This window comes from Pseudomonas sp. MWU12-3103b (assembly GCF_023100615.1).
Classification (GTDB): domain Bacteria; phylum Pseudomonadota; class Gammaproteobacteria; order Pseudomonadales; family Pseudomonadaceae; genus Aquipseudomonas; species Aquipseudomonas putida_A.
Genome location: NZ_JALMEY010000001.1, coordinates 738,877 through 796,547 on the forward strand (window position 1 = coordinate 738,877; position 57,671 = coordinate 796,547).

Here is a 57,671-nt window from a genome sequence, read left to right on the forward strand (position 1 = left end):
GCACTGCAAGTCTGCGTAGGCAGAACTCAGCGGCTGGCGAAGTACATGGTGACTTCGAAGCCGATACGCAGGTCGGTGTAAGCCGGTTTTGTCCAGGACATAGGGTGACTCCTCATTGGGTGGGTGGGATAGCGCTGTCCATAGTTATAGTCCATGACCGCGCCGGGATGTTCCAAATAGTTAGGCTGCTATGTTACTCAAAATTTCAACGGTATTGCCCGTGAATCTTTGAGAAAGCTCCTTGCAGCCTTGGTAATGATCATTTTGTCGCTTGCCACGGCGCGCCGGGTGACGATTCGCTGGCCAGGCAGCGCCAGCCGCCCTTGGCGTTGAGCAAGCGCTGCGCTGCCTCCAGCAATGTTGAGCGTTTCAGTTGACCAATGGCTGTGTGCAGTTGCGCCAGATAATCCGACGAGTGGCCGGCGAGCTTGGCCTGCCACAGCAACTCGGCGGCGTCTTTGCCGGACAGATGACTCTCATCGAACTGATCCGCGAGTGACTGGCGTTGCTGGTTGAAGTCCTCTTCATCGAGGTTTTCGATCAGCGCAGGAATGCCCTCGAGGAACTGTTGGATATGGCCGAGCAGCTCAACGGGCGCAGTATCTGGCGACTGCACGCCGAACAGCAATCCACTCTGGCCATGCATCTGTCGCAAGGCGCTGAATACCGCGTAGCCCAATTGCAATTCGACCCGCAGGCGCTGATAAAACGGGGTTTGACACAGCTGCGCGAGCAAGCGCCAGGCGGCTTCGTCGGCGATCTCGCGGCTGGCGCTCGGGCAGAACAGCAGCAACGCATGCTCGCTGGACGCGGTGTCGATGTGGCTCCACAGATGTTGCGGGTTGATCGCCGTCGCTGCCGGCAATTGATTGTCCGGTGTGCCGGGGATGCGGCTCAGTGCCAGGCCCATGGCCGATTGCGTCTGTGCGTTGAGGCCAAGGGCCAGTCCGTCCCAGCGCGAAGTTGTCCACAGCTGTTTGACGTCGTTCGACTCGACGGCCGATGACAGACAATATTCAGGCAACGCCTTGAGCAACTGGCGGATCGGTATCAACGGTGTTTCTGCCTCTGCGCTCGCTGAATCGGCGTCAATTTGCGTCAGACATTTCAGCGCGTGTTCGAGGACACTGGGCATCGGCTCCTGCAGGCCCGTCAGTTTCAGCAGCCACTGCGTGCCGGTGGCACTGAACGCCAACTCGACGCCGGCCTGCCGCGCATCTTCCTGCGTTTCCCGCAGACTGCGTCGCAGCTTGCCTTGCAGATCTGTGCCGGCCGCCGCCTGCGTTTGCCAACGCAAATAAATCGCGCCGTGGTCGCTATGATCCGGCAACGCCTGGCTGAATTGCATCGGCGAACGCTCACGCCGACCGCGCGAGCGATCCTGAGCGAAAGTACGCAACCCACGATGGGCGCTGGTCTGGCCGCGAATCAGGCCGGCGTTGGCCAGCGGCTCGTTGGAGCCTAGAAAAGGATTGGCGGCAGGCAGGTGCCAATGGTCGCTGAAGTTATCCACAACACCGATGTCGTGCAGGATCTGTTTGAGCGCGACCACGCCGTTTTCCGACAGACCGTTTTCGCGTTGTTCACTGTCGAGCCGCGCCAGTTGCAGGGCGCCGCTGATTTGCTGCTGACGCTCAAACAGCCTGGTGTATTCCTCGCGCAACGCTGCCCAGTCCTGTTGCGCGGCAAAGAAGCTCAACCAGTCCAGAAACTGCTCACGAATGGCGCTGAAGGATTCGGCTGGGGTGGTGAATTGCAGATGCAGCAGCGCTTGCCCGGCGAACTGATACAGCGGCACGGCTTTCAAACCGTCCGCGAGGCGTTGTTGCTGCAAATGGGCGAGCAGCCCGCCGGGCTTGGCGCTGTTCAGCCAATGGCAGAGAAACGCCAGCGCTTCGGCGGACGAGTCGGGCAGCGCTTCGAAAGCGAACAAAAGATTGCTGCTTCGCTCGCCGACCTGTTGATAACTTTTTACTGCCAATGGCAGCGGCGCTGCCTGTTCGACCTTATCCCCAGTCGGTAGCGCCGCGGCAAACTGCTGCGCCATTGCGCGCAATTCCTCGATGCTCTGCGGCCCGACCAGGCTCAGCGTCATTTGTCCGGTGCGATAAAACTGCCGGTGGAAATCTTTCAGCGCCTGTTGAAACGCTGGTAACTCAACTTTCAGGCTGTCGCGATTTCCCGCATGAAACCCGCGCAGCGGATGTGTGGCCGGCAATCCCTCGTACAGCGCCAGTTCCTGCTGAGCCGTGGGATCTTGCGACCACGCGACAAATTCTGCGTCCAGCACTTCGCGTTCGCGCAACTGATCGTGCGGATTCATACGCGGCTGGGCGAGCATGTCTGACAGGCGCTCGAGCCCGGCGCTGTAGGCCGAGGTCGGCAGTTCGAAGAAGAAGTCGGTGGTGCGTTCACGGGTGCTTGCATTCACTTGACCACCGTGACTTTGCACGTAGGCCATCAGCGCCTGACTCGCAGGAAAACGCTCAGTGCCGAGAAACAGCAGATGCTCAAGGAAATGCGCCAGCCCCGGCCACTCCAGTGGCACATCATGGCTACCGGCCGCCACCCGCAACGCAGCGGCACTGCGCTTCAAGCCGGGCACCTGACGCAGGGTCACGCGCAAGCCGTTTGGCAGGGTTTCAGTGTGGGGGCGGGGGTGAGTCGGCGCAGGCATGGGCACTTCCAGAACAGTGAAGTGCCAATGCTAGCGGATTGGGCGGGGTCAGCGCTTGTTCAACGCTTGGTAAAGCTCGGGACGACGGTCGTTGAGGTAGCGATTGGCGGCGCGGGAATCGGCCATCAACTGGCGATCCAGCTCACCAACGATCAATGCTTCATCGAGTCCGGCCTGGGCGATACGGCTGCCGTCCGGCGCGGCGATGCTGCTTTGTCCGCAATAGTGGATCTCGCCTTCCTGCCCGCAATAATTGGCGTACGCCACGTAACACTGGTTTTCGAAGGCACGGGAACGCACGGTGACGTCAGCGACGAAATCGAACGGGATCATGTTTGCCGTCGGCACCAGAATCAGCTCGGCGCCGGCCAGCGCCAGACGCCGCGCGTTCTCGGGAAACTCCAGGTCGTAGCAGATCAGGAAACCGAGCTTCCAGCCGTTGAGTTCAACCACCGGAAAATCATCTTCGCCGGGGCTGAACATTGACCGATCAAGATCGCCGAACAGATGGGTCTTGCGGTAATTGCACAGGCGCTCGCCGTGCGCGTCGATCAATTGAACGGCGTTGTAGATCTGCCCGTCGGCCGTGCGCTCGGGGTATCCGTAAGCGATCGCCAGCCCGGCGGCTTTGGCGATTCGACCGATCTGCTGCGCCCATTCGCCGTTGTAGACCTCGGCCAAGGTGCTAACCGCTTCCTGGCCGATGTTGTAGCCGGTCAGAAACATTTCCGGCAGCACCAGCAGGTCGGCACCCTTGGCTTCCATCGCCAGTTGCTGCAAGCGATGCAGGTTGGCGGCGGGTTCCAAGGGCAGCGGTGGACATTGGTAAAGGGCTACACGCATCGGGGATTCCTCTTACTCGGGCAGGGCGATAGGGCCGATGTCTTTGAACACATCACCCGGGCCCGGGTTCTCTTTATGTGTCGAACCGCCGAAGTGTTTCATGATGCCCCACACTGCGTTGAGCGAAGTCTGCACCGCGCCTTCGACCCACGCCGGTGTCCACGACACGTCGTCACCGGCGATGAAAATCCCGCGTTGCTCGGCGGGCATGTCGTCCTGCATGAAGTGCGCGTACATGCGCTGGTTGTAGCGATAGTGGCCGGGCAGGGCGCCTTTGAATGCGCCGAGGAAGTACGGGTCGGCTTCCCACGACACGGTGATCGGATCACCGATGATCCGCGCGGCGATATCGACTTTCGGGTAGATCTTCTTCAGCGCGTTCAACGCCAGCTCTACGCGTTTTTCCACCGGGTGCGGCAGCATCTTCAGCGCGTCGCTCATCCACGAGTAGGACAGGCAGATCACCCCCGGCTTGTCGTCACCGTTGTCGAACAGATAGGTGCCGCGGGTCAGGCGATCGGTGAGGGTCATGCTCATCAGGTCGCGGCCGGTTTCTGGATCCTTGTCCTTCCAGAATGGCCGGTCGACCATCACGAAGGTCTTCGACGATTGCATGTAGCGCGTGCGGTCCAGCGCCATCCACATCTTCTGCGAGAACAGGGTTTCGTCGCATTCGATCTGGATGGTCAGCAGCCAGCTCTGACAGGTGGTCAGCACGGCAGCGTATTCGCGGGTGTCGCCGTTGTTGTCGGTGACGGCAAAGCGGCCATCCGGGGCGTGAGCGATTTTCTTCACGCCGGAACGTGGCGCGCCACGGTGCAGGGATTTCAGGCTGGTGCCTTCCGGCCAGTGCACGCAGCGCTCCGGCACATGCCGCCAGATGCCTTGCGGCACTTGTTCCACACCGCCAACCACCAGATGCTGGTGATCGTCGCAGTTGGTCATCACCACGCGGAAGATTTCCAGCATCGAATTGGGGAAGTCCGAGTCCCAGCCGCCGGTACCGAAGCCGACCTGACCGAACACTTCGCGGTGATGGAATGACAGTTTGGCGAAGGCTTTGGAGGTAGCCACGAAGTCGTAGAACGTGCGGTCGTCCCACAGCGGAACGAGTTTGTTCCAGAGTTCTTTGAGGCGCGGCACATCGCGGTCGCGAATGGCTTGCTGGATGTCGGCGAACTGCGAGCCGGCCTCCAGCGCATCCGCCCAGGCGTCAGCCACTTCCTGGAACAGTGCAGGAAGATCCTTCAGGCTTTGTGCGTAATGGGTTTTGCCTTCCAGATCGATCACTGTGCTGCCGGAGGCCGGTGTCAGCGGGTTCGGGAACGGTTTGGTCTCAAGACCGAGCTTGTCGACGTAGTGATAAAACGCAGTAGAGGACACCGGGAAACGCATGCCACCCAGTTCCGCGACGATGCCGTCGGTGCCGTTGAACGCTTGCGAACGCAGGCGGCCACCCAGTTTCGAGGCCTCGTACACCACTGGTTTCAAGCCGAGCTTCATCAGTTCGTAGGCGGCCACCAGACCCGCGATACCCGCGCCGACAATCGCCACTTCAGCGCCGTGATGGTGTTCAGGAATGCTGCCGAGACCGGCCGGGTGTTCGATCCAGTCGTCGAAGGCGAACGGAAAGTCCGGGCCGAAAATGGTGACGGGCTTCTTACCGTCTGCAGGATGGCGATTGTTCTTGTTCATGGCTGACCTTGCTGGCGACCCGACGCAGGATGCGCGTCTGAGTATAGGAAAAGATGCCAGCCATTCTAGGGAGCGTAGAACACGTTAATAAGACGCAAAGTGTCGTCGTTTTGCCATTCTATTGATCAAAGTGACAATCTTTGACTTCACTTCGATCATTTTGGGAGCGAGTTTGCTCGCGAAGGCGATATTCCCTCCACTAAGGACGGCGTTTGACAAACCGCTTTCGCGAGCCAGCCCGCTCCCACAGTGGATTTGTGTCTGGCGCAGATTCTGCGCTCAACCCGGTCAAATGTGGGAGCGGGCTTGCTCGCGAAGAGGCCCTATTTGCCAACCGAAAGGTTATTGCCACTACTCAAACCGGCTGCCCTCGATCAATCTTGCTACTCAAAATGATCGACGTCGTGGTCTTCTCCACCCCGTCCACACTGCCGATCTGATCCAGCAATTGATCCAGTTGCTCCGGCGAGTCGGTGCGCAGCCACGCCACATAATCAAATTCGCCACTCACCGCACACAACTGCTGCACCTGCGCCATCGCACTCAAGCGACGCAGCACTTCCTTGCCAGAACGCGGCTGCACCTTGATCCCGACGTAGGCTTGCAGCCCACCATCGACGACACGCTGACCCAAGCGCACGCCATAACCGGTGATCACCTTGGCCTTTTCCAGACGCGCCAGTCGCGACGTCACTGTGGTGCGCGCAATGCCCAATTGGCGGGCAAGCATGGCAACGCTCTCGCGAGCGTTGATTTGCAGGGCGGCGATTAGCTGCCGGTCGATTTCATCGAGCACGGGCGGGCGGATGTCGGGCAAGGAGGGCTCCATAGGGCGCGGATCTTGGAGCGAGCATGTTACAGGCTCAACCGACGAGACGCTTGTGGGCGGTAATCGAATGATTGGCCAACGGGGCGCGAAGAGTGGACAGAAAAATCCGCGTAATTGCGCGGATTTTTATGCGTTGGATTGACCGTTATCTGGCCATTCTGCGTAAGGCTTGATCGATAAGTTCGATCTGGAAGCGGTATCGGAGATTTACGCGTTTGAGCAATACCGCTCCTATTGAAAGACCGAGTACCAAGGCAATGATCATCAATAAGGCGCTATCACCCCAGTTTCCGCTCACAGGTCCGGCCAACAAGGTCTTACTGATCCAGGGGAAACCGCCGAATTTTTCCGCGCAGACGTAGGCCGTTCCCAGCAGAGCAAGGGCTGCAGCTTTTTCTCCAAAAAACAGGGCGACACGCGCTTCTGCTCGATTGATTCTGAGTTCGAGCCAATACTTTGCATCTAGAAGTGCCACTTCCGAATGAGGTTCAAGTGAATCTACCAACGCATTCTCGTGTCTGACATCGGCAATCATGCTTTTCAAGGTGATGGTCTCCCATCGGAAAAGCGCGTAGACCAGTGCCGCCATGGGTGTAAGCAGTGACAGCAAAGTAGATATTGTCGAGAAGAACACAAGATAGAGAGCCAGATATTTGGCCTCTTCCGGCAACGGAGTCTGCGACGTATGCCAGTAGGCCATGCAGGCCGCGACGGCCATCCCGGCACCGCCGAGAATGAGACACCAATTGGCAAATTTCTCCGCATTCACTTCGAGTCTGCTACGCCGTGCAGATGCCTTCAGGGGTCTGCATGTACTCAAGTGTTTAAGAACTTTGAGGGTATCGTCGATGTGTATTTCTGGAAGTTCCTTTTCCATTACGCTCATTGCGTGCTCCGTTGCGATTTGATTTTACGTATGACCCGCAGGCACCACTCACATCCAGGTGGATGGGGTCGACTGAGTGGCTGACGAGACACAAAAACAAAAAAGGCCTATGCCATCAAGCATAAGCCTTTGTATGTTTGGTGGGCCCACACGGACTTGAACCGTGGACCAAAGGATTATGAGTCCATCAAAAATGTGCGCTTTCACAAACCGGTTCTATAACGCTGCTGTGGCACTGGTCATTTTTTTAACCTATTTCCTTCATGTCCCCACCGCAGGTGGACACTTTTTGGACACCTTGAATTGATGGAGAGGGCTATTCTTCGTCCAAGTCTTCAGGGCGAACTCTGATGACCGTTGCGCATTCTCCATCCAGTCGAACAGAAACACCCTCGTTGCTGATCGTACCCACCACCGTTCCATATGGCTCTTCCCAAGGCCTAGGCTGGTTCACCTTTTCCCTTGGCACACTCACCCGCTTTCCTGCTCGAATTTTCGCTATGTCCACTGGAACTCCTTTAGCGATCACAAAATTTATCGGTAGAACGAGCCGCCTTACTCTTTCTCAGACTCGATCGACTCGAGCATTTTTTTCTGTGCGTTTTTATGCTTTTCATAAAAATCGACAATCCTTGCCAAATGTCCAAGGAGATTTTACCTTGGGTCGGGAATTAGTGACTCCTCGGCGAAAAATTCGGCGCGGCCACCATTCCCAATTCAACATGCCTTTCTGCTCGTCTTCTTCGGGCCACTGCAAAACACTGCATTTTATGAAGTCGCTGGCTCAGCCTTCTTCCGACGGCGCGCTTGGGGTGGCTTAAGTGTTTCAACATCTGCATCTTTTCCAAACAAACGATGTATGACGCCTGCCTGCGGGAGGGGGAGAAGTGCTTTTCTTGGCATCTTTGGATTATGCTTGAGCAGCGGTCTGCTCTGGCGCCCTAGGCACCATAACCACAAAAGATGAACGCTCAGCACGTATTTTTCTATGGATGTGGTGCGTTTAGCGCACCTTGATGGTTGCCAGAAATACATATAAACGTTATTATTTCCACGCCAGCACAGACCGGAACCTTGGAAGCGAGGGGTGTTGATTTCGGTGGCGTAAGCCACTCCTAGCCAGTGAGCGGGATAAGCGGGAAACCGCGAAAGGACAGGCCGATATTGAGATTCACAAAGAACCCCGATGCGAAAGCGTCGGGGTTTTTTGTTTTCAGACAGATTTGCCAGCGTTACGCATCTCTAGGATGTATCGAACGTTATGCGGCTTACCCTTGGGTAGCTTCGCGCGCCCCCACTCAGCTACCTCATACGCCGAAATTATCCGTACCTTTAGTAGGTTCGTCGTTCCTTGCGGTTTGCTGATCGAGAAGAAAATAGCGTAATCGTGCAGGTCTAGGCAGAAATAGCGCTGGCTGTTTTCTACGTAGAATGGAACAACGAGTCCTTTGAAAAATCGTTTGTGAAGGTACTCCGCGATTTGACTACTGCAGTGATGACGTTCAGGGCAGAAATAACGACTTTCGCCCCTGTGCCGAATCAATTGGCCATGCCCCTTGTCATCGGTAAAACAGTGAAGCCCAAACTCGAATTTGACGACGAGCTGATTACCTGCGACCTCAAATACCAATTCGAAGGGCTGTAAATGCTCCATGCTGTACTGGCGGCCGCCAATATTTAGGTCTTTCCATTCCATTTTTGTCGTCGCCGGACGCGGTGGAGGGCGCGCATTGTAGCAGCACAGCCGATTTGACATTAAAGGCCCCAAAGAACGGGACACGTGAAGGGTTGGTAAAGGTGGCAACTGTGCGCGGGTTCAAGGTAGACGCCTCTGAGTAGCCGAGGCGTCCCCGAGAAAAAATCTCGGCGCTGGTGCCCGCCCTTAGGAGGACGCTTTCTGCTTACGAATCGCTGCTACAACATCATCAACAACCGCTCTCCCCATTGCCGTCAAATGATGCGCAGCCCAAGCAGGCCTGTCAGTGTTTCGCTGATACGCCGCGTCTTCCGCAAACGTCGTAGCCAAGCCCAAAAGGTCAGATGCTTGGGATAACGCTTGTTCGACCGGAATCCCGCTATTCACACGAAACAGCGAATTTTTATAGCAGTCATTAAGGGCTACGAGACCAAGTGTTTTCAACTCGACGGGTTTGGTCATTTTTCACCCCCATTGACTGGGTGACGGAGAGGTTGATCGCTATGCGATCCATGCTGGAGGAGGGGTAAAACTCTGGACGGATTTGGAGTGCACATCTTTTTCATTCCTTGATTTGATGGACTGTCACCGAACCTTCTGACGGGAAGGGTGGCAGCTGTGCGCGGGGTCAGAAACCGGGAATCAAGGAAACCGGCAGACCCGAAGGTCTCCCACGCACAGCCGCCATGAAGCCTTATCGCAGGCGAAAAAAAACGCCGCGATAGAGGTATGGGCGCTTTGCGCCTTGATCTTTCGGGCTCTGACCCCCGGCCGCTGAACTGTCAGCGGCATCCGAAGATTATCCTGCGAGTAGATCCCCTGCAACCGCTGGCTGGCCCATTACCTTACAAGAAGCCTATTCCTACTCCTGGCTCGGAGGTGTCCTGCATTGCCGATCAGTCATCGAATATCAACCGCCATCGTTCGATCGCAAAAAGCCATTAGGGAGCAATATGACTGAGCAACAAAAAGGGATCTTGAATGCATTGCTGATTATCGCAGTGCTGGTTATCGCGAATATCGTAGGCCCCATTTTGGGTGATTACCTAACGCCGGACGAGCAATCGTTCCTGTTCCTCGCATCTGTGTATTTTGGGGGCGCGATTTACGCCTTCATGACGCGTGACCAACTAAACGTATTCATAAAAAATTGGCCCACCTCCTTGGTCTATACGGCCGTTATCTTCTACATCTGCAAAATTGCTGCGGAGAAAGTCATCAACGCCAGGACAGGGATTGAAGTCGAGAACATTCGATATGCATCGACGATTGGTGGCTTTCTCTATTCAGTACCCCTTTCAATGGTTGTGATCAGCCTAGGGATGTGCGTGAAGATGGCACCGCGTTGTTTCAATAACGACACGGTGGACGAGGGAGGGAATGCCATTCTGCTTTCTATTCTGAAAATCTGTTTTGTCACGTCGGTTCTCGGGCTTGGGATGTACACGTTTCCTAAAGCCCACGCCTTTATGGACTACACGATTCTGGCTGACGCCACGGCCGTCACTACATGTGGTCCAGTAGAGAGGGATGTTGTCTACGTCCGAAAAAACTCAGACACCTGCAAACGTATCTACGTCATCCCGTTCAAAGGCATCTACGAATCAACAGATGTCTCCAGCAAATCCGGCTGACTTGCGGTCAAGAGTGATTGCAATCGCGCTCCTAACTGCCGTCATTTCCACCGCTCGATCCTTGGCAAGTGCCCAAGCGTGATGTCACCCGTCGAAATGTCCTACGCGCCACATTGACCGCGTGTAGGACTCCGCGTTTACTGTATGTGCATACAGGTTAACTTTCGTCAGGTTCGTATCATGAGCGTCACCATTCTTGGCCCCCTGTCAGACACAGGCGAAAAGCTCCCGCTTTACTCGTTTCAAATCCCTGCGGGGTTTCCTTCGCCGGCGGCCGACCACATCGAAAAGCACATCTCACTGGATGAGCTTTTCGACATCCGTGCCTCACATGTTTACTGACCCATCTGGCCACGCTTGAGGACGATACGCTGCTGATTTCTGAGGTGTGCTTGGCGACTGGTGCACGGTGGGGGGAGTCAGAAGCGCTGCAGCCGCGTCAGGTGCGCAATCGGTTGATTCACTACAGTAAGACGAAGTCGAGTAAGAATCGGACGATTCCGATCTCTGAGACGCTTGAGAAGCGGTTGAAGAAGGCGTTGCCGTTCAAGCCATCGTACGATGCTTTTCGGCGGGCGGTGGTTGCGATTGATCTGGATCTGCCTGCGGGGCAGCTGACGCATGTTTTAAGGCATACGTTTGCTAGTCATTACATGATGAATGGCGGGGATATTGTTACGCTGCAGAATGTTTTGGGGCATGCCACGTTGGCGATGACGCAGAAGTATGCGCATTTTAGTCCGGGGCATATGGCGGGGGTTGTGGAGTTGAATCCGTTGGCAAAATTTCGTACTAAGAAGGTAGGTGCCTATGAGTGAGGATCAAAAAGACTTTTCGTCACTTGGGGCGACCCAGAAAAGTTATGCGATTGGGACAGCTGTAAAAGAACTTGCTGTTTCGAAAGAGATTTATCAACTCGGCGCTGCTGTAAAGTCCATTCTTGGTGCAACTCAATCAGTATTGGGTAGTAAAGAGTTTCTTAAGTTTACAGAAGTAGTCGACCGGGTGCGTTTTAACGTAGTCCGACAACTTGCTACTCCAAATTCTGAAATTGGGAAAACGCTCAGAGCAATCAGTGAATTCAATTTGGCACTGAATCATGCCGCTGTGCAACCAGACTCCGATTTAAACAAAGCGCTAAGATCAATCGGTAAAATTGGAGAAGCTTGGAAAGCCACTGCTCCGAAGGTAATGAGCAGTCTGATAAAAGAACATTATGAACTATACGGTTTAATTCGTAATGGGCAAATTTCTTTAGATCAGGTTTCTTCGGGGATCGATGAGGCAATTTCTAGGGGAGAGACATTAGACGTAAGTGGTGGTCTGGTAGGTGAAGAACAGCGCTCTAATGCGACGAGGGAAATCATTACTGCGTTTATGAGTGCGGGAAGTCTTAAAGGCATCTCTTCGCCGTCGCTGCAGTTCTTTATTGCTTTTGTGATTGTTTTGACTTGGGTTTTTGCGGCAATCAATCAAGGATTCGATCTTCAGAAGAACTTCAGTGAAAATTTTACTTCTGCAAAGACACCGGCTGAAGCTCGAACTCTTGCTCGACATCCACCAGCCGGTGTCGATAAAGAGAAACTTGTTGGATTCCGAGTTCTGGTTGGGGATCGCGTTTCCTTGAGGGAGGGACCGGGTCAAAAGTATTTGTCTACGAAGCAGCTTCCGATTGGGGCTTTGCTGCAGGTCCTAGACGCTTCTGAAAAGTCGTGGCTCATGGTTTCTGTGGTGGAGGATGGGGAAATCTACGAGGGTTGGGTGCTTCGCGGGTACACAAAACCGATCCGCTGAGAAAAACAGGGTGGACATTTTGTGGACACTTTTGATTTATTAGGAGGGAGAGGCGAAGAGGGGCGGAGGGTATAGATAGGCAAAAGCCGCGCAATGCGCGGCTTTCAATTTGGTGGGCCCACACGGACTTGAACCGTGGACCAAAGGATTATGAGTCCTCTGCTCTAACCAACTGAGCTATAGGCCCTCAGTAGGCCGCGGATTATAGCGACGGTTTGGCGGCTGTGCTATCCGAATAATCCGATACGGTTACACGAAGAAACGTTGCGGCGAATTCTTCCGGGGGCAGCGGCAGGCTGACGATGTAGCCCTGGATCTGTTCGCAACCTTCGGCGGCGAGGAATTGTTGCTGGGCCTGGGTCTCGACGCCTTCGGCGATCACGGTGAATTGCATGCTCCGGCCCAGAGCGATAATCGCGCGGACAATCGCCGCGTCGTGCGGGTCATCGGGCAGTCCGCGAACAAAGGACTGGTCGATCTTGAGGATGTCCAGCGGCAGGCGTTTGAGGTAACTGAGCGAAGAATAACCGGTGCCGAAGTCGTCGATCGCCAGTTGAACCCCCAGATGTTTGAGCTGGTGCAGCACCGCCAGTGCTTCTTCGGCCTGGCTCATGATGAAGTTTTCGGTAATTTCCAGTTGCAGTAAATCCGGCTGCAGGCGGTTGTCCCTGAGCAGTTGTTCGATGCGTCCGAGCAGATTCGGTTGCCGCAGTTGCGCGCCGGCCAGGTTGACCGACAGCGGGCCAAGGCTGTCGTAGATCTGATTCCACTCGAACATCTGCCGGCAGGCGGTCTCGAGCACCCAATCGCCGATCTGCAGGATCATGCCGTTCTCTTCGGCCAACGGGATGAAGTGCTCCGGCGGCACTTCGCCGAAGGTCGGGTGGCGCCAGCGGATCAGCGCTTCGGCACCGACCAGGCGATGGTCGTCGAGGCTGATTTTCGGTTGGTAGTAGAGGAACAACTCTTCGCGCTCGATGGCCCGGCGCAGTTCGTGCTCCAGTGCCACGCGCTCGCTGGCCTGGGCAGTGAGGTCGCGAGTGTAGCTTTCGACGCGGTTGCGGCCCTTGGCCTTGGAGCGGTACATCGCCGCGTCGGCGTTTTTCACCAAGGTGGCGACATCGCAGCCGTCCCGTGGATAGAGGCTGGTGCCGATGCTGGCGCTGATGAAAAACTCGTGCTCACCGGCCTGAAACGGTGCGCCAAAGCAGTTGAGCAGTTTGAATGCGATGTTGTCGGCATCGCTGGCTTGTTGCAGGCCCGGCAGCAGAATGATGAATTCATCACCGCCCAGTCGTGCGACGGTGTCGATATCACGCAGTTGTTCTTTCAAACGCACGGCAATGCCTTTGAGCAGCAGATCGCCAACCGGGTGGCCGAGGCTGTCGTTGATGTGTTTGAAGCGGTCGAGATCGAGGAACAGCACCGCGCCCTGACCACCGTTTTCCTGCTGACTGTTCAGCGCGGTGAGCAGGCGACTTTCAAACAGGGTGCGATTCGGCAGGCCGGTGAGCGGGTCGTGGTGCGCCTGATAATCGAGCTTGGCTTGTGCGTGTTTGAGGCTGGAGATATCGGCGAACACCGCGACGAAGTGGGTGATGAACTTGTCGCGGTTGCGTACGGCGCTGATGGTCAGCCAGCTCGGATACAACTCGCCGTTCTTGCGCCGGTTGGAAATCTCGCCCTGCCAGTGTCCCTCAGCAGTCAACTGGTGCCACATTGCCGCATAAAACGCGCTGTCATGCAGTCCCGAGGCGAGCAGACGCGGGGTGTGACCGAGGGCTTCGCTTTCGCTGTAGCCGGTGATTTCGGTGAACGCACGGTTCACCGCGCTGATGTGCTGCTGGGTGTCGGTGATCAACACGCCTTCGGCGGTGCTCTCGAATACGGTGGCGGCCTGCTGCAGTTTTTCCTGCATCAAATGGCGCTCGGTGATGTCCCGGGCAATGGTCAACATGCAGTCTTCTTCGCCGATCGGCAGAGGACGGCTGGACACTTCGCACAGTCGGATTTGCCCGTCGCTGCGGCGGATATGGCAGGTGAAATCGCGTACGAAGCCGTCGCGGTGCAGCAGGTCGAGCATCTGCTTGCGTTCGTTGAGATTGACCCAGATCCCCAGATCCAGCGCCGAGCGATCCACCGACATCGCGCTGTTGAATCCGGTGATGCGACTGAAACCCTCGTTGACCTCCAGCAGCAAGCCATCGCTCTGACGCGACAGCAGCAAGCCGTCCGGCGAGGCGTGAAAGGCCTTGGCGAACTTCTCTTCGGAGGTTTGCAGTTGCTGCTGGGTTTCCTTGAGTTGAGTGATGTCGCGCACGACCACCACCAGCGCCGGAGTGGTGTCGAGGTCGAAGGGCTCGGCGGAGATCAGACCGGTGAACACCTGGCCATTGTTGCGGCGAAAGGGCATCTCCAGGTTGCGGATACTGCCGGCCTGCAAGCGCTGTAACAGCCCGGGCCCGACCCCGGGGATGCCCCAGATGTTGAGTTCGGTGGCGGTCTGGCCGACGACGTCCTTGGCCTTGAGGCCGATCTGTTCTTCAAAGGCTTCGTTGACCTCCAGCAGACAGCCGTCGGACAACCGCGCGATCACGAGGATATCCGGGCATTGCTGGAACACCGACGCGAACTTCTGCTCTGAAAGCCGCAGCGCCTCCTCAGTGCGCTTGGTTTCGCTGATGTCGATCATCAGCCCGCGCATCACAGGCTCATGGCCATGTTCAATCAGACTGACAATGTCACGCACCCACAGGCAGCGCCCGTCAGCGGTGATCACCCGATAGTCGAGGGTGTGATCGCGTCCGTCGCGTACCGCCTCATCGCAAATGGCCTGGGCGCGGGTCAGGTCGGCGGGGTGAATGATGTTGCGCCAGAAGCCCGGAATCAGCCAGTGCGCCTGTGGATAACCGAGCAGATCTTCGGCATGCGGCGACACATAGCTGTAGGTGAAGTCGCTCATGCGCGCTTCCCAGGCGATGGCCGAAAGGCTCTCGACCAATCCGCGGTAATGATATTCGCTGCTGCGCAATTCCTGTTCTAGGTCGACGCGGCGGGCTATTTCCGAACTCAAGCGGCGATTGATGCGAATGACCACCGCCAGAATGCTGACCAGCAGCAACAGGCCCGGAAGGCCATAGATCAGAAGGTCCGACCAGAATGTCCGATGGTCCAGAACATTACCGACCCAATGTTCCTGAATGCTGCTGATTTCCTCGGGGCTCATGTCCGCGAGGACTTTGTCCAGAATACCCACCAGCATTTTGTTGTCGCGGGGTACGCCCATTGCCAGCTGATAGCGATACGGGGTTTCGCCGCTGACGTATAAACCGTCGAGCTTGAGCTGGCGCAGACTCCAGACGCTGGAGGCAAGGTCGCCGACCACGGCGTCTACTTCATCGGTGGCCAGTGCCTGCAAGGCCGAACTGACATTGGGCATGGCCACCAGATTCAGGTCGGGATGGTGGGTGCGCAGGAGTTCGTGGGGGGCGTAGTTTTCCACCACGGCGATCTTCAGACCGTACAGGTCCTCGATTTTGCGCGGCTGAGCGCCGCCAATGTGGGCGAGGATCACGATCGGAAAGTCGAGGTAGGGGCGGGTAAACGACAGATAGCTCTGGCGCTCCGGCGTGGACATGATCCCTGGCAGCAGGTCGATCTTGCCGGTTTTCACCTGCGCCAGCACTTCGGTCCAGCTCGATGGCTCGACCGGATTGAGTTTGATCGACAGGCGCTGGCGGATCACGTCGATATAGTCGGCGGCCAGGCCTTGATAGCGATTCTGTTCATCGCGGAACTCGAACGGCGGCCACGATGCATCGACACCCAGGCGCAAGTCCGGGTGAGCCGCCAGCCAGCTACGTTCTTCATCGGTCAGAGTCAGCGCGTCAGCCGTTGCGGTCCAGATCATCAGTGACAGCAAGAAAAGCACGGGCGCCAGTCTGGGCATAACCGTCTCGTTATGGCACGGGATTCATTGTTTCGAGTGTAGACGGGGTATGCCGGGGAGGGGCGGTGCGAGGGATTTAATCTGCCGCATAAACAAAACCCCCGGCCTGGGCCGGGGGTTCTGGTATCACTCGTCGAGGAAGGAGCGCAGATGCTCGCTTCGCGTCGGGTGGCGCAGCTTGCGCAGCGCCTTGGCTTCGATTTGACGGATCCGCTCACGCGTTACGTCAAACTGTTTGCCCACTTCTTCGAGTGTGTGGTCGGTGTTCATGTCGATACCGAAGCGCATGCGCAGGACCTTGGCTTCACGGGCAGTGAGGCCGGACAGCACTTCGCGAGTCGCTTCTTTCAGGCTTTCAACGGTTGCAACATCGATTGGCGACTGCATGGTCGAGTCTTCGATGAAGTCGCCCAGATGAGAGTCTTCGTCATCACCGATCGGGGTTTCCATGGAGATCGGCTCTTTAGCGATCTTCAATACCTTGCGGATCTTGTCCTCAGGCATTTCCATGCGTTCGCCCAGCTCTTCCGGGGTCGGTTCGCGACCCATTTCCTGCAGCATCTGGCGGGAAATGCGGTTGAGCTTGTTGATTGTCTCGATCATGTGCACCGGAATACGGATGGTGCGGGCCTGGTCGGCGATCGAGCGAGTGATCGCCTGACGGATCCACCAGGTGGCATAAGTCGAGAACTTGTAACCACGACGGTATTCGAACTTGTCCACCGCTTTCATCAGACCGATGTTGCCTTCCTGGATCAGATCGAGGAATTGCAGGCCGCGGTTGGTGTACTTCTTGGCGATCGAGATCACCAGACGCAAGTTGGCTTCAACCATCTCTTTCTTCGCGCGGCGGGCCTTGGCCTCACCGATCGACATGCGACGGTTGATGTCCTTGATTTCGGCGATGGTCAGACCGGTCTCGGTTTCCAGCGCGATCAGTTTCTGCTGGCAACGGATGATGTCCGGCTGTACGCGACCAATGGCTTCGGCGTATTTGCTCTTGCCTTTGGCCAGGGCGTCGGACCAGCTTTCGTCGACTTCATTGCCCGGGAACTGACGCAGGAAATCTGCGCGTGGCATACGTGCATCACGTACACACAGTTGCATGATCGCGCGCTCTTGCTGACGCAGACGATCCAGGGCGCTGCGAACACGCTCGACCAGGGCTTCGAATTGCTTCGGCACCAGTTTGATCGGCATGAACAGCTCAGCCAGGGCCAGCAACTCGGCAATCGCTGCCTTGTTGTGACGACCGTGCTTTTTCAGGGCCTTGCGGGTGATTTCCATCTGATCGGACACAGCGCCAAAACGCTGGGCCGCGATGACCGGATCCGGACCGCTTTCGGCTTCTTCTTCGTCATCCGAAGATTCGGCGTCATCGTCGTCGGTATCGTCGTCAGCCTTGGCGGCTTTCGCGTCGATCGGCGGCGGCACTTCGGCGGCCGGCGGCGCAATGCCGTCGTCCGGGTCGATGTAACCGCTCAGAACGTCGGACAGGCGACCACCCTCGGTGGTGACGCGAGTGTACTCGGAGAGAATGTGGTCAACCGTGCCAGGGAAGTGCGCGATCGCGCTCATCACTTCACGGATGCCTTCTTCGATACGTTTGGCGATTTCGATTTCGCCTTCACGAGTCAGAAGCTCGACCGTACCCATTTCACGCATGTACATGCGCACCGGGTCAGTGGTGCGACCGATATCGGTCTCCACCGCTGCCAACGCAGCGGCTGCTTCTTCCGCAGCGGCCTCGTCGGTATCGGCGTCGGCCAACATAAGGGCGTCCGCATCCGGAGCACTCTCGTGTACGGGGATCCCCATGTCGTTAATCATGCGGATGATGTCTTCCACCTGCTCCGGATCTGAAATATCCTCGGGCAGGTGGTCGTTGACCTCGGCGTAAGTCAGATACTTCTGCTCACGACCCAGTTTGATCAACTCAATAATACGAGACTGCTGTTGCGCTTTTCCGGACATAACACCCTATCCACTGAAGGTCTTGGCGGGCAAAAAACAAGCCGAGGATTATACCTGAGCTATGACCTCACGCGCCAGTTGAGGTCGGGTTTGATGCGGAAACATTGCGACTTAAAAGGTCGCGCAGTTGATTTTTCTCTTCGGCGCTCAGTTCGCTTTGACGCGCTTTCCTGAGCAACTGTTCCAGATTTCGCTCGCGTTGGCGGGCTGACAAGCTAGTAATGGTGTCGAAAAACTGTTGTTCAAGGTTTTCTCCGTCAATCAGCCACTCCTTTTCCGCCAGCGCTTTCAACAAGCGACCCTGTTCAGTGCCGTGCCATCGCGCGATCAACTGAAATGAGTTTAGCTTGGGATTCTTCTGTACGGCTTCGAGCAGCGCCACAAGCAACTGTGCGTTGGTCTGATTTTCGTCCGCAATGTGCCCGGCATCCTCGACGCGCTCGGCCAGTTGCGGGTGATGCAGCAATGTTCGCAGCGCGGTCAGGGTCGGTGATTCGACGCCAATCGGCGTGCGCGGGCGTTGTTGATCGCGATCGCCGCCACGCTTGCCGTTCTTGTCCCAGGGTTTCTTGTCCCATTTCTTGCCGCCGGCGCCGGGTTTCTTCGGCGTCCACTCCTGCTGCGGCACATACATGTCTTGTGCCTGCGGCTGATGGTAGTCGCTGTAATCCGGCATTGCGTCGTAATCGATGCCCGGATCGTAGGCGGGCGGCGCTTCCTGCGGCGCGCTTTGCGCCAGCTGGCTGACGGTTTCGCTGCTCAGACCGGTAATTTCGGTCAAGCGCTGGCGCATCAGGATGCGCAGGTTGGCGCCCGGCACTTTGTCGATCAGCGGCGCGGCGAGGGTGGCCATATGGGCCTTGCCTTCGAGCGAGCGCGGATCGGCTTCCTCGGTCAGTTGCTGGAAGAAATAATCGGCCAGCGGCTGCGCATGTTGGTTGATGCGGGCCTTGAAGGCATCAGTGCCTTCGGCGCGAACCAGGGTGTCCGGGTCTTCGCCTTCGGGCAAAAACAGAAAGCGCGCGCGGCGCCCGTCCTGCAGGCACGGCAATGTTGCTTCCAGTGCGCGCCATGCGGCGTTGCGGCCGGCCTGGTCACCGTCGAAGCAGAACAAAACGTTCGGCACTACCCGAAACAGACGCTTGAGGTGTTCTTCGCTGGTTGCAGTGCCCAGGGTCGCGACGGCATTGCGCAAACCTTGCTGGGCGAGGGCGATGACGTCCATGTAACCCTCGACGACGATGATTTCGTCGAGGTTGCGGTTGTTCTTGCGTGCTTCATAGAGGCCGTAGAGCTCCTGGCCTTTATGAAAGACCGGGGTTTCCGGCGAGTTCAGGTATTTCGGCTTGTCGTCGCCGAGTACCCGGCCACCGAAAGCGATGATCCGGCCACGGGTATCGCGAATCGGGAACATCACGCGATCGCGGAAGCGGTCATAGCGTTTACCGGTTTCGGCGTTCTCGATCAGCAGGCCGGCGTCGATCATGGCCTTCTGCTGCAAAGTGTCGCTGCTCAAATGTTTGAACAGGTTGTCCCAGCCCGGCGGCGCGAAGCCGAGACCGAAGTCCCGGGCGATCTCGCCGGTCAGTCCGCGGCCCTTGAGATAATCCACCGCAGCCTTGCGCGCGGGATGACTCTTGAGCGCCTGGCGGTAGAAATCGGCGGCGGCGGTGAGCAGCGGGTACAGCGGCGAATCGGTTGGCTGCCGCGGTTTGTGCGGGCGGCCACTTTCTTCGCGGGGTATTTCCATCCCGGCGGCTTTGGCCAGGTCCTCAACCGCCTGGGGGAAATCCAGGTTGTCGTGGTCCATGAGAAAGCCGAGGGCGTTGCCACCGGCGCCGCAACCGAAGCAGTAATAGAACTGCTTGTCCGGGCTGACGCTGAACGATGGGGTTTTCTCTTTATGGAACGGGCAGCAGGCGGTGTAGTTCTTGCCGGCCTTTTTCAGTTGCACACGCGAGCTGACCACGTCGACGATGTCGGTGCGGTTCAGGAGGTCGTCAATAAAGCTCTGGGGAATCAGCCCGGCCATGGCGTTCTCGTCTGCGCTGTAATGAGTCCGATGCGAAGGGCGGCCGGACGCAGGTCTTGAGTGAGGCGCACAAAATGGGCGGCTCGACCGGGTTCGGTTGCGTGATCGCTGTCGGGAAGTGTATCTGCCGAAAAACCACTGACGTTAGTACTCATCAGTTTTCGACTATTTGAAAGTGTTGCGCTGAATCCGCTGACGGCCGATAAATGGCCCCGGATAGCTCAATAAAGCGGGCACGCATGCAGGTGCCTTGGGCTGATCGTCGTAAGAGGAATCAGTGGGTGTGCTCGTCAGTAGCCTTGAAAGGCTCGTCAGAAAAGACGTGCACCGCTGGCAAAAGAGCCAGGTCTGACGCGTGAAGCAGATTTGTCTCGGTCGCGTGTGCGGCTTCGACGGTGAAGCATCAAGCGTTTTACGCAAATGCCATTAGCCCGGCTGAGGGCCGGGCTTAGGCAAGAAGCTTGCTACGATCGTCTGTGTATTAGTACAGACGAACGGCGCGGCGCTGTTCGCGCTGAACTTTCTTGGCGTGACGCTTAACAGCGGCTGCTGCTTTGCGCTTACGCTCAGAAGTTGGCTTCTCGTAAAATTCGCGGCTACGAACTTCAGCCAGTACACCGGCTTTTTCGCAGGAGCGCTTGAAACGACGCAGAGCTACGTCGAAGGGTTCGTTCTCTTTAACTTTGACGGCTGGCATCCAGAGCTACCTTCATTCATTACCGGGGTCAACATCCTCGCGGCAAAAGAGCACTTGAAGACGTCGGTTTTTAAGGGTTGCGGATGTTAACCCCTCATCGCTCGGAATGCAAAGCCTCTGATCGAAAACCGCTAGTCGGGGCATCGCATGGCGACTATTATGCGCGCCTTCGAATTCAGCCTAAACAAGGCGCAAACCCATGCTAGTACTGGGATTAGAAACCTCCTGCGACGAAACCGGCGTCGCATTATACGACAGTGAACGCGGCCTGCTGGCCGACGCGCTGTTCAGCCAGATCGACCTGCACCGCGTCTATGGCGGCGTGGTGCCGGAGCTGGCCTCGCGTGACCACGTCAAGCGCATGCTGCCCTTGATTCGTCAGGTGTTGGCCGAGGCTGACTGCGTGCCGACCGAGATCGATGCGATCGCCTACACCGCGGGCCCGGGCCTGGTCGGGGCGCTGCTGGTCGGTGCCTCGTGCGCTCAGGCGCTGGCATTTGCCTGGGGCATTCCGGCACTCGGTGTGCACCATATGGAAGGCCACTTGCTGGCGCCGATGCTGGAGCCAAAACCGCCGGAATTTCCGTTCGTCGCTTTGTTGGTTTCCGGGGGGCATACGCAGCTGGTTCAGGTCGATGGCATTGGCCAATACAGCCTGCTCGGCGAGACCCTCGACGATGCCGCCGGCGAAGCGTTCGACAAAACCGCGAAAATGATGGGCCTCAATTATCCGGGCGGGCCGGAAATCGCCAAGCTGGCCGAGAAGGGCGTCGCAGGACGTTTCACCTTCCCGCGTCCGATGTGTGATCGCCCGGGCCTGGATTTCAGCTTCAGCGGCTTGAAGACCTTTGCCCTCAACACCTGGCAGCAATGCGTCAACGCCGGGGACGACAGCGAGCAAGCCCGTTGCGACATCGCGCTGGCGTTCCAGCAGGCCGTGGTGGAGACTTTGACCATCAAGTGCAAGCGCGCCCTGAAACGCGCGGGCATGAAGCGTCTGGTGATCGCTGGCGGCGTCAGCGCCAACAAGGCCTTGCGCGCTTCGCTGGAAAAGATGCTCGGCGACATGCAGGGCGATGTGTTCTACGCCCGCCCGGAGTTCTGCACCGACAATGGCGCGATGATCGCGTTTGCCGGTTGTCAGCGTTTGCAGGCCGGTCAGCAGGAAAGTCTGGCGATCAGCGTGCAGGCGCGCTGGCCGATGGAGCAGTTGTCGGCGTTGTGATTGGCGGTGCGATTGGCGGTGTGGCTGAGCGGTATTTAAAAATGCCGTTCGCGCCCGGCAAACAGGTCGCGTAGATTGCCGCGGTGGCGCCAGACGATCAGTAGCGTCAATGCGCTCATCGGCAGCAGCGCCTCCGGTTCCTGCCAGGCCAGCAACGGCAAGGTCAGGGGCGTGGCGATCAATGCCGCCAGCGAGCTGGTACGGGTCAGGTAGAACGTCAGCAGCCAGGCGCACACCGCCAGCAGTGCAGCGGGTGGATACAGGCCCAGCAGCATGCCGGCAGCCGTGGCGACGCCTTTGCCGCCGCGAAAACGGAAATACAGCGGGAACAGGTGACCGATAACGGCGCACACGCCGATCCAGGCCTGATCCTGCAACGAAAGGCCAGCGGCCGCTGCGATCAGCACCGGTACCAGGCCTTTGCACAGATCACCGAGCAGGGTCAGGATCGCCAGTTTGCGACCGACCAGGCGCAGCATGTTGGTGGCGCCGGCATTACCCGAGCCACTCATTCGCGGATCCGGGTTTCCGGTCAGGCGGCTGAGCAAAATGGCGAAGGACAGAGAGCCGAGCAGGTAGGCGAGAGTCGCCAGTAACCAAAACATGCTAACTATTCCGGGCGAGGACGCCCTGATTCTAACGGCGCATTGCGCCCTTGTCGTGCAGCGGAGAAAAGTGCTTGGACAGAGTGTTTATCGAGGGCCTGGAAGTCGACACCGTGATCGGTGCTTACGACTGGGAGCGGGGCATTCGACAGTGCCTGCGTCTTGATCTGAGCTTCGCCTGGGACAATCGCCCGGCCGCCGCGGGTGACGACCTGACCCTGGCGCTCGATTACGCCAGCGTTTCCACGCGTATCCAGGCCTTTGCCGAGCAATCCCAGTATCAACTGGTCGAGACCTTTGCCGAGCGTCTGGTGGAAGTATTGATGGCCGAGTTCAAGATCACCTGGGTTCGCCTCAAGCTGACCAAGCCTGGCGCAGTGCCGGCGGCCAGGGGTGGCGTGGGTGTGGAGATCGAGCGCGGATGTCGCTGACTCAGGTGTACCTCGGGCTCGGTAGCAATATCGAGCGCGAAACCCATTTGCGCGCCGGGCTCGACGCTTTGGCGACGTTTCTGGTGGATATCCGCTGTTCGGCGGTGTTCGAGAGTCAGCCGGTGGGGATCAAGAGCGGGCCTTTCTTCAACTTCGTGGTCTCGGCGTTTACCGATCTGCCCTTGATGGAGCTGGATCGGCGCCTGAAATTCATCGAAGCCGATAACGGTCGCTATGCGCCGGATCGCAAGGGGCTGCCGCTGGATATCGACGTGCTGTTATACGGCGATCTGACCGGTAACTTCGACGGCTTGATTCTGCCGCGTGCCGAGATTCTGAAAAACGCCTTTGTGCTGTGGCCGCTGTCGCTGATTGCGCCGGATCGGGTGCATCCAGGTGTGGGGAAAAGCTTCGCGACGTTGTGGGCCGAGGCGCAGATTGATCAGGTGTTGGCGCCGGTGGGGTTTGAATGGCGAGGCGAGCAGCTCACGCCTTCGGATTTGCGTTGATCTGACGGACGCCTTCGCGAGCAAGCCCGCTCCCACAGGGGAATGCATTCCAAATGTGGGAGCGGGCTTGCTCGCGAAGCTTTTCAGGCTGACGCCCTGTCTTTGTAGGCTTTTAGCGCCTTCAGTCGTTCTCGCTTCAGCGCTTCGCCCAGTTCCGGGCCTTTGAATCCCTTCTCCAGCAACGGCTGCACCGCGACTTCCCGCGCAGCCTGGGCAGCGCCGCGTAAATAATCGGCCTGTGGATAACTTCTCTGCTCCAGCCCTTTACGGCCTCGGGCGTCCATTTCGCATGCGCCGATAAACTCTTCAAACCGCTGCGGTCGTCGATACACATCAAAGCTCTGCAACAGCTCCAGCAATGTTGAGGCCTTCAATTCCAGCGCCCGGTGACAGTGGGTGTGGTACTTGCCGACAAGCAAGGCCAACTCCTGACAATCCTTCGGTGCCTTGAAGCGTTCGTTCACCGCTTTGATCAGCTTCAACCCAGTGTGTTCATGGGCGATATGTCGTGGCCACTCTTCTTCCGGCGTCAGGCCTTTGCCGAGGTCATGCAGCAGGCAAGCCCAGCGTACCGTCAGCGCTTGTTTGTGCAGCGCTGATTGCTCCAGAACGCTGAGAGTGTGCAGGCCGGTGTCGATTTCCGGGTGATGCGCTTCCGGTTGCGGTACGCCGAACAGCGCGTCGACTTCCGGCATCAATACTTTCAAGGCGCCACAGTCGCGCAGCACCTGGATGAATACCTGCGGCTGATCTTCCATCAGTGCGCGGGAGATTTCTTTCCAGCTGCGTTCGGCGGTCAGCGCCTGCAGTTCACCGGACTCACTGAGCTGGCGCATCAGTTCCAGTGTTTCTGGTGCGACAGTGAAGCCAAGACTGGCATATCGGGCAGCAAAGCGCGCAACGCGCAGCACACGGAGCGGATCTTCGGCGAATGCGGGGGAAACGTGGCGCAGGATGCGCGCTTCGAGATCGCGCTGGCCATGATACGGATCGGTCAGGTTTTGCTGGTCGTCTTCGGCGATCGCGTTGATCGTCAGATCACGGCGGATCAGGTCTTCTTCGAGGGTGACTTCGGGGCTGGCGTGAAAGGTGAAGCCGCCATAACCGCGACCGCTTTTGCGTTCGGTGCGGGCGAGGGCGTATTCCTCGCCGGTCTTGGGGTGAAGGAATACCGGAAAATCCGCTCCAACCGGGCGATAGCCCTTGGCGAGCATCTCGTCTGCCGTGGCGCCGACCACCACCCAATCAATATCGGTTACCGGTAAGCCGAGCAAGCGATCGCGCACCGCGCCGCCAACCTTGAAAATCTGCATAAAAAACCTCCGTTAGCCCGACAGGATAACCCTTGCGCCGGACTTTCGGAGGTCAGAGCCGCATCTAAAGATGAATCACGGCCAAGTCGAGCCGACCGTAATCGCCTTCGCTGTGTTCACTTCGCGGCGGTACATGGTGGGTTTTCATGATCTGGTCGCCCTGAAGGGTTTCCAGGTGAATGTCGAAGCCCCACAACCGGTGCAGATGTTTCAGTACCTCGTCGGTGGAATCGCCCAAGGGTTTGCGGTCATGTTGCTGGTGACGCAGGGTCAGCGAGCGGTCGCCGCGCCGGTCGATACTGTAGATCTGCACGTTGGGTTCGCGGTTGCCGAGGTTGTATTGCGCAGCCAGGGTTTCGCGGATGATCCGGTAGCCGGTTTCGTCATGGATCGCCGGCACTAGCAAATCGTCCTTCTGATCGTCATCGAGGATGCTGAACAGTTTCAGGTCACGGATCACCTTCGGCGACAGGTATTGCAGGATGAAACTCTCATCCTTGAAACTGCTCATGGCGAATTTGATGCTCGACAGCCAGTCGGAACCGGCGATGTCCGGAAACCAGCGCCGGTCTTCCTCGGTCGGGTTTTCGCACATGCGGCGGATGTCGCGATACATCGCAAAACCCAATGCGTAGGGGTTGATCCCGTTGTAGTAAGGGCTGTCGAAGCCTGGCTGGAACACCACGCTGGTGTGCGAGGTGAGGAATTCCATCATGAACCCGTCAGTCACCAGGCCCTCGTCGTAAAGGTCGTTCATCAGGGTGTAGTGCCAGAAGGTGGCCCAGCCCTCGTTCATCACCTGAGTCTGACGCTGTGGATAAAAATACTGGGCGATCTTGCGCACGATCCGCACGATCTCCCGTTGCCACGGCTCCAGCAACGGCGCGTGCTTCTCGATGAAATACAGGATGTTTTCCTGCGGCTCGGCCGGGAACCGGGCGTTGTCCTTGTCGCTGTACTTGTCCGCGCCTTTGGGGATGGTGCGCCACAGATCGTTGATCTGCTTCTGCAAGTGCTCTTCGCGATCCTTCTGCCGCCGGCGTTCTTCCTCGGCGGAAATCGGATACGGACGCTTGTAGCGATCGACCCCGTAATTCATCAGCGCATGGCAGGAGTCGAGCAGGTCCTCCACCGCATCGATACCGTGGCGCTCCTCGCATTGCATGATGTACTGCTTGGCGAACACCAGGTAATCGATGATCGAGCTGGCATCGGTCCAGGTGCGGAACAGGTAATTGCCCTTGAAGAAACTGTTATGGCCATAGCACGCGTGTGCCACCACCAGCGCCTGCATGCAGATGGTGTTTTCCTCCATCAGATAGGCAATGCACGGATCCGAGTTGATCACGATCTCGTAGGCCAGCCCCATCTGGCCGCGGCTGTAGGATTTCTCGGTGCTGAGGAAGTGTTTGCCGTAGGACCAGTGGTGATAGCCCAGTGGCATGCCGACCGAGGCATAGGCGTCCATCATCTGTTCGGCGGTGATCACTTCGATCTGGTTGGGATAGGTGTCCAGGGCATAGCCGGCCGCAATCCGGGCGATTTCGCGGTCGTAGGCCTGGATCAGCTCGAACGTCCATTCGGAGCCGGTGGAAATGGGTTGGCGTTTCTGCTCTTTGGCGGTCATGTCACTAACCTGCGCTGGAAGAGTTCACGGAAGACCGGATAGATATCCCCGGCCGAGACCAGTTGCTGCTGGGCAAACGTGTCGGAAAAGGCTTCGGCGATGCGTTCGTATTCGTACCAGAGGGCCTGGTGTTCGCGCGGGGTGATCTCCACATAAGTGTAGTACTGCACAAACGGCATGATCTGATTGATCAGGATGTCGCGGCAGATCGGCGAGTCATCGTTCCAGTTGTCGCCGTCGGAAGCCTGCGCGGCGTAGATGTTCCATTCGTTGCTCGGGTAGCGCTCGGCCATGATCTCCTGCATCAGCTTCAGGGCGCTGGAGACGATGGTGCCGCCGGTTTCCCGCGAGTAGAAGAACTCTTCCTCGTCCACTTCCCGGGCGCTGGTGTGATGACGGATGAACACTACGTCGATCTTGTCGTAGTTCCGCTTGAGGAACAGGTACAGCAGAATGAAAAAGCGTTTGGCGATGTCCTTGGTCGCCTGGGTCATCGAGCCGGACACGTCCATCAGGCAGAACATCACCGCTTTCGAGCTGGGGTTGGGTTGCTTGATCAGCAGGTTGTATTTCAAGTCGAAAGTATCGAGGAACGGCACGCGGTGAATGCGCGCGCTGAGTTTCTCGATTTCCGCTTCGAGTTCCTGAATATCGCCGAAGTTATCCGGCTCTTCACGCTTTAATCGCGCCAGTTCCTCTTTGGCCTCGCGCAGTTTGGCACGGCTGCTGCCGGACAGCGCAATGCGCCTGGCGTGAGCCGAGCGCAGGGTGCGGATGATGTTGATCCGCGACGGGTTACCCTCGTTGCTGATCCCGGCGCGCACAGTCTTGAACGTGTCGGTACCACTGAGGTTGCGTTTCACCAGATTCGGCAGTTCGAGGTCTTCGAACATGAATTCGAGGAATTCTTCCTGGGTGATCTGGAAGACGAACTCGTCCATGCCCTCGCCGGAATTGCCGGCCTTGCCCGGACCGCGTCCGCCGCCACCCCCCGGTGGACGGGCGATATGTTCGCCGGCAGTGAATTCCTTGTTGCCGGGATGAACCACGGTCTGCTTGCCGCCGCGACCGTGGTGAAGCACCGGTTCGTCGATATCGCGACCGGGAATGCTGATCTGTTCGCCGTGCTCCATGTCAGTGATGGAACGGCGGCTGACCGCCTCTTCGACAGCCTTCTTGATGTGATCACGGTAACGCCGCAGGAAGCGCTGGCGGTTCACCGTGCTCTTGTTCTTGCCATTGAGACGTCGGTCGATCACATAGCTCATACGTGGCCCTCCGGGCAGCTTCAAGTTGTGAGCTGCGAGCCGCAAGTAGAAGCACAGCGTTCACATGCTTTTTTCTTGCAGCTCGTAGCTTGAAGCTTGTAGCTGTTTTACTGCGATTTCCGGACCCGTAGGTACCATTCGGACAGAAGTCTTACCTGTTTGTCGGTGTAGCCGCGTTCGACCATTCGAGTAACGAAGTCGTTGTGTTTCTGTTGATCCTCTTTGCTCGCCTTGGCATTGAAGCTGATGACTGGCAGGAGGTCTTCGGTGTTCGAGAACATTTTCTTCTCGATGACCACCCGCAGTTTCTCGTAGCTGAGCCAGGTCGGGTTCTTGCCGTTATTGTTGGCCCGAGCGCGCAATACGAAGTTGACGATCTCGTTGCGGAAATCCTTCGGATTGCTGATGCCCGCCGGTTTCTCGATTTTCTCCAGCTCTTCGTTCAGGGCGACACGGTTGAGAATCTCGCCGGTCTCCGGATCGCGGTATTCCTGATCCTGGATCCAGAAGTCCGCATACAGCACGTAGCGGTCGAAGATGTTCTGCCCGTATTCGCTGTAAGACTCCAGATAAGCGGTCTGGATCTCCTTGCCGATGAACTCGATATAACGCGGCGCCAGGTATTCCTTGAGGTAGCGTAGATAGCGCTCGCGGGTCTCGGCCTGGAACTGTTCCTGCTCGATCTGTTGTTCCAGCACATACAACAGGTGCACCGGGTTGGCGGCGATTTCATGCGGATCGAAGTTGAACACCTTGGACAGAATCTTGAACGCGAAACGGGTCGAGAGACCGTTCATGCCTTCGTCGACGCCCGCCGAATCGCGGTATTCCTGAATCGACTTGGCCTTCGGATCGGTGTCCTTGAGGTTTTCCCCGTCGTAGACACGCATCTTCGAATAGATGTTGGAGTTTTCCGGCTCCTTGAGGCGCGACAGCACAGTGAACTGCGCCAGCATCTTCAGCGTGTCCGGCGCGCAGTGAGCCTTGGCCAGGGAGCTGTTAAACAGCAATTTGTCGTAAATCTTCACCTCGTCGCTGACCCGTAGGCAGTACGGCACTTTGACGATGTAGATCCGGTCGATGAACGCTTCGTTGTTCTTGTTGTTGCGGAAGGTGTGCCACTCCGATTCGTTGGAGTGCGCGAGCAGGATCCCGGTGAACGGAATCGCCCCCAGCCCTTCGGTACTGTTGTAGTTGCCTTCCTGCGTGGCGGTCAGCAATGGGTGCAGCACCTTGATCGGTGCCTTGAACATTTCGACGAATTCCATCAGGCCCTGGTTGGCCCGGCACAGCGCACCGGAGTAGCTGTAGGCGTCGGCGTCGTTCTGTGGGTATTCCTCGAGTTTGCGGATGTCGACCTTACCGACCAGCGCCGAGATGTCCTGGTTGTTCTCGTCGCCCGGTTCGGTCTTGGCCACGGCGATCTGGTTGAGGATCGACGGGTACAGTTTGACCACGCGGAACTGGCTGATATCGCCGCCAAATTCGGCCAGACGTTTGGTCGCCCACGGCGACATGATGGTGTTCAGGTAGCGCCGCGGGATGCCGAAGTCTTCCTCGAGGATCGCGCCATCTTCGGTGGCGTTGAACAGACCCAGCGGCGATTCGAATACCGGCGAGCCCTTGATCGCGTAGAAGGGCACTTTTTCCATCAGCTGTTTCAGCTTCTCGGCCAGGGACGATTTACCGCCACCGACGGGGCCGAGCAGGTAGAGGATCTGTTTCTTCTCTTCCAGGCCTTGGGCGGCATGGCGGAAATACGAGACGATCTGGTCGATGCATTCTTCCATCCCGTGGAAGTCTTCAAAGGCCGGATAGCGACGAATCACCTTGTTGGAGAAGATCCGCGACAGCCGCGAGTTGGTCGACGTGTCGAGCAGCTCGGGTTCGCCGATGGCCATCAATAGACGCTCGGCGGCGGAAACGTAAGCGCTGCGGTCCTTTTTGCACAGCTCCAGGTACTCCTGCAGCGAGAGTTCTTCCTGGCGTGTGGACTCGAAGCGTTGTTGGAAGTGGCTAAAGATACTCATGACGTCACCTCGCTCGATACGTGGAGCCGACGCCGGATCACTCAGTCGATGCTGGCAAGCAGCCGTGGTGGCTGCCTGTTTACCCCCCAGAACACTTTCGCGGTCGACAACCTTGAAAGTCACTCCCGATGACCCGTGCGCCGGTGTACCGGCTCTCCCCTGTTTTGGATGGCCTGGGCTTAAGGATAGTTGGGAATTCGGGAGGTAAAGGCGAGATACGTAATTAGTTGTGGCAGACCGTTCGTCTGCCCCGCGCAGGCCCACGGCAGCCGGGGCCTGCACGTGACAAAAAAATTATTCGGCGGCGCCTTGCGCGGTTTCCGACGGATAAGTCGTACGCCACAACTCGAAGCCACCGTCCATGCTGTAGACGTCGGAGAAACCCTGACTGATCAGGTAGGCGGCCGCCCCCTGGCTGGAATTGCCGTGGTAGCAGACGACAACGGTCGGTGCATCGAGGTCGGCGCCTTGAATGAAGGCGTGCAGCGAGTGGTTGTCCAGATGCTTCGAACCGCTGATATGCAGGGCGGCAAAAGTTGCAGGATCACGGACATCGACCACGACTGCGCCTTGCTCACGCAGGGCATGGGCCTGTTCCGGGGGGATTCGTTTGAATTCGCTCATGGCGGGTTCCTGTAGCTCGGCAGAGTGCGCAGTCTAACGCGGGGCGCTGACTGGCGGAGTTTCGGGGATAAGTGGTGCGACTGATGGCGCAAGCCCGCCGTGTTCATCGCATTTGCATGACACGCGCTCGCCGCTGTCGACGTTCATCAGGGTCAGGCTGCCGCCCCAGACACAACCGGTGTCCAGTGCCGAGATGCCCGGTTCACGGACATCGCCTTCCAGCGCGGCCCAGTGGCCGAAAATGATGCGCAGACCGCGGGTCTTGCGCTCTTTGTGCTGGAACCATGGCTTATAGCCGGGCGGGGCAGTGTCGAGACCTTCCTTGCTCTTGAGGTCGAGCTTGCCCTCGGCGGTGCAGAAGCGCATGCGGGTGAAATAGTTGGTGATGACGCGCAGGCGGGTCACGCCCGTGAGCTCGCTGTCCCACTTCGCCGGCTCATTGCCGTACATGCCATCGAGATACAGCGGAAACAGGTTGTCGTCACGCAGTGCCGCTTCGGCCTCGGCCGCGTACTTCAGGGCCTTGCGCAAGGACCACTGCGGTGGGATGCCTGCGTGCACCATGGCTACTTCGCGTTGTTCGTCGTAGTGCATGAGTTTCTGCTGGCGCAGCCACTCGAGCAGATCGGCTGCGTCGGGGGCTTCAATGATCTCGCGCAGGGTATCGGACTTCTTCAGGCGCTCAATGTTGTTGGCCGCAGCGAGCAGGTGCAGGTCATGGTTACCCAGTACGCAAACCAGCGAATCGCGCATGCCGTAGAGAAAACGCAGGGTCTCCAGCGATTGCGGGCCGCGGTTGACCAGGTCGCCGACCAGCCACAGCCGATCGAGCTTCGGGTCGAAAGCCACTTGCTTGAGCAGACATTTGAGTGGTTCGAGGCAGCCTTGCAGGTCGCCGACGGCGTACGTCGTCATCAGTGCAAGGCTCCGGGCACAGCGAGGCGGAAAGGCTTGATGATCGCGTCAAAATGCTTGCCGTCATCGGCGACCATTTCATAAGAGCCCTGCATGGTGCCGACCTTGGTGGTCATCACAGTGCCGCTGCTGTAAGTGTGGCTCTTGCCTGTGTCGATCAGCGGCTGCTGGCCGACGACACCGGCGCCGCGCACTTCTTCGACATGCCCGTCACCGTCGGTGATCACCCAATGCCGCGACAACAGCTTGGCCGGGAGCGCGCCATTGTTTTGCACGGTGATGGTGTAGGCGAAGGCGAAGCGGTTGTGCTCGGGTTGCGATTGGTCTGCCAGGTAGCGGGTAACGACACTGACGTCGACCTGATAACGAGAATCGGACATGCAAAAGGGCCTTAAGCAAAGCGGAACGCGAGGCGTAGCTGATGGGGAATCAGTCTAGGCAAGTATCGGGCAGTAAACCAGAGTGGCGTCCTGCCCGATAGCGTACATCGCCAGTCAGTCGGCGGCGGGGGCGGCAGGAACCTGCTCGGCGAGCTTGTCGGCCAGGCGCACGAATGCGGCCAGGTCCAGTTGCTCGGGGCGCAGGCTGCCATCGACACCGGCGGCTTCGATCTCGGCAGCGGTCATCAATTGCTTGAGGGTGTTGCGCAGGGTCTTGCGACGCTGGTTGAAGGCTTCGCGAACGACACGCTCAAGCAGGCGATGATCCTTGGCCGGGTGCGGCAGTACCGCATGCGGCACCAGGCGGACGATGGCCGAGTCGACCTTTGGCGGCGGGTTGAAAGCGCCCGGGCCGACGTTGAACAGGTGTTCCACACGGCAGTGATACTGAACCATGATCGACAGACGACCCCAGTCCCCGCCACCCGGGCCTGCGGCCAGGCGCTCGACCACTTCCTTCTGCAGCATGAAGTGCATGTCGCGAATGATGCCGGCGTTGTTCAGCAGGTGGAAAATCAGCGGTGTGGAGATGTTGTACGGCAGGTTGCCGACCACGCGCAGGCTGTTCGGCGCAGCGTTGAGGGTGTTGAAGTCGAACTTCAGCGCATCGCCCTGATGCAGGTTGAAGTTGCTCTTGCCGGCAAACTGCTGGTTGAGGATCGGGATCAGGTCCTTGTCCAGTTCCACCACGTCGAGCTGCGCACCGGAGTTGAGCAGGCCAGCGGTCAGCGCGCCCTGGCCCGGGCCGATTTCCAGCATGCGGTCGCCGGATTTGGCGCTGATGGAGCGCAGGATGCGGTCGATGACGCCGGCATCGTGCAGGAAGTTCTGGCCAAAGCGTTTGCGCGCCTTGTGTTGGTATTGCTCGGTCATAAACGGGTCTCGGCCATCTGGTAGGCGGTTTCCAGGGCGACCTGCAGGCTGCCGGTGTCGATCTTGCCGCTGCCGGCCAGATCCAGGGCGGTGCCGTGATCGACCGAGGTGCGGATGATCGGCAGGCCAAGGGTAATGTTGACTGCGGCGCCGAAGCCTTTGTACTTCAGCACGGGCAGGCCCTGGTCGTGGTACATCGCCAGCACTGCGTCGCAGTGCTCCAGATATTTGGGGGTAAACAGAGTGTCGGCAGGCAGCGGGCCACGAAGGTCCATGCCCTCGCCGCGCAGGCGCTCTAAGGTAGGTTCGATGATGTCGATTTCTTCATGGCCCAGGTGTCCGCCTTCACCGGCGTGCGGGTTGAGCCCACAGACCAGGATGCGTGGCCGGGCGATGCCGAATTTGTCTTGCAGGTCGGCGTGCAGAATCCGCGTGACCCGCTCCAGCCGTTCCGACGTAATTGCATCGGCAATCTCGCGCAGGGGCAGGTGAGTGGTGACCAGGGCTACGCGCAAACCGCGAGTAGCGAGCATCATCACCACTTGGGCGGTGTGGGTCAGGTCGGCGAGAAATTCCGTGTGTCCGGAGAACGGGATGCCGGATTCGTTGATCACGCCCTTGTGTACAGGGGCGGTGATCATCCCGGCGAAGTCGCCGTTCAGGCAGCCGTTGCCGGCACGGGTCAGGGTTTCGAGGACGAAGGCGGCGTTAGCCTTGTTCAGTTGTCCAGCGACCGCGGGAGCGCTGAGTGGAGTGTCCCAGACATACAGGCTACCGGCGGGGGCTGGAACAGCCGGCCAGTTGTCAGGCGCAACCTCCAGCAAATTGACGGCCAGCCCCAACTGCGCGGCCCGCTCGGTGAGCAGGTCGCGGCTGGTGATGGCAATCAGGGGGTGTGGCTGGGCTTGCGAGGCGAGCAGCAGGCACAGGTCGGGACCGATGCCGGCTGGTTCGCCGGGTGTCAGCGCGAAACGCTTGGGTTTCACTGCGCTGCCTGGTCTGCACCAGGGAGTTTGATTTCTACGTAGGCTTCTTCACGAATCTGACGCAGCCAGTTTTGCAGCTCTTCATCGTATTTTTTGTTACGCAGAACATTCATTGCCTGTTGCTCGCGAGCCGACTCGGTGCTGTCGGTGGCGCGGCGGCCAAGGACTTCCAGCACGTGCCAACCGTACTGAGTCTGGAACGGCTTGGACAGCTGACCTTGTGGGGTCTTGGCCATCACTTCGCGGAATTCCGGTACCAGTGCGTTTGGATCGATCCAGTTCAGGTCGCCACCGTTGAGCGCCGAACCCGGGTCTTCGGAGTAGTTCTTCGCCAGTTCAGCGAAGTCTTCACCGGCCAGGATGCGGTCATACAGCGACTGCACCAGGGCTTTGGTCTTGGCTTCGTCACGGATCGGGCTTGGTTTGACCAGGATGTGGCGCACATGCACCTCATCACGCATCTGGGCTTCGCCACCACGTTTTGCCAGCAACTTGAGGATGATGAAACCACCCGGAGTGCGTGCAGGCTGAGTGATGTCGCCAACGGCCATGCTGCTCAACTCGCGGTCGAACGGCGGTGGCAGTTGCGCAGCTTTACGCCAGCCCATGTCGCCGCCTTCCAGGGCGTTGTCGCTGCCGGATTTGGCAACGGCCATCTGACCGAAGTCATCGCCTTGCTTGAGCTTCTGGTAAACGTCCATCGCCTGACGGTAAGCGCTCTGAATCGCATCAGAGTTGGCGCTTTCCGGCGTCGGGATCAGGATGTTGGCCAGGTGCAATTCTTCGGACAGCTGCATCTTGCCCAGGTCGGAGGCGAGGAAGTTCTTCACTTCCTGCTCGGAGACCTGGATGCGCTCTGCCACACGACGCTGACGCACACGGCTGATGATCATCTCGCGCTTGATCTGGTCACGGGCGTCGTCATAGGACAAACCGTCGTGTGCCAGGGCGGCGCGGAATTGATCCACGGTCATGTTGTTGCGCTGGGCAATCGTACCGACCGCCTGGTTCAGCTCTTCATCGGTAATGCGGATGCCGGAACGCTCGCCGATCTGCAGTTGCAGGTTTTCGACGATCAGGCGCTCGAGCACCTGCTGATCCAGCACGCCTGGAGGCGGCATGCCGCCGCCACGTTTGGCGATGGTCTGCTGAACTTCGTGGACGCGCTGGTCCAGTTGGCTCTGCATGACCACGTCGTTATCAACGATCGCGACCACTTTATCGATGGACTGTACTGCGGCGTTGGCCGCAGTACCCAGGAACAGCGCGCCCAGCAGCAGCGGGCGCAGAGAATCAGAAAGCTTGGTCTTCACGTTGACGATAACCTTGGATGCCTTTGTCGAGGAAGCTCTCTACCTTGGCGCCAGTCAGGCCGCCGAGTCCCTTCAGAACAATTTGGAGGAAGACGCCGTGGTCGCCTTTTTCGTTTTGCGGAGCTTCCTGACTGAATTCGTCGTAGGAAACCCAGTAACGGTTGATCAGGCGCAGTTTCCAGCAGCAGTTGTCGTATTCGAAACCACCGAAGGCTTCCAGCGTACGGTTGCGGTTGTAGTCGTACTGCCAGCGGCTGATCGCGCTCCACTGTGGAACGATCGGCCAGATGACCGAAAAGTCATGCTGCTGGATCTTGTAGTAGTCCTTCACGTAGCCAGGCTGGCCCGGCGTGCCGTAGTCGCCACCACCCACCGACCATTTACCGGTGTTCTGGTCGTAACGAACCTGGTCGTTGCGATAGCGATAACCGACGTTGACCACCTTGTTCGGGTTGTCTTCAGGCTGGTAATGGAACATCGCGCTGCCGGAACGCGGGCTGCGGCTGTCCGGATCCCAGTTGTAGTCGGCAGTGGTGCGCCAATCGCGGTTCCAGCGGTATTCGTATTCCAGCGCGTATGGCGATACGTCGGACTGGGCGTCTTTGCGATCCTTGAACGCGATGCCTGGCAGTTGAACTTCGCGATCCTTGAAGTAGTAAGCCTGGCCTACGCTGATGCGCTGACGCTCGAAACCGTTGTCTTCGATCCAGCGGCTGGTCACGCCCAGCGACAGCTTGTTCTCGTCGCCGACACGGTCGGAGCCGGAGAAGCGGTTATCGCGGAAGAGCGACGCGTAGTTGAAGGTGTATTCACTGGTATCGAATACCGGAATGTCTTCCTGATCAACCTTGGGTACATACAGGTAGAACAGACGCGGTTCCAGGGTCTGGCGATAGTTCTTGCCGAAGTACGACGTGTTGCGGTCGAAGTACAGGCCGCTGTCGACGCTGGCGATCGGTACGCCACGGTTCTGGTTGCTGTCGAAGGTGCCGTTGAGCTTTTGCTGCTCAGCAGTCATCGCAGCAATCTGCGACTTGCCGGTGCCGTCCAGATCCAGCTGGTATTGGGTGTACTGGTACTTGAGCGATGGCTTCAGGAAGCCATATGTCCAGTTCATCGGCAGGCTGACGCCCGGCTTCAGGTTCAGACGATCGCCGTTGGCGCGCGCCAGGCCCTGAACGTTTGTATCCAGGCGAGGCGAGATGGTGCCGTCTTCATTGGTAAAGTTGCCGTTTTGCAGATCACGATCGAACCGAACAATTTCGGTCTCGTAATCGAAATTCAAACCTTCCGGGTGATACGGCAGTTGACCATTGAAGGTGATCTGCGGCAGACGGCCGTAAGGCGTGATGTTCGAAACGGTTGCCAATTGGTACTGCTGCGCATTCAGGCGAGCGGTGTAGCTGTCGCCACGATAGGTCACCGAACCTTGCTGATTCACGAAGTCTTGGCTCTTCACACCGATCTGATCAGTGGTCAGGTCCTGGAAGTAATACGGATCGCTGATCTTGGTGTAGTCAACCTGAGTCATCACACGGGAGTCGAGACCACCCTTGTGTTGCCAGTTGTACATGTAGCGATTTTTTTCGTAATCGGACTGCTTGCTGCGATCGGTATCTTCGTCGTTCAGATACGCCGCACCAAACTGGCCTTCGCTGGACTTGGTCAGGTAACGGAACTCGCCTTCGACCAGCATGCCGCGTTTGCTCATGTAACGCGGGTACAACGTGGCATCGTAGTTCGGCGCCAGGTTGAAGTAGTACGGAGTGACCAGCATGAAGCCGGTATCGCTGCCGGTGCCGATGGTCGGCGGCAGGAAACCCGATTGGCGACGGTCGTCGATCGGGAAGTAGATGTACGGCGTGTACAGGATCGGAATGTCCTTGACCCGCAGTGTCACGTTGGTCGCGGTACCGAAGCCGGTGGCAGGGTTCAGGGTGATGTTGTTGCCCTTGAGCTGCCAGGCGTTGCTGTTCGGTTCGCACGTGGTGTACGTGCCGTCCTTCAAGCGAATGATCGCGTTTTCGGCACGCTTGGCGTACAGCGCGTTACCGCGGATGCGCGATTTGTGCATCACGTATTCGGCGTTGTCGACCTTGGCTTCACCGGTGTCGAGCTGCACATCGGCGTGGTCGCCGACGATCAGCGCGCCGTTGTCGCGGATGCGTACGTCGCCATTGAGTTCGGCGCGGCTCTCGGCCTGGTACAGGCTGGCCTCGTCGGACTCGACCTGCATGCTGCCCTGACGCAGGACCACGTCGCCGGCCAGCGTACCCACCTGATCTTCGGTGTTGTAGCGCGAGGCTTTGGCGCCGATAAAGGTCGGTGCGTCACTTTTATTCGTCTTGTCATTCATGCCAGGACGAATCGGTTCGATATAGGAACCAGAGCAGTAAGGACCGGTCTCGGCCAATTGGGCGGCGGTGAGCTTCTCGCGCGGAACCCAGTCGAGGTGACTGTAGTCTTCGCTACGGGATTTCAGACCGCGGCCCTTGGCTTCGGTGACCAGCACAGGCTTGGCGCCGGTGTCGGATGTGGAACCGTTCTGGGTCGGGGCTTCGCCGGCGGCGCTGACAGCGCTGCCGTCATGCACCGGACGCGGCGGCAATGCAGCTGCCGGCGTCTTGGGCGCACACGCCCAGCCACCCGTTGCCGAGACGGCGCAGTCATACTGCTCGGCGGCAACAACGAATTGACTGGCCAGAGGTTGCATAGCCAGCAGACTGCCGGTTACCAACAACGGAAATTTTTTACGAAACGCGGGGGATTTCAATGCCATCTTATTAGTCCGGGCTTCCTGCGTGCCATCTGCCCGCGGTGTGGGCCGCACGCCTCTCGATGGTCTGAAAAAGATGCTGGATAATAAAGCATGACCCGCTTGACGGCTAGCGCCGTCGGAGACCCTTGCAATGCCTGACCAAGATGTACGCTTGCAACACCTGAAAGTTTGGCTCGATGAGCAGTTGGCAATCCTGTTTGCAGATCAGGGCTGGGGCGCCGTGCCCCCGGCCACGTTGACCGCGGCCAGCAGTGACGCGAGTTTCCGCCGTTATTTCCGCTGGGAAGGAGAGGGGCGCAGCTTCGTCGTGATGGACGCGCCGCCACCCCAGGAAAACTGCAAACCGTTCGTGGATATCGCCTTTTTGCTGGCGAAATCCGGAATTAACGTGCCGAAAATTTATGCAGAAGACCTCGAACGCGGATTTCTTTTGCTCAATGACCTGGGCAACAAGACCTATCTCGACGTCATCGACAGCGAAAATGCCGACGCTTTGTTCAGCGATGCCCTGCAGGCGCTGTTGGCTTTTCAGCAATTGCCGATGGTCGCACCGCTGCCGAGTTACGACGTGGCACTGCTGCGCCGCGAGCTGGAACTGTTCCCCGAGTGGTACGTAAAGCGCGAACTCGGCATCGAGTTCGACGCGGCACAGCAGCAACAATGGCAAGCCGTCAGCGATCTGCTGATCGACAGCGCCCTGGCCCAGCCGAAAGTGTTGGTGCACCGCGACTACATGCCGCGCAATCTGATGCTCAGCGAGCCGAATCCGGGCGTACTGGACTTTCAGGATGCGGTCTACGGCCCGGTCACCTACGACGTGACCTGCCTGTTCAAGGACGCCTTCCTCAGTTGGCCTGAAGAGCGCGTGCGTGGCTGGCTGGAAAGCTACTGGCAGCAAGCCTCGGCGCTGGACATCCCGGTGCAAGCGGATTTCGAAGACTTCCTGCGTGCCAGCGACCTGATGGGCGTACAACGCCACCTGAAAGTCATCGGCATCTTCGCCCGCATCTGCCATCGCGATGGCAAGCCGCGCTACCTGGCCGACGTGCCGCGTTTCTTCGCCTATATAGAAGCGGTGCTTGCGCGTCGTCCTGAACTGGCGGATCTGCAGGCGTTGCTCGCCAGTCTGTGTGGCGGAGCGACTGCATGAAGGCGATGATTCTGGCGGCAGGCAAGGGCGAGCGCATGCGCCCGCTGACCCTGACCACCCCCAAGCCGCTGGTGCGTGCCGGCGGCGTGCCGTTGATCGAATATCACCTGCGCGCGCTGGCGGCGGCTGGTTTCAGCGAGATCGTGATCAACCATGCCTGGCTCGGTCAGCAGATCGAAGATTACCTGGGCGACGGTTCGCAGTTCGGTGTGAGTATCCAGTACTCGCCGGAAGGTGAGCCGCTGGAAACCGGCGGCGGCATTTTCCGCGCCTTGCCGTTACTCGGTGACGATGCGTTTCTGGTGGTCAACGGTGACATCTGGACCGATTACGACTTCAGCGTGCTGCATCAACCGATCAACGGTCTGGCGCATCTCGTACTGGCGGACAACCCGGCTCATCATCCGACGGGCGATTTCACCTTGGTTGACGGCCGGGTACAGGATGGCCAGCAAGGCGCGCAAACCCTGACCTACAGCGGCATCGCCGTGCTCCATCCGCAGTTGTTCGATGGCTGCGCGGACGGCGCATTCAAGCTCGCACCGTTGCTGCGCAAAGCCATGGCTGACGGACAGGTCAGCGGTGAGCGTCTGAAAGGTCACTGGGTGGATGTCGGTACGCATGAGCGTCTGGCCGAAGCTGAAGCATTGATAGAAGCGAGTCGTTGATATGTTGTGGCCAGGGACTCTGATTGGAGCCGGAGCGGGTTTTGCGATTGCCAGCATTCCGGGGGCCATGCTTGGGGCATTGTTGGGGCAGGCGCTGGATCGGCGCCTGCACCTGCAAAGCTGGGGGCACTTGCGGGAAAAGCTCGGTGGGCGGCCGATGTTGCGCAACGACGAATTGCTGTTCGTGTTGCTCGGGCGTCTGGCCAAAAGTGACGGGCGAGTGACGGACGGTCATATCCAGCAGGCGCGCCATGAAATGAACGCCCTGGAAATGAGCGAGCCGGCACGGCGGCGGGCGATTGCTGCGTTCAATCGCGGCAAGTCCGGCGGCGACCGCCTGCGCGGTTATCTGCGCCGCCTGAGTGCTCAGCCGCATGCCGCCGAGGGCGTGTTGCGCGCCTGCTGGCGGATGGTCTGGGCCGACGGTCGTGCGGGCGTCAGTGAGCGTGAATTGTTGGCGCAGTGGGGCAAGTGGCTGGGTTGGACAACCCACCAGATTCAGGCGCTGGCCAATGATTACGAGCCCAATAAACGGCCGATTGTCAGTGCCGCGGTGAGTTATCAGGAAGCGATGCGCCTGCTCGGGGTGTCGGCGACCAGCGAGCCGGCGCAGATCAAGCGTGCCTATCGACGGCTGCTCAGTCGTCATCACCCGGACAAGATCGCCGGCAGCGGCGCAACGCCGGAGCAGGTGCGTGACGCGACCGAGAAAACCCGCGAGCTGCACAACGCGTTTACCCTGATTCGGGCGCGGCGGGATTTTCGCTGATCGTTAGAGGTGAGTTGTTGATGAGGGCCTCTTCGCGAGCAAGCCCGCTCCCACATTGATCGCACTCCAGCTGAAGGAATGCGATCAGGGTGGGAGCGGGCTTGCTCGCGAATGGGGCCACTCGATCTATCAGTCAGTCTTCTGCGGATTCAACCAGCCACGCACCCGCCGGAACATTTGTTCCTGCTCAGCCTTTTTATCCGGCAACGCCTTGAGCGCCACCTGGCTGAAGGTCGAAGTCTTCAAGCGCTTGCTGGCCTGCATGCGCTCCAGTGCCGCGTTGCGATCCAGCGCCTTGTCCATGTAGAAAATGTCGGCGGTCGGCAACTTCAGGGTCGGTGTCAGCTCGGCCAATTGTGGCTTGGCCTTGCTCGGCGTTTGCGCATCGACCATCACCAGTTTCTCGACCTGGGAACTCTGCCGCTCGCTGAGAAAGCGCGCTGCCCAGTACGCGCCCGTGCCGTGACCGAGGACCACGACCCGGCGTGCGCTTTGCTGCTCGGCGTAGGCGATCGCCGCATCGATCCGCGCAAAGATCCGCTCGGCATCCGCCTTGGATTGTTCTTCAGTTGTTTCGGCGACCACCTGATCCGCCACTTCCGCTTCACCGCCCGCCGCCTGTTCGATCGGTTGCGCAGTGGTGGAATCCTTGCTGCCACTTTCCGGGGCTTTCGGCGCGGCGGCGGGCGCAATCACCCGCGGTGCAATGACATCGCTTTGCAGATCCGGCAGGGTGATACTCAGGCTGCTCCACTCGAAATCGGGCAATTTGCTGCGCAGTGGGCCGATCACTTGCGGCCAGTCAGCGGTTTCGCCGGCGCCGGGGACGATAATCACCGCACCTTTGGGCTCGGCAGTGTTGGCCGGTTTCCACAGGGCGAGGAAAGTGTCGGCGCCGGCCTGCAATTGCTGCTGTTCTTGTGCCGGGACTTTGCGTTCGAGTGCTGCGGCTTCTTCCTGACTACGCTCAAGCAGTGGCTGGCGTTCGGCCGGTTTTTCGGCGGCCGGTTGCTCGGCGGTGGAGGCGGGCGCCGGATCGGCGGCCTCGACGGAAAACGCACAAGGCAGGATCAGCGACAGGCACAATGCTGGCATTGCCAGGCGGTAGACAGAGGGCATCGAATATTCCAGGCCAGAAAAGTATCCCGGCAGCCTAATGGGTTGGTCAGAATTTGTCAGTGTACGAGACTTCAATGATGCGTTTTTGCTGCCTGTGGGTTATCGGCTGGTTGTGTTTTCCCTTGATGGGCTGGGCGGCGTCTGCGCCGGCGGCGCATGCAGCGCTGTTGACGCCCGGCGAGCAGCAATGGCTGGCGCAGCACCGTGAGTTGCGCGTCGGTCTGGTATTGCAGGCACCGTACGCGCAATACGACCGGCGCTTGCAGCGACTGTCCGGGGCTAATGTCGAATTGATGAAGGCGCTGGCCAAGACCCTGAACGTCGAGCTGAGCTGGCGCAATTTTCAGGACCTGGCTCAACTGGAAGACGCCGCCCGCGAAGGTGAAATCGACATCGCCCCGGGCCTGACCCAGACTCCGGGTGCGCTGCGCCTGTGGCTGTTTTCCGATCCTTACATGCGTGTGCCGCAACTGGTGGTCAGCGACCAGAAGAGCGGCGGCGTGGTCGAGCTGGAAAAACTCGACAGCCTGTCCCGCGTTGCCGTGCGCATGCCCAGTGTCACGGCCGACTATTTGCGCAGCACCTATCCCCATCTGAATCTGCAAGGCGTGCCGCAGGAGCGGCAGGCGCTGCAACTGTTGCTGACCCAACAAGCGTCCTACGCCGTGATAGATGAAGCGCAACTCGGGCGGTTGTCCGCCGAGCCTGAGTTCGCCGGGCTGGTCGTGGTCGGCGATATCGGGCTACCTCAGCTGTTGCGGGTCGCCACGCGGCGCGACTGGCCGCAATTGGCCGGGATCATCGAAAGCGCCTTGCGAGCGATCCCGGCCAAGGATCTGGAGCGCCTGCACAACCAATGGCTGCAACCCAAGTACCCACGGCTGACGGAATCGCCGGGGTTCTGGCAGAACCTCAGTCTGCTGTTCGCGGTGTTGCTGCTCAGTTGCCTGGCCATCGTGGTCTGGCAACGACGCCAGCAACACAGCCTCGAACAGCGTCTGCTGGCTGCACGTGAAGACATCGCCCTGCGCGCGGCCAGCGAAGAAGCCTTGCGCCTGACCCAGTTTTCCATCGATCAAAGCACCGTCGGCATTCTCTGGGTCAACTGGGATAGCCATGTGCGCTACGCCAACCGCGCTGCGGAACACATGCTCGGTTATCCACAGGGCGCGCTGATCGAACGGCCGCTGATCGACTTCGAACCCGGCCTGCACATGGATCGCTGGCTCAACCTGTGGAAACGCGCGCGGGCCAGTGAAGAAGGGCCGCTGAGCTTTGAAACCAGTTGCGTGCGCGCCGATGGCAGCATCCTGCCGGCGGACGTCTCGCTGAGTTTTCTGCGTTTTCGCGACAGCGAGTATCTGGTGGTTTATCTCACCGACGTCACCGAGCGCCGCCGCGCCCTGGCCGCGTTGCAGGAAAGTGAAGCGCGCCTGCAAGGCATCGCCGCCAACGTTCCGGGGCTGGTGTTCCGCCTGGAGCGGGCGCCGGTGACCGGTCAGATCGATTTCGCCTACATCAGCGAGGGCAGCGAGAGTCTGGTCGGCTATGCGCCGGCCGCCATCGCCCATCGCGACATGGGCTTGCGCAGTCTGGTGCACCCGGACGACAGGGCCAGTTACCACCAGACCCAGGATCAGGCACTGGACACTGACAGTGACTGGTCGTGGCAGGGGCGCATCCTCACCCGTCAGGGCGAGCAGCGCTGGGCCGAGATCAAGGCAATCACCCGACAGCTGGAGGATGGCGCCTATGTCTGGGACGGCATCGTCTGGGACATCAGCGAAAGCAAGCGCATCGAGCTGGAGCTGGCCGCCTCCCGTGAGCAACTGCGCGAATTGTCGGCCCACCTGGAGAGCGTACGTGAAGAAGAAAAGGCACGCATCGCCCGCGAAGTGCACGATGAGCTGGGGCAGATGCTCACGGTGCTGAAACTGGAAACCTCGATGTGCGAGCTGGCCTATGCGCAACTCGACCCGGGGCTGAACGAGCGCTTGAACAGCATGAAACGCCTGATCGCCCAGTTGTTCCAGCTGGTGCGCGATGTGGCGACGGCGCTGCGCCCGCCGATTCTCGATGCCGGGATTGCTTCCGCGATCGAGTGGCAGGCGCGGCGCTTCGAGGCGCGCACGCAAATTCCGTGTCTGGTGCAGGTGCCGGACAATCTGCCGGCGCTCAGCGATGCCAAGGCGATTGGCCTGTTCCGCATCCTGCAGGAGGCGCTGACCAACGTCATGCGCCATGCTCAGGCGCATACTGTGGAGCTGACACTGGCGCTGGAAGGCGACGAGTTGTGTCTGACGGTCAGCGACGATGGCGTAGGCTTTGTCGCTGCGGCGGATCGGCCAACGTCCTTTGGTTTGGTCGGTATGCGCGAGCGGGTGCTGATCATGGGCGGACGCTTGTTGCTTGAGAGTGAGCCGGGGGAGGGCACCAGTCTGAATGTGTGGGTGCCGGTGAATGAGGTTTGAAGGTTGTGGTGTTTGAGCTGACGCTATCGCGAGCAGGCTCGCTCCCACATTGGAATGCACTTCCCTGTGGGAGCGAGCCTGCTCGCGAATGACCTTGGCGCTGAATAAGAATAATGGAGAAGAACGTGATCCGTGTATTGGTAGCCGAAGACCACACCATCGTCCGTGAAGGCATCAAGCAATTGATCGGCCTGGCCAAGGATCTGCAAGTGGTGGGGGAGGCGAGCAATGGCGAGCAGCTCCTCGAAACCTTGCGCAGCGTGCCGTGTGAAGTGGTGTTGCTGGACATCTCGATGCCTGGCGTCAATGGGTTGGAGGCGATTCCGCGGATTCGCGCGCTGAACAATCCACCGGCGATTCTGGTGCTGTCGATGCACGACGAGGCGCAAATGGCCGCCCGTGCGCTCAAGGTTGGCGCCGCCGGCTATGCGACCAAGGACAGCGATCCGGCGCTATTGCTGACGGCGATTCGCAAAGTGGCGGCCGGCGGGCGCTACATCGACCCGGAACTGGCCGACCGGATGGTCTTCGAAGTCGGTCTGACCGACACGCGTCCATTGCATTCGCTGCTGTCCGAGCGTGAGTTCTCGGTGTTCGAGCGCTTGGCCCAGGGCGCCAACGTCAACGACATCGCCCAGCAACTGGCGCTGAGCAGCAAGACTATCAGCACCCACAAGGCGCGGCTGATGCAGAAGCTCAACATCACCTCGCTGGCCGAGCTGGTCAAATACGCGATGGAGCACAAACTCCTCTGAGAACGCCATATTTCTAATATGGGAGCGGGCTTGCTCGCGAATGCGGTGGGTCATCCAATCATTCATTGACTGACATACCGCATTCGCGAGCAAGCCCGCTCCCACAGGGAATCTCCATCTGGCCTGCCATTGTGGGCATATCCATTAGCGACAGGCGCTTTTGCCTGTTCTTGCAGCCCGCAGCCCGTCACTTGCCGCTGCGTTTGCCAAAACGCGCCATCCTTGTAGGGCAATCCCTACCCCCAACCTTCCATCCGGCTGAGGCGATTCTCTCCTGCGCCCCGATTTGCGTGGCTGGCGCCAGCCACTAGGCTTAATCCACAGCAGTTACCAATAACAAAGGTGTGGGTATGAGCCAGGTCGATTCAAACGCAGGGGCCAGTGACGTGCTGGTCAGCTTTCGTGGAGTGCAGAAGAGCTACGACGGCGAGAACCTGATCGTCAAAGACCTCAACCTGGACATTCGCAAAGGCGAGTTCCTGACCCTGCTCGGACCGTCCGGCTCGGGCAAGACCACCAGCCTGATGATGCTCGCCGGGTTCGAAACCCCGACCGCTGGCGAAATCCTCTTGGCCGGCCGTGCAATCAACAACGTGCCGCCGCACAAGCGTGACATCGGCATGGTGTTCCAGAACTACGCGCTGTTCCCGCACATGACCGTGGCCGAGAACCTGGCCTTTCCGCTGACCGTACGTGGCCTGAACAAGAGCGACGTCAGCGACAAGGTCAAGAAGGTCCTGAGCATGGTCCAGCTCGACGCGTTCGCTTCGCGCTATCCGGCACAACTCTCCGGCGGTCAGCAGCAGCGTGTGGCGTTGGCGCGGGCGCTGGTGTTCGAACCGCAACTGGTGCTGATGGACGAACCGCTGGGCGCACTCGACAAGCAACTGCGCGAACACATGCAGATGGAGATCAAGCACCTGCACCAGCGCCTCGGCGTGACCGTGGTCTACGTGACCCACGACCAGGGTGAAGCCCTGACCATGTCCGACCGCGTCGCCGTGTTTCATCAAGGCGAAATCCAGCAGATCGCCCCGCCGCGCACCCTCTACGAAGAGCCGAAAAACACTTTCGTCGCCAACTTCATCGGCGAGAACAACCGCCTCAACGGCCGTCTGCTCAGCCAGAGCGGCGAGCGCTGCGTGGTTGAACTGGGGCGGGGCGAGAAGGTCGAGGCGCTGGCGGTCAACGTCGGCCAGACCGGCGAACCCGTGACTCTGTCGATCCGTCCCGAGCGCGTCAGCCTCAACGGTTCGAGCGACCAATGCGTCAACCGCTTCTCAGGGAGGGTGGCGGAATTCATCTATCTGGGCGACCACGTCCGGGTGCGCCTGGAAGTCTGCGGCAAGACCGACTTCTTCGTGAAACAGCCGATTGCCGAGCTCGATCCAGCGCTCGCGGTCGGCGACGTGGTTCCGCTTGGCTGGCAGGTCGAGCACGTTCGCGCACTCGATCCTCTTCTAGAGGCGCACTAAGCGCCCCGGCAATACCAACACCAACCCTGCACGTGGAGAGAACAATAAATGTTGAGATCCCTGAAGTTCACCGCCCTGACCCTGGGCCTGATGGGTGCGGCCAGCGCTATGGCCGCCGGTCCCGATCTGACTGTGGTGTCGTTTGGCGGGGCGAACAAGGCGGCGCAAGTCAAAGCCTTCTACGCACCGTGGGAAGCGGCGGGCAACGGCAAGATCGTTGCCGGCGAGTACAACGGCGAAATGGCCAAGGTCAAAGCCATGGTCGACACCAAGAGCGTGTCGTGGGATCTGGTGGAAGTTGAATCGCCAGAGCTGTCCCGTGGTTGCGATGAAGACATGTTCGAACAGCTCGACCCGGCGCTGTTCGGCAAGACTGAAGACTACGTCAAAGGCGCGATTCAGCCATGCGGCGTGGGCTTCTTCGTCTGGTCGACCGTGCTCGCGTACAACGCGGACAAGCTGAAAACCGCGCCAACCAGTTGGGCCGATTTCTGGGACACCAAGAAATTCCCGGGCAAGCGTGGCCTGCGCAAAGGCGCCAAGTACACCCTGGAATTCGCGCTGATGGCCGACGGTGTTGCACCGAAGGACGTTTATAAAGAGCTGGCGAGCAAGGGAGGGCAGGATCGCGCGTTCAAGAAACTCGATGAACTCAAGCCGAGCATTCAGTGGTGGGAAGCCGGCGCGCAACCACCGCAATACCTTGCTTCCGGTGACGTGGTCATGAGCTCGGCCTACAACGGTCGAATCGCCGCCGTGCAGAAAGAATCCAACCTGAAAGTGGTGTGGAATGGCGGCATCTACGACTTCGATGCGTGGGCCATCCCGAAAGGTCTGGACGCCAAGCGCGCCGAAGCGGCGAAGAAATTCATCGCCTACTCGGTTCAGCCGCAGCAACAGAAGACCTACTCGGAAAACATCGCCTACGGCCCGGCCAACACTCAAGCCGTACCGCTGCTGAGCAAGGACGTGCTGAAAGACATGCCGACCACTCCGGAAAACATCGCCAACCAGGTGCAGATCGACGTCAGCTTCTGGGCTGATAACGGCGAGCAACTGGAGCAGCGCTTCAATTCCTGGGCTGCGAAATAACCACAGTCTGAAGGAAGACTTTGTGGCGAAGGAGCTTGTGTGGTGAGGGGATTTATCCCCGATGGGTTGCGAAGCAGCCCCGAAGCCATACCCGCTCGGTGTGTCAGATAAACCGGATTCTCAGGTTTTACGACTGCTGCGCAGCCGATCGGGGATAAATCCCCTCGCCACAAAAACTCCTCTGAGACCTGTGGTGTTTCAACACAACAGAGGTGGTTCGCCACCTCTGTAACGATCAAAGATTTGCGGAGTACGTCATGGCCATCGCCGTTCCCCTGAACGAGGGCGCCAGCCCCACCTTGAAGCAGAAGCTCAAGCGCGCCGAGCGGGTCAACCGCTGGAAGGCCCAGGCGTTGATTGCGCCGCTGGTGCTGTTTCTGTTGCTGGTGTTCCTGGTGCCGATCGTGGCGCTGCTCTATAAAAGCGTCGGCAACCCGGAAGTGGTCGGCGGCATGCCGCGCACCGTGGCGGCCATCGCCAGTTGGGACGGCCGCGGCCTGCCGGCTGAACCGGTGTACAAAGCGGCCGGCGAAGACCTCGCCGAAGCCCGCAAAAACCAGACGCTGGGCGATCTGTCCAAGCGCTTGAACATGGAGTTGGCCGGCTATCGCAGCCTGCTGACCAAAACCGCCCGGGCGCTGCCCTTCGCCAGCGAACCGGCCTCCTATAAAGAAGCCCTCGAAGCGCTCGATGAGCGTTGGGGCGATCCGGCCTACTGGCAAGCGGTCAAACGCAACACCAGCAGCATCACGCCTTACTACCTGCTGGCGGCGGTGGATCACCGTATCGATGATCTCGGCGAACTGGCCCCGGCCACCCCGGATCAGGCGATCTACCTCGACATCTTCGCCCGCACGTTCTGGATGGGCCTGATCATCACCGTCATCTGCCTGTTCCTCGCCTATCCACTGGCTTACCTGCTGGCGAACCTGCCATCGCGGCAGAGCAACCTGTTGATGATTCTGGTGCTGCTGCCGTTCTGGACCTCGATTCTGGTGCGGGTCGCGGCGTGGATCGTGTTGCTGCAATCGGGTGGACTGATCAACAGCGCACTGATGGCGATGGGCATCATTGATAAGCCGCTGGAGCTGGTGTTCAACCGCACCGGGGTCTACATCTCGATGGTGCACATTCTGCTGCCGTTCATGATTCTGCCGATCTACAGCGTGATGAAAGGCATCTCGCCGACCTACATGCGCGCCGCGATTTCGCTGGGTTGTCACCCGTTCGCCAGTTTCTGGCGGGTGTACTTCCCGCAGACCTATGCCGGTGTCGGCGCCGGGTGTCTGTTGGTGTTCATCCTCGCCATCGGCTACTACATCACCCCGGCGCTGCTCGGCAGTCCGAACGATCAGATGGTCAGCTACTTCGTCGCGTTCTACACCAACACCAGCATCAACTGGGGCATGGCCACTGCGCTGGGCGGCTTGTTGCTGCTGGCGACCGTGGTGCTTTATCTGATCTACAGCTGGCTGGTGGGCGCCAGTCGCCTGCGCCTGAGCTAAGGGGAATTTGAAATGCTGAGTCCTTACATGTCGCCCATCGAACGGGTGTGGTTCTACAGCTTGCGGATCCTCTGCGGCCTGATCCTGCTGTTCCTGATTCTGCCGGTGCTGGTCATCGTGCCGCTGTCGTTCAACTCGGGCAGTTTCCTGGTGTATCCGCTACAGGGCTTTTCCCTGCACTGGTATCAGGACTTCTTCGCCTCGGCGGAATGGATGCGTTCGCTGAAGAACAGCATCATCGTCGCCCCCGCGGCGACCGTGCTGGCGATGGTCTTCGGAACCCTGGCCGCGATCGGCCTGACCCGTGGCGACTTCCCCGGCAAGGCGCTGGTGATGGCGCTGGTGATTTCGCCGATGGTGGTGCCGGTGGTGATCATTGGTGTGGCGAGTTATCTGTTCTTCGCACCGCTGGGACTGGGCAACAGCTTCTTCTCGTTGATCGTGGTGCACGCGGTGCTCGGTGTGCCGTTCGTGATCATCACCGTGTCGGCGACGTTGCAGGGGTTCAACCACAATCTGGTACGGGCGGCGGCCAGCCTTGGCGCTTCGCCATTGACCACGTTCCGTCGGGTGACCCTGCCGCTGATTGCGCCGGGGGTGATTTCCGGGGCGCTGTTCGCCTTTGCCACTTCGTTCGATGAAGTGGTGGTGACGCTGTTCCTCGCCGGCCCCGAGCAAGCGACCTTGCCACGGCAGATGTTCAGCGGCATTCGCGAGAACCTCAGTCCGACGATTGCTGCGGCAGCAACCTTGCTGATCGCCTTCTCTGTCATCCTGCTGTTAACCCTTGAATGGCTGCGCGGTCGTAGCGAGAAACTGCGTACCGCGCAGGTCTGACGCCCAGATCAAAAGCCATCCCCTCACCCCAGCCCTCTCCCCCAAGGGGGCGAGGGGGAAAGGGAGCAGATCTTCATGCTGTTCGGAATCTGAGTTCGACTCGGTATTGCACGTCGATGGACTTCGAGAGAACGGCTCAGTCAGTTCCCTCTCCCCCAAGGGGGCGAGGGGGAAAGGGAGCAGATCTTCATGCTGTTCGGAATCTGAGTTCGACTCGGTATTGCACGTCGATGGACTTCGAGAGTGCAGCTCAGTCAGTTCCCTCTCCCCCAAGGGGGCGAGGGGGAAAGGGAGCAGATCTTCATGCTGTTCAGAATCTGAGTTCGACTCGGTATTGCACGTCGATGGACTTCGAGAGTGCAGCTCGGTCAGTCCCCTCTCCCTCCGGGAGAGGGTTAGGGTGAGGGGCTTTTGCTCTTGATTATTCACCAACTGAATACCAGACAACCCCAAACCCTCAGCTACGCTTGTGCTCAGCTCCCACATCTATAAGAGGCTGCGCACGATGAGTCTGTCCCAGTTCAAAATTGCTCACAAACTGATCACCGGCGCCGGGGCCATCGAGCAACTGGCCGCCGAACTCACCCGCCTCGATATCGACAACCCGCTGATCGTCACCGACGCCGCGCTGGTCAAGTCCGGCACCGTGGAGCTGGCGCTGTGCCAATTGGGCGGGCGCGAGTACGAGATCTTTGACCGGGTGCTACCGGACCCGGAAATCGCCATCGTCGAAGATTGCATGCGCGTGTATCGCGAGGGCGGGCATGACGGCTTGATCGGCCTGGGCGGCGGCAGTGCCATCGACATCGCCAAGAGCGTTGCCGCGTACGCCGGCTATCACGGCGCGCTGGAAGACCTGTTCGGCGTCGATCAGGTGCCGCGCAAAGGCCCGCCGCTGATCGCCATCCCGACCACCGCCGGCACCGGCTCGGAAGTGACCAACGTCGCCATCCTCTCCGACAAGGTCGCGCAACTGAAGAAAGGCATCGTCAGCGACTACCTGTTGCCGGACGTGGCGCTGGTCAGCCCGCAAATGACCCTGACCTGCCCGCGCAGCGTCACCGCCGCCAGTGGTGTTGATGCGCTGGTGCATGCCATCGAATCCTATCTGTCGGTCAACGCTTCGCCGATCACCGATTCGCTGGCGCTCGGCGCAATCAGGTTGATTGCCAAGTCGCTGCCCAAGGCCTATGCCAATGGCGCCAATCTGCAGGCCCGTGAGGACATGGCCACCGCCAGCCTGATGGCCGGGATGGCGTTCGGCAATGCCGGAGTCGGCGCGGTGCATGCGTTGGCCTATCCGTTGGGCGGGCGCTTCAACATCGCCCATGGCGTCAGTAACGCTTTGTTGCTGCCGTATGTCATGACTTGGAACAAGATGGCCTGCGTCGAGCGCATGCAGGATATCGCCGAAGCCATGGGGGTGAAGACCGCTCATCTGAGCACCGCTGAGGCGGCGGACAAAGCCGTGCAGGCGATGACCGAACTGTGCGCGGCGGTGGAAATTCCGGCCGGGCTGCGCAGTTTCGGTGTGCCGGAAGAGGCGATCCCGGCCATGGCCATGGAGGCCGCGGGAATCGAGCGTTTGATGCGCAACAACCCGCGCAAGCTCAGCGCTGCGGATATCGAGAAGATCTACCGAGCGGCGTACTGATCATCGCGGTCACGGTGCGCGCACGGAAACTTGAGGTATACAATGCGCGCCATCGTGATTTAGCTCAGAAAAGGTGCGTCATGCAGCCCTTCGTAATTGCTCCGTCGATTCTCTCCGCCGACTTCGCCCGCCTCGGCGAGGAAGTGGACAATGTTCTGGCCGCCGGTGCCGACTTCGTTCACTTCGATGTCATGGACAACCACTACGTGCCGAACCTGACCATCGGCCCGATGGTTTGCGCGGCCCTGCGCAAGTACGGCATCACTGCGCCGATCGACGCACACCTGATGGTCAGCCCGGTGGATCGCATCGTTGGCGACTTCATTGAGGCCGGCGCCACTTACATCACCTTCCACCCGGAAGCCACGCTGCACGTCGATCGTTCGCTGCAACTGATCCGTGAAGGCGGCTGCAAATCCGGCCTGGTGTTCAACCCGGCGACCCCGCTGGACGTGCTCAAGTACGTGATCGACAAGGTCGACATGGTCTTGCTGATGAGCGTCAACCCGGGCTTCGGCGGGCAGAAGTTCATTCCTGGCACCCTCGACAAACTGCGCGAAGCGCGGGCGATCATCGATGCTTCGGGCCGCGACATCCGTCTGGAAATCGACGGCGGCGTCAACGTCAACAACATCCGCGAAATCGCGGCCGCTGGCGCTGACACCTTTGTGGCCGGTTCGGCGATCTTCAATGCACCGAACTATCAGGAAGTCATCGACAAGATGCGTTCCGAACTGGCGCTGGCGCGCCCATGAGCGGTTTTGAGCAGCTGTTCCCGGGGCAACTGCCACGGTTGGTGATGTTCGATCTGGATGGCACGTTGATCGACTCGGTTCCCGACCTGGCGGCGGCGGTGGACACCATGCTGCTCTCCCTCGGCCGCAAGCCTGCCGGTATCGAGGCGGTACGCGAGTGGGTCGGCAATGGCGCACCGGTGCTGGTGCGCCGGGCGCTGGCCGGTGGCATCGATCATTCGGCGGTGGATGACGTCGAGGCCGAGCACGCGCTGGAAGTATTCATGGAAGCCTACGGCGCGAGTCATGAGCTGACCGTGGTCTATCCCGGCGTGCGCGACACTCTCAAGTGGTTGCACAAGCAGGGCGTGGCCATGGCGCTGATCACCAACAAGCCGGAGCGTTTCGTCGCACCGCTGCTGGATCAGATGAAGATCGGCCGCTACTTCAAGTGGATCATCGGTGGCGACACCCTGCCGCAAAAGAAGCCTGACCCGGCGGCACTGTTCTTCGTGATGAAGATGGCCAATATTCCGGCCTCGCAATCGCTGTTCGTCGGCGATTCGCGCAGCGACGTGCTGGCGGCGAAAGCGGCGGGGGTCAAGTGCGTGGCGCTGAGCTACGGCTACAACCACGGTCGACCGATTGCCGAGGAATCCCCGGCACTGGTGATCGACGATCTGCGCAAGCTAATTCCCGGTTGCCTCGGTACAGCCGCTGAGATAACGTTGCCCGACGCTTCTCAATCCCATTCTGGAAACGCCATCGTGGTGGTCACCCGCAAACTCTGGATGAAAGTCATCAAGGCCCTGGCCCGCTGGCGTTGGCGCGCCTGACTGATGCCTGGCCGGCTTGCCGGCGCGTTTGCACACCTGACTGATTTGCCCCTCACACCACGAGGCACCCCATGATCCGCGAAGAATTCCTGCGCCTGGCCGCTGACGGCTACAACCGCATTCCGTTGGCCTGCGAAACCCTGGCCGACTTCGACACCCCGCTGTCGATCTACCTGAAACTGGCCGACCAGCCAAACTCCTACCTGCTCGAATCGGTGCAGGGTGGCGAGAAATGGGGCCGTTACTCGATCATCGGCCTGCCGTGCCGCACCGTGCTGCGGGTGCACGACCATCACGTGAGCATCACCGTCGATGGCGTCGAGACCGAAAGCCATGACGTCGAAGACCCGCTGGCTTTCGTCGAAACCTTCAAGGCCCGCTACAACGTGCCGACCATCGCCGGTCTGCCGCGTTTCAACGGTGGCCTGGTCGGTTACTTCGGTTATGACTGTGTGCGTTATGTCGAGAAGCGTCTGGGCAAATGCCCGAACCCGGACCCACTGGGCGTGCCGGACATTCTGCTGATGGTTTCCGATGCAGTGGTGGTGTTCGACAACCTCGCCGGCAAGATGCACGCGATTGTCCTCGCCGATCCGGCGCAAGCCGATGCTTACGAGCAGGGTCAGGCGCAATTGCAGGCACTGCTGGAGAAACTGCGCCAGCCGATCACCCCGCGCCGTGGCCTGGATTTCAGCAAGCAACAAGCGGCTGATCCGCTGTTTCGCTCCAGTTTCACCCAGAGCGACTACGAAAAAGCCGTCGACACCATCAAGGAATACATCCTCGCGGGCGACTGCATGCAGGTCGTGCCGTCGCAACGCATGTCGATCGACTTCAAGGCGGCGCCGATCGATCTGTATCGTGCCCTGCGTTGCTTCAACCCGACGCCGTACATGTACTTCTTCAACTTCGGCGACTTCCACGTCGTCGGCAGTTCGCCGGAAGTGCTGGTGCGGGTCGAAGACAACCTGATCACCGTGCGCCCGATTGCCGGCACTCGTCCACGCGGAGCTACCGAAGAGGCGGATCTGGCGCTGGAAGAAGACCTGCTGTCGGACGATAAGGAGATCGCCGAGCACTTGATGCTGATCGATCTGGGTCGTAACGACACTGGCCGGGTTTCGGAAATCGGTTCGGTGAAGCTCACCGAGAAAATGGTCATCGAGCGCTATTCCAACGTGATGCACATCGTCTCCAACGTCACCGGCCAGTTGAAGGCCGGGCTGACCGCGATGGACGCGCTGCGGGCGATTCTGCCGGCGGGCACCTTGTCCGGCGCACCGAAGATCCGTGCGATGGAAATCATCGACGAACTGGAGCCGGTCAAGCGTGGCGTGTATGGCGGTGCGGTCGGTTACTTTGCCTGGAACGGCAACATGGACACCGCGATTGCGATTCGTACCGCGGTGATCAAGAACGGCGAACTGCACGTGCAGGCCGGTGGCGGCATCGTTGCCGACTCGGTGCCGGCGCTGGAATGGGAAGAAACCCTGAACAAACGCCGCGCGATGTTCCGCGCCGTGGCCCTGGCTGAGCAGACCCCGGAAAGCTGAGTCCACACAATCCCCCTGTGGGAGCGGGCTTGCTCGCGAATACGGGCTGGCATTCAAAATGGATGTCGGCTGATACACCGCTTTCGCGAGCAAGCCCGCTCCCACATTGTGTTGTGATCAGCCATAAAAAAACGCGGCGCCTGTGAGTGCGCCGCGTTTTTTTATGCCAGCAGATCAGAAATCGAGGCTGACCCCGACGTTCACCCCCTGCTGGGTAAAGTCATCATCTTTGCGCACGTTGTAGCTGGCGCGCAACGCCAAATCCTGCGTGAGCTTATGGCTCACGCCCAGGTTCAGGCGATTGAGGTTGGTCTGCGGCTCGTAGCCTTCGAGCGTGAAACGGTTGCCCGGCAAGCTGTTGAGGTTGATGGTCAGATCCTGGCGGTCGTCGTTGTACTCACGTTCGTGAGCGAACTCACCGAACACTTCAGTCTGCGCGGTGATCTGGTACTTGCCCTGGATACCCACGCCCAGACGCCGCGAGTTGCGCGACTGGTCGTCAAAAGTCAGCGCCGTGGAGTCAGCGCCTTTTTCCGAGTAGCCATCGACTTCGGTCTTGCCAAAATCGGCGCTGACGAACGGCGACAGGTGCCACGGGCTGCTGGCTTGCTGCGCGATGTCGTAGCCGAGGCGGCCGCTGATCGCCAGCACGTAACCGTCGGTATCGCCTTTCTCTCCGCGCTCGTTGACCCCAAGCTGGAATTTACGCTTGAGGCTGTCGTAGTCGAGTTTGCCGGCGGTCATCGCCAGATCGCCCCACCAGCGGTTTTGCTGATACTGGGCGAACGCGGTGCCCACGTAGGAGTTGAGTTTGTATTCCGAGTCGGCGTCGCCGGCTTCGAGTTTCTGGTGATAGAAACCTGCGGCCAAACCGACGCGCCAGGCTTCGTTGACGCGATAGCTGCCGCCGATGTTCAGGTTGTAGCCGTTGCCGTCGGCACTGGCGGCGCTGTGCTGGCCGTCGAAGTCCTGATGTTGACCGCCGCCGGCAACGATGGCGCGCCATTGGCCCACGGCTTGCCAGTTTTCCCAATCGGCCAGCCATTGATTGCGCAGTTCATCCTGATGCGCGCGTAACGAACCCTGGGCCATTTCCGGCAGCAGGGTCAGCTCCCAAGGGGCGGCGAGCAGCGAGTAGGCGTAGTCGGCAATCAAGCGCTGGCCGGCTTCGGTCGGGTGCACTGCGTCGTTGTAGATCAGCTTGGTCGGATCCGGCGTGGCGCTGTTGATGCCGTATCGGGCGTTCTCGGTGCAACTGTTGCCGCTGAAACAAGTGGCCGTCAGGTTCTGGTCGGTCGCGAGGCCGAACTGCGCCGGGTTGGCGAACGCTTCTTTGAGCAGCACCGGGATGTTCAGTGGGATGATTTCGGCGTTGATGCCCTGCAACTGCCTGACCAGCTCGGTGTTGAACTGGGCGCTGAGCTGCGAGGTGAAACCCTGCAGCGGCGAGCCGTTGATGGCCGGGGTCAGGCCGATGTCCGGCAGCAGCCAGACCATGATGTATTTGGCGCCGGCGCCTTGCAGTGTGCGGGCGCTGTCGGCCAGGCGATCGGCTGCGGCGCTGGCCTGATCGAGACTGAGTACGCGGCCTTGAAGGAAATCGTTGCCGCCCCCCGACAGGTAATACAGCGCGTTCGGGTCGGCACGGAAGCCGTTCGACGGCAGGTAACCGCTGCGGGTGCGTTCGCCGGTGGCGGACTGCGTGGTGATCGAGTCGAGAATCTGGTCGGTACGGTAGCCGCCCACTGCCCAGTTGTTGCCATCGGCCAGACCTTCACCGGCGCGCACGGCCGAGGACGAGGAGGCGGTCTGGTCGGGGTTGAAACCGAGTTTGCCGCCGATGATTTGGGTGGCGTTGAGGTCACGGTTTTCTCCGGTGCCGTCCTTGTACAGCGGGCCGGTGCGGTTGGTGTAGCGCTGCGTGGCGCCGGCCGGGCCGCCGCTGTCCTTGAAGGTCCCGGCATCGTTCAGGCTGTCGCCGAAGACGATGAAGTTGGAGTAGGGCGCGGGTGCTGCGTACGCCTGGGCGCAAGCCATGGCGAGCAGGCAACCGGCGAGCGGTACAAACAACGTCTGTTTGATCATGAGCAAGTCCGTTTATTTATTGTTGTAGGTGAACGAAACGACAGTACCAAAAACTCCCGGCGTTTTGCCATCGGTCGCGAAGCCTCCCTTAGTTTTGTCCCCCGTCAGCCCCGCCATATTGCACGCTCCGTCCAGCTAAGTTACTGTGCCGGAACGTATGAACGAGACCTTCCCCGTGTTGATCGTCAGCAAACTTCTGGATCAAGTCATCAAGGCACACGCCCGTTGGCGTTGGCGCGCCTGAATCTTTTCTGCCGGCCCGGCCGGATCTGTATCGCTTTGCCTTCCTTACCCGTTTGAAATGCCGCTGTGCCGACGTCACCTGCGCGTCCGACATCGTGCAGCGCCCTGCGGGCAAGTCATTCGAAGGCTGTCTTCAAGTCAGAATTCAAGAGGTTCGAAACGCCATGTTGCTGATGATCGACAACTACGACTCCTTTACTTACAACGTTGTGCAATACCTCGGCGAGCTGGGTGCCGAGGTCAAGGTGGTGCGCAACGACGAACTGACCGTCGCCGAAATCGAAGCGCTCAACCCCGAGCGCATCGTGGTCTCGCCAGGCCCGTGCACGCCGACCGAAGCCGGCATTTCCATCGAAGCCATCAAGCATTTCGCCGGCAAATTGCCGATCCTCGGCGTCTGCCTCGGCCATCAATCGATTGGCCAAGCGTTCGGCGGCGATGTCGTGCGTGCCCGTCAGGTGATGCACGGTAAGACTAGCCCGGTATTCCATGAGGACAAGGGCGTTTTCGCCGGTCTGAATCATCCGCTGACGGTTACCCGCTACCACTCGCTGATCGTCAAGCACGATACTTTGCCCGAGTGCCTTGAGCTGACCGCGTGGACGCAGCACGATGATGGTTCAGTCGACGAAATCATGGGCCTGCGGCACAAGACCCTGAACATTGAGGGCGTACAGTTCCACCCTGAGTCGATCCTGACCGAGCAGGGCCATGAACTGTTTGCCAACTTCCTCAAACAAACCGGCGGCACGCGCTAAGGACTTCCCATGAACATCAAGACAGCCCTGAGCCGTATCGTCGAACACCTCGACCTCAGCACCGAAGAAATGCGCGACGTGATGCGCGAAATCATGACCGGTCAATGCACCGAGGCGCAGATCGGCGCATTCATGATGGCCATGCGCATGAAGAGCGAGAGCATCGATGAAATCGTCGGCGCCGTTTCGGTGATGCGTGAGCTGGCCGATCAGGTCGAACTCAAGACCCTCGACGGCGTGGTCGATGTGGTCGGCACAGGCGGTGACGGTGCGAACATTTTCAACGTGTCGACGGCGTCCGCGTTCGTCGTCGCGGCAGCCGG

At 59.3% G+C, this 57,671-nt stretch carries 46 protein-coding genes, 1 tRNA gene and 2 pseudogenes (1 of these 49 running past the window's edge); 22 read left to right on the plus strand and 27 right to left on the minus strand.

The window, feature by feature from the left end; translation table 11 throughout:
- Positions 1-26: 26 nt before the first annotated feature.
- The 8 genes from pqqA to M0808_RS03410 all read right to left on the minus strand — a co-directional run bounded on the left by pqqA (position 27) and on the right by M0808_RS03410 (position 9,088).
- On the minus strand, positions 27-101 hold the full coding sequence (gene pqqA / locus M0808_RS03375) for a pyrroloquinoline quinone precursor peptide PqqA (RefSeq protein WP_003422658.1): 75 nt from the start codon (positions 99-101) through the stop codon (positions 27-29).
- A gap of 158 nt (positions 102-259) precedes the next feature.
- Positions 260-2,677: a pyrroloquinoline quinone biosynthesis protein PqqF gene (gene pqqF / locus M0808_RS03380; protein ID WP_247839901.1), complete on the minus strand. Its 2,418-nt coding sequence runs from the start codon at positions 2,675-2,677 to the stop codon at positions 260-262.
- Positions 2,678-2,725: 48 nt separating this feature from the next.
- Positions 2,726-3,520 carry a carbon-nitrogen hydrolase family protein gene (locus M0808_RS03385; protein ID WP_247839903.1) on the minus strand — a complete coding sequence of 265 codons (795 nt, stop codon included), beginning with the start codon at positions 3,518-3,520 and terminating at the stop codon, positions 2,726-2,728.
- 12 nt (positions 3,521-3,532) lie between these two features.
- Complete coding sequence (locus M0808_RS03390) at positions 3,533-5,215, minus strand: NAD(P)/FAD-dependent oxidoreductase (protein ID WP_247839905.1); 1,683 nt, start codon at positions 5,213-5,215, stop codon at positions 3,533-3,535.
- Positions 5,216-5,570: 355 nt separating this feature from the next.
- Positions 5,571-6,032 (minus strand): Lrp/AsnC family transcriptional regulator, encoded by a 462-nt coding sequence (locus M0808_RS03395; protein ID WP_007910086.1) that lies wholly within the window; start codon positions 6,030-6,032, stop codon positions 5,571-5,573.
- A 157-nt stretch (positions 6,033-6,189) separates the two neighbouring features.
- Positions 6,190-6,930 (minus strand): hypothetical protein, encoded by a 741-nt coding sequence (locus M0808_RS03400; protein WP_247839907.1) that lies wholly within the window; start codon positions 6,928-6,930, stop codon positions 6,190-6,192.
- 1,213 nt (positions 6,931-8,143) lie between these two features.
- Positions 8,144-8,584, minus strand: coding sequence for a hypothetical protein (locus M0808_RS03405; RefSeq protein ID WP_348773031.1), 441 nt, complete (start codon positions 8,582-8,584; stop codon positions 8,144-8,146).
- A 228-nt stretch (positions 8,585-8,812) separates the two neighbouring features.
- Positions 8,813-9,088 (minus strand): DUF3077 domain-containing protein, encoded by a 276-nt coding sequence (locus M0808_RS03410; RefSeq protein WP_247839911.1) that lies wholly within the window; start codon positions 9,086-9,088, stop codon positions 8,813-8,815.
- A gap of 491 nt (positions 9,089-9,579) precedes the next feature.
- On the opposite strand from M0808_RS03410, the gene M0808_RS03415 reads away from it, so the two are divergent.
- From M0808_RS03415 to M0808_RS03430, 4 genes and pseudogenes are all read left to right on the plus strand, one after another.
- Positions 9,580-10,260: a hypothetical protein gene (locus tag M0808_RS03415; protein WP_247839913.1), complete on the plus strand. Its 681-nt coding sequence runs from the start codon at positions 9,580-9,582 to the stop codon at positions 10,258-10,260.
- 180 nt (positions 10,261-10,440) lie between these two features.
- Positions 10,441-10,599 (plus strand): annotated as a pseudogene (locus tag M0808_RS03420) (peptidase S24); the annotation flags it as partial.
- Between the two features lie 35 nt (positions 10,600-10,634).
- A pseudogene (locus M0808_RS03425) lies at positions 10,635-11,078 on the plus strand (tyrosine-type recombinase/integrase); the annotation flags it as partial.
- Positions 11,071-12,054: an SH3 domain-containing protein gene (locus M0808_RS03430; protein WP_247839917.1), complete on the plus strand. Its 984-nt coding sequence runs from the start codon at positions 11,071-11,073 to the stop codon at positions 12,052-12,054. The pseudogene M0808_RS03425 and the gene M0808_RS03430, both read left to right, overlap by 8 nt.
- Before the next feature lie 110 nt (positions 12,055-12,164).
- On the opposite strand, the gene M0808_RS03435 is transcribed toward M0808_RS03430, so the two are convergent.
- The 5 genes from M0808_RS03435 to rpsU form a co-directional block, all read right to left on the minus strand.
- Positions 12,165-12,241: transfer RNA gene (locus M0808_RS03435), tRNA-Ile, on the minus strand.
- A 15-nt stretch (positions 12,242-12,256) separates the two neighbouring features.
- Entirely contained in the window at positions 12,257-16,003 is a 3,747-nt protein-coding gene (locus M0808_RS03440; RefSeq protein ID WP_223006912.1) for a bifunctional diguanylate cyclase/phosphodiesterase, read from the minus strand.
- 126 nt (positions 16,004-16,129) lie between these two features.
- Positions 16,130-17,977 (minus strand): RNA polymerase sigma factor RpoD, encoded by a 1,848-nt coding sequence (gene rpoD, locus M0808_RS03445; protein WP_027610709.1) that lies wholly within the window; start codon positions 17,975-17,977, stop codon positions 16,130-16,132.
- Between the two features lie 67 nt (positions 17,978-18,044).
- Positions 18,045-20,009 (minus strand): DNA primase, encoded by a 1,965-nt coding sequence (gene dnaG, locus M0808_RS03450; protein WP_007966496.1) that lies wholly within the window; start codon positions 20,007-20,009, stop codon positions 18,045-18,047.
- A gap of 481 nt (positions 20,010-20,490) precedes the next feature.
- Complete coding sequence (rpsU, locus tag M0808_RS03455) at positions 20,491-20,706, minus strand: 30S ribosomal protein S21 (RefSeq protein WP_002551877.1); 216 nt, start codon at positions 20,704-20,706, stop codon at positions 20,491-20,493.
- A 199-nt stretch (positions 20,707-20,905) separates the two neighbouring features.
- Here rpsU and tsaD point away from each other — a divergent pair, with 199 nt between their 5' ends.
- Positions 20,906-21,931: a tRNA (adenosine(37)-N6)-threonylcarbamoyltransferase complex transferase subunit TsaD gene (gene tsaD / locus M0808_RS03460; RefSeq protein ID WP_247839919.1), complete on the plus strand. Its 1,026-nt coding sequence runs from the start codon at positions 20,906-20,908 to the stop codon at positions 21,929-21,931.
- Between the two features lie 35 nt (positions 21,932-21,966).
- Here the strand turns inward: tsaD and plsY are convergent, their stop codons facing one another.
- Positions 21,967-22,536 (minus strand): glycerol-3-phosphate 1-O-acyltransferase PlsY, encoded by a 570-nt coding sequence (gene plsY / locus M0808_RS03465; RefSeq protein WP_027610711.1) that lies wholly within the window; start codon positions 22,534-22,536, stop codon positions 21,967-21,969.
- A gap of 74 nt (positions 22,537-22,610) precedes the next feature.
- Between plsY and folB the strand changes: the two genes are divergently transcribed.
- Entirely contained in the window at positions 22,611-22,967 is a 357-nt protein-coding gene (folB, locus tag M0808_RS03470; protein WP_247839921.1) for a dihydroneopterin aldolase, read from the plus strand.
- Positions 22,958-23,476 carry a 2-amino-4-hydroxy-6-hydroxymethyldihydropteridine diphosphokinase gene (gene folK, locus M0808_RS03475; protein ID WP_139055804.1) on the plus strand — a complete coding sequence of 173 codons (519 nt, stop codon included), beginning with the start codon at positions 22,958-22,960 and terminating at the stop codon, positions 23,474-23,476. Before folB ends, folK begins: the two co-directional genes overlap by 10 nt.
- Positions 23,477-23,559: 83 nt before the next feature.
- Here folK and M0808_RS03480 read toward each other — a convergent pair whose 3' ends face one another.
- From M0808_RS03480 to M0808_RS03530, 11 genes are all read right to left on the minus strand, one after another.
- On the minus strand, positions 23,560-24,789 hold the full coding sequence (locus tag M0808_RS03480) for a multifunctional CCA addition/repair protein (RefSeq protein WP_247839923.1): 1,230 nt from the start codon (positions 24,787-24,789) through the stop codon (positions 23,560-23,562).
- A gap of 64 nt (positions 24,790-24,853) precedes the next feature.
- Positions 24,854-26,416 carry a SpoVR family protein gene (locus M0808_RS03485; protein ID WP_027610714.1) on the minus strand — a complete coding sequence of 521 codons (1,563 nt, stop codon included), beginning with the start codon at positions 26,414-26,416 and terminating at the stop codon, positions 24,854-24,856.
- Complete coding sequence (locus M0808_RS03490) at positions 26,413-27,684, minus strand: YeaH/YhbH family protein (protein ID WP_003228849.1); 1,272 nt, start codon at positions 27,682-27,684, stop codon at positions 26,413-26,415. The genes M0808_RS03485 and M0808_RS03490 overlap by 4 nt, the downstream gene beginning before the upstream one ends.
- Before the next feature lie 107 nt (positions 27,685-27,791).
- Positions 27,792-29,714: a PrkA family serine protein kinase gene (locus M0808_RS03495; protein ID WP_003228848.1), complete on the minus strand. Its 1,923-nt coding sequence runs from the start codon at positions 29,712-29,714 to the stop codon at positions 27,792-27,794.
- A 294-nt stretch (positions 29,715-30,008) separates the two neighbouring features.
- Positions 30,009-30,338, minus strand: coding sequence for a thiosulfate sulfurtransferase GlpE (gene glpE / locus M0808_RS03500; protein WP_098965914.1), 330 nt, complete (start codon positions 30,336-30,338; stop codon positions 30,009-30,011).
- Positions 30,339-30,371: 33 nt separating this feature from the next.
- The gene (locus M0808_RS03505; protein WP_027610716.1) at positions 30,372-31,253 is read right to left on the minus strand and encodes a symmetrical bis(5'-nucleosyl)-tetraphosphatase; all 882 of its coding nucleotides are present in this window, start codon (positions 31,251-31,253) and stop codon (positions 30,372-30,374) included.
- Positions 31,253-31,633, minus strand: a complete 381-nt coding sequence (gene apaG / locus M0808_RS03510) for a Co2+/Mg2+ efflux protein ApaG (protein ID WP_134787470.1) — start codon at positions 31,631-31,633, stop codon at positions 31,253-31,255. Before apaG ends, M0808_RS03505 begins: the two co-directional genes overlap by 1 nt.
- A 114-nt stretch (positions 31,634-31,747) precedes the next feature.
- Positions 31,748-32,566 (minus strand): 16S rRNA (adenine(1518)-N(6)/adenine(1519)-N(6))-dimethyltransferase RsmA, encoded by an 819-nt coding sequence (rsmA, locus tag M0808_RS03515; RefSeq protein ID WP_027610718.1) that lies wholly within the window; start codon positions 32,564-32,566, stop codon positions 31,748-31,750.
- A complete protein-coding gene (gene pdxA, locus M0808_RS03520) occupies positions 32,563-33,552 on the minus strand; it encodes a 4-hydroxythreonine-4-phosphate dehydrogenase PdxA (protein WP_247839925.1) in 990 nt (329 codons plus the stop codon). The genes rsmA and pdxA overlap by 4 nt, the downstream gene beginning before the upstream one ends.
- Positions 33,549-34,865 (minus strand): peptidylprolyl isomerase, encoded by a 1,317-nt coding sequence (locus M0808_RS03525; RefSeq protein WP_247839926.1) that lies wholly within the window; start codon positions 34,863-34,865, stop codon positions 33,549-33,551. Before M0808_RS03525 ends, pdxA begins: the two co-directional genes overlap by 4 nt.
- Positions 34,846-37,644, minus strand: coding sequence for an LPS-assembly protein LptD (locus M0808_RS03530; protein WP_247839928.1), 2,799 nt, complete (start codon positions 37,642-37,644; stop codon positions 34,846-34,848). Before M0808_RS03530 ends, M0808_RS03525 begins: the two co-directional genes overlap by 20 nt.
- A 130-nt stretch (positions 37,645-37,774) precedes the next feature.
- Here M0808_RS03530 and M0808_RS03535 point away from each other — a divergent pair, with 130 nt between their 5' ends.
- From M0808_RS03535 to M0808_RS03545, 3 genes are read left to right on the plus strand one after another with little or no spacing between them, the layout of a single operon-like run.
- Positions 37,775-38,794: a phosphotransferase gene (locus M0808_RS03535; RefSeq protein ID WP_247839930.1), complete on the plus strand. Its 1,020-nt coding sequence runs from the start codon at positions 37,775-37,777 to the stop codon at positions 38,792-38,794.
- The gene (gene murU / locus M0808_RS03540; RefSeq protein WP_247839932.1) at positions 38,791-39,462 is read left to right on the plus strand and encodes an N-acetylmuramate alpha-1-phosphate uridylyltransferase MurU; all 672 of its coding nucleotides are present in this window, start codon (positions 38,791-38,793) and stop codon (positions 39,460-39,462) included. The genes M0808_RS03535 and murU overlap by 4 nt, the downstream gene beginning before the upstream one ends.
- 1 nt (position 39,463) lies before the next feature.
- Positions 39,464-40,231 (plus strand): TerB family tellurite resistance protein, encoded by a 768-nt coding sequence (locus M0808_RS03545; protein ID WP_027610724.1) that lies wholly within the window; start codon positions 39,464-39,466, stop codon positions 40,229-40,231.
- Positions 40,232-40,360: 129 nt separating this feature from the next.
- On the opposite strand, the gene M0808_RS03550 is transcribed toward M0808_RS03545, so the two are convergent.
- Positions 40,361-41,350, minus strand: a complete 990-nt coding sequence (locus M0808_RS03550; protein ID WP_247839934.1) for an alpha/beta hydrolase family protein — start codon at positions 41,348-41,350, stop codon at positions 40,361-40,363.
- A gap of 74 nt (positions 41,351-41,424) precedes the next feature.
- Here M0808_RS03550 and M0808_RS03555 point away from each other — a divergent pair, with 74 nt between their 5' ends.
- The 10 genes from M0808_RS03555 to trpE all read left to right on the plus strand — a co-directional run bounded on the left by M0808_RS03555 (position 41,425) and on the right by trpE (position 54,262).
- Positions 41,425-43,821: a sensor histidine kinase gene (locus M0808_RS03555; protein ID WP_247839936.1), complete on the plus strand. Its 2,397-nt coding sequence runs from the start codon at positions 41,425-41,427 to the stop codon at positions 43,819-43,821.
- Between the two features lie 113 nt (positions 43,822-43,934).
- Positions 43,935-44,576: a response regulator transcription factor gene (locus M0808_RS03560; protein ID WP_177327384.1), complete on the plus strand. Its 642-nt coding sequence runs from the start codon at positions 43,935-43,937 to the stop codon at positions 44,574-44,576.
- Between the two features lie 350 nt (positions 44,577-44,926).
- Entirely contained in the window at positions 44,927-46,051 is a 1,125-nt protein-coding gene (locus M0808_RS03565) for an ABC transporter ATP-binding protein (protein WP_007966453.1), read from the plus strand.
- Positions 46,052-46,099: 48 nt separating this feature from the next.
- Positions 46,100-47,143 (plus strand): ABC transporter substrate-binding protein, encoded by a 1,044-nt coding sequence (locus M0808_RS03570; protein ID WP_027610727.1) that lies wholly within the window; start codon positions 46,100-46,102, stop codon positions 47,141-47,143.
- A gap of 257 nt (positions 47,144-47,400) precedes the next feature.
- A complete protein-coding gene (locus M0808_RS03575) occupies positions 47,401-48,648 on the plus strand; it encodes an ABC transporter permease (protein WP_098965898.1) in 1,248 nt (415 codons plus the stop codon).
- A gap of 12 nt (positions 48,649-48,660) precedes the next feature.
- Entirely contained in the window at positions 48,661-49,485 is an 825-nt protein-coding gene (locus tag M0808_RS03580; RefSeq protein WP_041070101.1) for an ABC transporter permease, read from the plus strand.
- 505 nt (positions 49,486-49,990) lie between these two features.
- Entirely contained in the window at positions 49,991-51,139 is a 1,149-nt protein-coding gene (locus tag M0808_RS03585; protein ID WP_247839938.1) for an iron-containing alcohol dehydrogenase, read from the plus strand.
- Positions 51,140-51,219: 80 nt separating this feature from the next.
- Positions 51,220-51,894, plus strand: coding sequence for a ribulose-phosphate 3-epimerase (gene rpe / locus M0808_RS03590; RefSeq protein WP_003228808.1), 675 nt, complete (start codon positions 51,220-51,222; stop codon positions 51,892-51,894).
- Positions 51,891-52,709: a phosphoglycolate phosphatase gene (locus tag M0808_RS03595; protein WP_047296963.1), complete on the plus strand. Its 819-nt coding sequence runs from the start codon at positions 51,891-51,893 to the stop codon at positions 52,707-52,709. Before rpe ends, M0808_RS03595 begins: the two co-directional genes overlap by 4 nt.
- Before the next feature lie 71 nt (positions 52,710-52,780).
- Positions 52,781-54,262 carry an anthranilate synthase component I gene (gene trpE / locus M0808_RS03600; protein WP_098965895.1) on the plus strand — a complete coding sequence of 494 codons (1,482 nt, stop codon included), beginning with the start codon at positions 52,781-52,783 and terminating at the stop codon, positions 54,260-54,262.
- Between the two features lie 174 nt (positions 54,263-54,436).
- Here the strand turns inward: trpE and estP are convergent, their stop codons facing one another.
- Positions 54,437-56,347 carry an esterase EstP gene (estP, locus tag M0808_RS03605; RefSeq protein ID WP_247839940.1) on the minus strand — a complete coding sequence of 637 codons (1,911 nt, stop codon included), beginning with the start codon at positions 56,345-56,347 and terminating at the stop codon, positions 54,437-54,439.
- A 407-nt stretch (positions 56,348-56,754) separates the two neighbouring features.
- Between estP and M0808_RS03610 the strand changes: the two genes are divergently transcribed.
- Both M0808_RS03610 and trpD read left to right on the plus strand, forming a co-directional pair.
- Complete coding sequence (locus tag M0808_RS03610) at positions 56,755-57,348, plus strand: aminodeoxychorismate/anthranilate synthase component II (RefSeq protein ID WP_047596412.1); 594 nt, start codon at positions 56,755-56,757, stop codon at positions 57,346-57,348.
- 9 nt (positions 57,349-57,357) lie between these two features.
- On the plus strand, positions 57,358-57,671 hold the start of the coding sequence (trpD, locus tag M0808_RS03615) for an anthranilate phosphoribosyltransferase (protein ID WP_003228800.1). Its footprint extends 736 nt past the window's final position; only the first 314 of its 1,050 coding nucleotides appear in the window; its start codon is at positions 57,358-57,360; its stop codon lies off the right edge, out of view.

Excerpts from the sequence above, each read along its gene's own strand:
- pqqF (WP_247839901.1), bottom strand. The coding sequence starts at position 2,677 with ATGCCTGCGCCGACTCACCCCCGCCCCCACACTGAAACCCTGCCAAAC.
- M0808_RS03385 (WP_247839903.1), bottom strand. The coding sequence starts at position 3,520 with ATGCGTGTAGCCCTTTACCAATGTCCACCGCTGCCCTTGGAACCCGCC.
- M0808_RS03390 (WP_247839905.1), bottom strand. The coding sequence starts at position 5,215 with ATGAACAAGAACAATCGCCATCCTGCAGACGGTAAGAAGCCCGTCACC.
- M0808_RS03400 (WP_247839907.1), bottom strand. The coding sequence starts at position 6,930 with ATGAGCGTAATGGAAAAGGAACTTCCAGAAATACACATCGACGATACC.
- M0808_RS03405 (WP_348773031.1), bottom strand. The coding sequence starts at position 8,584 with ATGGAGCATTTACAGCCCTTCGAATTGGTATTTGAGGTCGCAGGTAAT.
- M0808_RS03410 (WP_247839911.1), bottom strand. The coding sequence starts at position 9,088 with ATGACCAAACCCGTCGAGTTGAAAACACTTGGTCTCGTAGCCCTTAAT.
- M0808_RS03415 (WP_247839913.1), top strand. The coding sequence starts at position 9,580 with ATGACTGAGCAACAAAAAGGGATCTTGAATGCATTGCTGATTATCGCA.
- M0808_RS03430 (WP_247839917.1), top strand. The coding sequence starts at position 11,071 with ATGAGTGAGGATCAAAAAGACTTTTCGTCACTTGGGGCGACCCAGAAA.
- M0808_RS03440 (WP_223006912.1), bottom strand. The coding sequence starts at position 16,003 with ATGCCCAGACTGGCGCCCGTGCTTTTCTTGCTGTCACTGATGATCTGG.
- rpoD (WP_027610709.1), bottom strand. The coding sequence starts at position 17,977 with ATGTCCGGAAAAGCGCAACAGCAGTCTCGTATTATTGAGTTGATCAAA.
- dnaG (WP_007966496.1), bottom strand. The coding sequence starts at position 20,009 with ATGGCCGGGCTGATTCCCCAGAGCTTTATTGACGACCTCCTGAACCGC.
- rpsU (WP_002551877.1), bottom strand. The coding sequence starts at position 20,706 with ATGCCAGCCGTCAAAGTTAAAGAGAACGAACCCTTCGACGTAGCTCTG.
- tsaD (WP_247839919.1), top strand. The coding sequence starts at position 20,906 with ATGCTAGTACTGGGATTAGAAACCTCCTGCGACGAAACCGGCGTCGCA.
- plsY (WP_027610711.1), bottom strand. The coding sequence starts at position 22,536 with ATGTTTTGGTTACTGGCGACTCTCGCCTACCTGCTCGGCTCTCTGTCC.
- folK (WP_139055804.1), top strand. The coding sequence starts at position 22,958 with ATGTCGCTGACTCAGGTGTACCTCGGGCTCGGTAGCAATATCGAGCGC.
- M0808_RS03480 (WP_247839923.1), bottom strand. The coding sequence starts at position 24,789 with ATGCAGATTTTCAAGGTTGGCGGCGCGGTGCGCGATCGCTTGCTCGGC.
- M0808_RS03485 (WP_027610714.1), bottom strand. The coding sequence starts at position 26,416 with ATGACCGCCAAAGAGCAGAAACGCCAACCCATTTCCACCGGCTCCGAA.
- M0808_RS03490 (WP_003228849.1), bottom strand. The coding sequence starts at position 27,684 with ATGAGCTATGTGATCGACCGACGTCTCAATGGCAAGAACAAGAGCACG.
- M0808_RS03495 (WP_003228848.1), bottom strand. The coding sequence starts at position 29,714 with ATGAGTATCTTTAGCCACTTCCAACAACGCTTCGAGTCCACACGCCAG.
- glpE (WP_098965914.1), bottom strand. The coding sequence starts at position 30,338 with ATGAGCGAATTCAAACGAATCCCCCCGGAACAGGCCCATGCCCTGCGT.
- M0808_RS03505 (WP_027610716.1), bottom strand. The coding sequence starts at position 31,253 with ATGACGACGTACGCCGTCGGCGACCTGCAAGGCTGCCTCGAACCACTC.
- apaG (WP_134787470.1), bottom strand. The coding sequence starts at position 31,633 with ATGTCCGATTCTCGTTATCAGGTCGACGTCAGTGTCGTTACCCGCTAC.
- rsmA (WP_027610718.1), bottom strand. The coding sequence starts at position 32,566 with ATGACCGAGCAATACCAACACAAGGCGCGCAAACGCTTTGGCCAGAAC.
- M0808_RS03530 (WP_247839928.1), bottom strand. The coding sequence starts at position 37,644 with ATGGCATTGAAATCCCCCGCGTTTCGTAAAAAATTTCCGTTGTTGGTA.
- M0808_RS03535 (WP_247839930.1), top strand. The coding sequence starts at position 37,775 with ATGCCTGACCAAGATGTACGCTTGCAACACCTGAAAGTTTGGCTCGAT.
- murU (WP_247839932.1), top strand. The coding sequence starts at position 38,791 with ATGAAGGCGATGATTCTGGCGGCAGGCAAGGGCGAGCGCATGCGCCCG.
- M0808_RS03545 (WP_027610724.1), top strand. The coding sequence starts at position 39,464 with ATGTTGTGGCCAGGGACTCTGATTGGAGCCGGAGCGGGTTTTGCGATT.
- M0808_RS03550 (WP_247839934.1), bottom strand. The coding sequence starts at position 41,350 with ATGCCCTCTGTCTACCGCCTGGCAATGCCAGCATTGTGCCTGTCGCTG.
- M0808_RS03555 (WP_247839936.1), top strand. The coding sequence starts at position 41,425 with ATGATGCGTTTTTGCTGCCTGTGGGTTATCGGCTGGTTGTGTTTTCCC.
- M0808_RS03560 (WP_177327384.1), top strand. The coding sequence starts at position 43,935 with ATGGAGAAGAACGTGATCCGTGTATTGGTAGCCGAAGACCACACCATC.
- M0808_RS03565 (WP_007966453.1), top strand. The coding sequence starts at position 44,927 with ATGAGCCAGGTCGATTCAAACGCAGGGGCCAGTGACGTGCTGGTCAGC.
- M0808_RS03570 (WP_027610727.1), top strand. The coding sequence starts at position 46,100 with ATGTTGAGATCCCTGAAGTTCACCGCCCTGACCCTGGGCCTGATGGGT.
- M0808_RS03575 (WP_098965898.1), top strand. The coding sequence starts at position 47,401 with ATGGCCATCGCCGTTCCCCTGAACGAGGGCGCCAGCCCCACCTTGAAG.
- M0808_RS03580 (WP_041070101.1), top strand. The coding sequence starts at position 48,661 with ATGCTGAGTCCTTACATGTCGCCCATCGAACGGGTGTGGTTCTACAGC.
- M0808_RS03585 (WP_247839938.1), top strand. The coding sequence starts at position 49,991 with ATGAGTCTGTCCCAGTTCAAAATTGCTCACAAACTGATCACCGGCGCC.
- rpe (WP_003228808.1), top strand. The coding sequence starts at position 51,220 with ATGCAGCCCTTCGTAATTGCTCCGTCGATTCTCTCCGCCGACTTCGCC.
- M0808_RS03595 (WP_047296963.1), top strand. The coding sequence starts at position 51,891 with ATGAGCGGTTTTGAGCAGCTGTTCCCGGGGCAACTGCCACGGTTGGTG.
- trpE (WP_098965895.1), top strand. The coding sequence starts at position 52,781 with ATGATCCGCGAAGAATTCCTGCGCCTGGCCGCTGACGGCTACAACCGC.
- estP (WP_247839940.1), bottom strand. The coding sequence starts at position 56,347 with ATGATCAAACAGACGTTGTTTGTACCGCTCGCCGGTTGCCTGCTCGCC.
- M0808_RS03610 (WP_047596412.1), top strand. The coding sequence starts at position 56,755 with ATGTTGCTGATGATCGACAACTACGACTCCTTTACTTACAACGTTGTG.